52 protein-coding genes and 2 pseudogenes (1 of these 54 running past the window's edge) are annotated in these 56038 nt (G+C 61.9%); 26 read left to right on the top strand and 28 right to left on the bottom strand.

Annotated features, from left to right (window positions below):
* Positions 1–31: 31 nt before the first annotated feature.
* Entirely contained in the window at positions 32–475 is a 444-nt protein-coding gene (locus AO268_RS04600) for a hypothetical protein (RefSeq protein ID WP_141562775.1), read from the bottom strand.
* 191 nt (positions 476–666) lie between these two features.
* Between AO268_RS04600 and AO268_RS04595 the strand changes: the two genes are divergently transcribed.
* From AO268_RS04595 to AO268_RS04570, 6 genes are all read left to right on the top strand, one after another.
* A complete protein-coding gene (locus AO268_RS04595; RefSeq protein ID WP_076962766.1) occupies positions 667–1044 on the top strand; it encodes a response regulator in 378 nt (125 codons plus the stop codon).
* A gap of 202 nt (positions 1045–1246) precedes the next feature.
* Positions 1247–1858, top strand: a complete 612-nt coding sequence (locus tag AO268_RS04590) for a biliverdin-producing heme oxygenase (RefSeq protein ID WP_076962767.1) — start codon at positions 1247–1249, stop codon at positions 1856–1858.
* Complete coding sequence (locus AO268_RS04585) at positions 1855–4095, top strand: ATP-binding protein (RefSeq protein ID WP_099168008.1); 2241 nt, start codon at positions 1855–1857, stop codon at positions 4093–4095. The genes AO268_RS04590 and AO268_RS04585 overlap by 4 nt, the downstream gene beginning before the upstream one ends.
* 166 nt (positions 4096–4261) lie before the next feature.
* The gene (locus AO268_RS04580; protein ID WP_099168007.1) at positions 4262–6199 is read left to right on the top strand and encodes an alkaline phosphatase D family protein; all 1938 of its coding nucleotides are present in this window, start codon (positions 4262–4264) and stop codon (positions 6197–6199) included.
* Positions 6200–6332: 133 nt separating this feature from the next.
* Positions 6333–7346, top strand: coding sequence for a sensor domain-containing diguanylate cyclase (locus AO268_RS04575; protein WP_099168006.1), 1014 nt, complete (start codon positions 6333–6335; stop codon positions 7344–7346).
* A 234-nt stretch (positions 7347–7580) separates the two neighbouring features.
* A complete protein-coding gene (locus tag AO268_RS04570) occupies positions 7581–8015 on the top strand; it encodes a helix-turn-helix domain-containing protein (protein ID WP_083743060.1) in 435 nt (144 codons plus the stop codon).
* 248 nt (positions 8016–8263) lie between these two features.
* Here AO268_RS04570 and AO268_RS04565 read toward each other — a convergent pair whose 3' ends face one another.
* The 3 genes from AO268_RS04565 to AO268_RS04555 form a co-directional block, all read right to left on the bottom strand.
* Positions 8264–10297, bottom strand: coding sequence for a c-type cytochrome (locus AO268_RS04565; RefSeq protein ID WP_099168005.1), 2034 nt, complete (start codon positions 10295–10297; stop codon positions 8264–8266).
* A gap of 166 nt (positions 10298–10463) precedes the next feature.
* Complete coding sequence (locus AO268_RS04560; protein ID WP_099168004.1) at positions 10464–12071, bottom strand: 5-guanidino-2-oxopentanoate decarboxylase; 1608 nt, start codon at positions 12069–12071, stop codon at positions 10464–10466.
* A gap of 118 nt (positions 12072–12189) precedes the next feature.
* Positions 12190–13074 carry a LysR substrate-binding domain-containing protein gene (locus AO268_RS04555; protein WP_099168003.1) on the bottom strand — a complete coding sequence of 295 codons (885 nt, stop codon included), beginning with the start codon at positions 13072–13074 and terminating at the stop codon, positions 12190–12192.
* 234 nt (positions 13075–13308) lie between these two features.
* Here AO268_RS04555 and AO268_RS04550 point away from each other — a divergent pair, with 234 nt between their 5' ends.
* The 8 genes from AO268_RS04550 (at position 13309) to AO268_RS04515 (ending at position 21100) form a co-directional block, all read left to right on the top strand.
* Positions 13309–14091: an ABC transporter ATP-binding protein gene (locus tag AO268_RS04550; RefSeq protein ID WP_099168002.1), complete on the top strand. Its 783-nt coding sequence runs from the start codon at positions 13309–13311 to the stop codon at positions 14089–14091.
* 47 nt (positions 14092–14138) lie between these two features.
* Positions 14139–14912 (top strand): transporter substrate-binding domain-containing protein, encoded by a 774-nt coding sequence (locus AO268_RS04545; protein ID WP_099168001.1) that lies wholly within the window; start codon positions 14139–14141, stop codon positions 14910–14912.
* An 18-nt stretch (positions 14913–14930) separates the two neighbouring features.
* Complete coding sequence (locus AO268_RS04540) at positions 14931–15644, top strand: ABC transporter permease (protein ID WP_057437878.1); 714 nt, start codon at positions 14931–14933, stop codon at positions 15642–15644.
* Between the two features lie 12 nt (positions 15645–15656).
* Positions 15657–16346, top strand: a complete 690-nt coding sequence (locus AO268_RS04535) for an ABC transporter permease (protein WP_099168000.1) — start codon at positions 15657–15659, stop codon at positions 16344–16346.
* Between the two features lie 21 nt (positions 16347–16367).
* A complete protein-coding gene (locus AO268_RS04530) occupies positions 16368–17549 on the top strand; it encodes a pyridoxal phosphate-dependent aminotransferase (RefSeq protein ID WP_099167999.1) in 1182 nt (393 codons plus the stop codon).
* Between the two features lie 87 nt (positions 17550–17636).
* Positions 17637–19373, top strand: a complete 1737-nt coding sequence (locus AO268_RS04525) for an amidohydrolase (protein WP_099167998.1) — start codon at positions 17637–17639, stop codon at positions 19371–19373.
* Complete coding sequence (locus tag AO268_RS04520) at positions 19370–20287, top strand: CobW family GTP-binding protein (protein WP_099167997.1); 918 nt, start codon at positions 19370–19372, stop codon at positions 20285–20287. The genes AO268_RS04525 and AO268_RS04520 overlap by 4 nt, the downstream gene beginning before the upstream one ends.
* Before the next feature lie 108 nt (positions 20288–20395).
* Positions 20396–21100 carry a hypothetical protein gene (locus AO268_RS04515; protein ID WP_099167996.1) on the top strand — a complete coding sequence of 235 codons (705 nt, stop codon included), beginning with the start codon at positions 20396–20398 and terminating at the stop codon, positions 21098–21100.
* A gap of 352 nt (positions 21101–21452) precedes the next feature.
* Here AO268_RS04515 and cyoE read toward each other — a convergent pair whose 3' ends face one another.
* From cyoE to cyoA, 5 genes are read right to left on the bottom strand one after another with little or no spacing between them, the layout of a single operon-like run.
* A complete protein-coding gene (cyoE, locus tag AO268_RS04510) occupies positions 21453–22340 on the bottom strand; it encodes a heme o synthase (RefSeq protein ID WP_029300217.1) in 888 nt (295 codons plus the stop codon).
* An 11-nt stretch (positions 22341–22351) separates the two neighbouring features.
* Positions 22352–22687, bottom strand: a complete 336-nt coding sequence (cyoD, locus tag AO268_RS04505; RefSeq protein ID WP_076962780.1) for a cytochrome o ubiquinol oxidase subunit IV — start codon at positions 22685–22687, stop codon at positions 22352–22354.
* Positions 22687–23310, bottom strand: coding sequence for a cytochrome o ubiquinol oxidase subunit III (gene cyoC, locus AO268_RS04500; RefSeq protein WP_076962781.1), 624 nt, complete (start codon positions 23308–23310; stop codon positions 22687–22689). Before cyoC ends, cyoD begins: the two co-directional genes overlap by 1 nt.
* Positions 23311–23313: 3 nt before the next feature.
* Complete coding sequence (gene cyoB, locus AO268_RS04495; protein WP_076962782.1) at positions 23314–25332, bottom strand: cytochrome o ubiquinol oxidase subunit I; 2019 nt, start codon at positions 25330–25332, stop codon at positions 23314–23316.
* Between the two features lie 3 nt (positions 25333–25335).
* Positions 25336–26274 carry a ubiquinol oxidase subunit II gene (gene cyoA / locus AO268_RS04490; protein WP_076962783.1) on the bottom strand — a complete coding sequence of 313 codons (939 nt, stop codon included), beginning with the start codon at positions 26272–26274 and terminating at the stop codon, positions 25336–25338.
* 27 nt (positions 26275–26301) lie between these two features.
* Here cyoA and AO268_RS33500 point away from each other — a divergent pair.
* Positions 26302–26516, top strand: a pseudogene (locus tag AO268_RS33500) (hypothetical protein).
* Between the two features lie 553 nt (positions 26517–27069).
* Here AO268_RS33500 and AO268_RS04480 read toward each other — a convergent pair.
* Both AO268_RS04480 and hmpA read right to left on the bottom strand, forming a co-directional pair.
* Entirely contained in the window at positions 27070–27576 is a 507-nt protein-coding gene (locus AO268_RS04480) for a disulfide bond formation protein B (protein WP_076962784.1), read from the bottom strand.
* 232 nt (positions 27577–27808) lie between these two features.
* Positions 27809–28990, bottom strand: a complete 1182-nt coding sequence (gene hmpA, locus AO268_RS04475; protein ID WP_076962785.1) for an NO-inducible flavohemoprotein — start codon at positions 28988–28990, stop codon at positions 27809–27811.
* A 155-nt stretch (positions 28991–29145) separates the two neighbouring features.
* Here hmpA and norR point away from each other — a divergent pair, with 155 nt between their 5' ends.
* Entirely contained in the window at positions 29146–30687 is a 1542-nt protein-coding gene (gene norR / locus AO268_RS04470) for a nitric oxide reductase transcriptional regulator NorR (protein ID WP_076962786.1), read from the top strand.
* A 57-nt stretch (positions 30688–30744) separates the two neighbouring features.
* Here the strand turns inward: norR and AO268_RS04465 are convergent, their stop codons facing one another.
* On the bottom strand, positions 30745–31656 hold the full coding sequence (locus tag AO268_RS04465; protein WP_099167995.1) for a DMT family transporter: 912 nt from the start codon (positions 31654–31656) through the stop codon (positions 30745–30747).
* Between the two features lie 137 nt (positions 31657–31793).
* On the opposite strand from AO268_RS04465, the gene AO268_RS04460 reads away from it, so the two are divergent.
* Entirely contained in the window at positions 31794–32669 is an 876-nt protein-coding gene (locus AO268_RS04460) for a helix-turn-helix domain-containing protein (RefSeq protein WP_076962788.1), read from the top strand.
* 57 nt (positions 32670–32726) lie between these two features.
* Here AO268_RS04460 and dacB read toward each other — a convergent pair whose 3' ends face one another.
* The 4 genes from dacB to AO268_RS04440 all read right to left on the bottom strand — a co-directional run bounded on the left by dacB (position 32727) and on the right by AO268_RS04440 (position 36526).
* Entirely contained in the window at positions 32727–34181 is a 1455-nt protein-coding gene (dacB, locus tag AO268_RS04455) for a D-alanyl-D-alanine carboxypeptidase/D-alanyl-D-alanine endopeptidase (protein WP_099167994.1), read from the bottom strand.
* Between the two features lie 145 nt (positions 34182–34326).
* Positions 34327–34653: a DUF3325 domain-containing protein gene (locus AO268_RS04450; protein ID WP_099167993.1), complete on the bottom strand. Its 327-nt coding sequence runs from the start codon at positions 34651–34653 to the stop codon at positions 34327–34329.
* On the bottom strand, positions 34653–36227 hold the full coding sequence (locus tag AO268_RS04445; RefSeq protein WP_099167992.1) for a PepSY-associated TM helix domain-containing protein: 1575 nt from the start codon (positions 36225–36227) through the stop codon (positions 34653–34655). Before AO268_RS04445 ends, AO268_RS04450 begins: the two co-directional genes overlap by 1 nt.
* Positions 36224–36526, bottom strand: a complete 303-nt coding sequence (locus AO268_RS04440; RefSeq protein WP_099167991.1) for a DUF3649 domain-containing protein — start codon at positions 36524–36526, stop codon at positions 36224–36226. The genes AO268_RS04445 and AO268_RS04440 overlap by 4 nt, the downstream gene beginning before the upstream one ends.
* 249 nt (positions 36527–36775) lie before the next feature.
* On the opposite strand from AO268_RS04440, the gene AO268_RS04435 reads away from it, so the two are divergent.
* The 3 genes from AO268_RS04435 to fecA all read left to right on the top strand — a co-directional run bounded on the left by AO268_RS04435 (position 36776) and on the right by fecA (position 40642).
* Positions 36776–37264, top strand: a complete 489-nt coding sequence (locus tag AO268_RS04435) for a sigma-70 family RNA polymerase sigma factor (RefSeq protein WP_099167990.1) — start codon at positions 36776–36778, stop codon at positions 37262–37264.
* A complete protein-coding gene (locus AO268_RS04430) occupies positions 37261–38205 on the top strand; it encodes a FecR domain-containing protein (RefSeq protein ID WP_099167989.1) in 945 nt (314 codons plus the stop codon). Before AO268_RS04435 ends, AO268_RS04430 begins: the two co-directional genes overlap by 4 nt.
* Positions 38206–38296: 91 nt before the next feature.
* A complete protein-coding gene (gene fecA / locus AO268_RS04425) occupies positions 38297–40642 on the top strand; it encodes a TonB-dependent Fe(3+) dicitrate receptor FecA (protein ID WP_099167988.1) in 2346 nt (781 codons plus the stop codon).
* 105 nt (positions 40643–40747) lie between these two features.
* On the opposite strand, the gene AO268_RS04420 is transcribed toward fecA, so the two are convergent.
* Positions 40748–41155, bottom strand: a complete 408-nt coding sequence (locus AO268_RS04420) for an HPF/RaiA family ribosome-associated protein (RefSeq protein ID WP_099167987.1) — start codon at positions 41153–41155, stop codon at positions 40748–40750.
* A 212-nt stretch (positions 41156–41367) separates the two neighbouring features.
* Positions 41368–42315, bottom strand: a complete 948-nt coding sequence (locus AO268_RS04415; RefSeq protein ID WP_099167986.1) for a LysR substrate-binding domain-containing protein — start codon at positions 42313–42315, stop codon at positions 41368–41370.
* Between the two features lie 137 nt (positions 42316–42452).
* Here AO268_RS04415 and AO268_RS04410 point away from each other — a divergent pair, with 137 nt between their 5' ends.
* From AO268_RS04410 to AO268_RS04400, 3 genes are all read left to right on the top strand, one after another.
* Positions 42453–43829 carry an L-serine ammonia-lyase gene (locus tag AO268_RS04410; protein ID WP_099167985.1) on the top strand — a complete coding sequence of 459 codons (1377 nt, stop codon included), beginning with the start codon at positions 42453–42455 and terminating at the stop codon, positions 43827–43829.
* A gap of 60 nt (positions 43830–43889) precedes the next feature.
* Positions 43890–45176, top strand: coding sequence for a serine/threonine transporter (locus AO268_RS04405; RefSeq protein WP_076962799.1), 1287 nt, complete (start codon positions 43890–43892; stop codon positions 45174–45176).
* Positions 45177–45446: 270 nt separating this feature from the next.
* Entirely contained in the window at positions 45447–45764 is a 318-nt protein-coding gene (locus tag AO268_RS04400; protein WP_076962800.1) for a DUF3509 domain-containing protein, read from the top strand.
* A gap of 1 nt (position 45765) precedes the next feature.
* On the opposite strand, the gene AO268_RS04395 is transcribed toward AO268_RS04400, so the two are convergent.
* The 4 genes from AO268_RS04395 to AO268_RS04380 all read right to left on the bottom strand — a co-directional run bounded on the left by AO268_RS04395 (position 45766) and on the right by AO268_RS04380 (position 47360).
* On the bottom strand, positions 45766–46215 hold the full coding sequence (locus AO268_RS04395; protein WP_076962801.1) for a phosphate-starvation-inducible protein PsiE: 450 nt from the start codon (positions 46213–46215) through the stop codon (positions 45766–45768).
* Positions 46216–46423: 208 nt separating this feature from the next.
* Positions 46424–46693 (bottom strand): type II toxin-antitoxin system RelE/ParE family toxin, encoded by a 270-nt coding sequence (locus AO268_RS04390; RefSeq protein WP_076962802.1) that lies wholly within the window; start codon positions 46691–46693, stop codon positions 46424–46426.
* A complete protein-coding gene (gene relB / locus AO268_RS04385) occupies positions 46683–46871 on the bottom strand; it encodes a type II toxin-antitoxin system RelB family antitoxin (RefSeq protein WP_076962803.1) in 189 nt (62 codons plus the stop codon). Before relB ends, AO268_RS04390 begins: the two co-directional genes overlap by 11 nt.
* Positions 46872–47024: 153 nt before the next feature.
* Positions 47025–47360: a DUF6124 family protein gene (locus tag AO268_RS04380; protein ID WP_076962804.1), complete on the bottom strand. Its 336-nt coding sequence runs from the start codon at positions 47358–47360 to the stop codon at positions 47025–47027.
* A 429-nt stretch (positions 47361–47789) separates the two neighbouring features.
* On the opposite strand from AO268_RS04380, the gene AO268_RS04375 reads away from it, so the two are divergent.
* Positions 47790–48050: a YebG family protein gene (locus tag AO268_RS04375; RefSeq protein ID WP_003188807.1), complete on the top strand. Its 261-nt coding sequence runs from the start codon at positions 47790–47792 to the stop codon at positions 48048–48050.
* A gap of 32 nt (positions 48051–48082) precedes the next feature.
* Here AO268_RS04375 and AO268_RS04370 read toward each other — a convergent pair whose 3' ends face one another.
* Complete coding sequence (locus AO268_RS04370; RefSeq protein WP_076962805.1) at positions 48083–49123, bottom strand: Leu/Phe/Val dehydrogenase; 1041 nt, start codon at positions 49121–49123, stop codon at positions 48083–48085.
* Positions 49124–49308: 185 nt separating this feature from the next.
* On the opposite strand from AO268_RS04370, the gene AO268_RS04365 reads away from it, so the two are divergent.
* The gene (locus AO268_RS04365) at positions 49309–50112 is read left to right on the top strand and encodes a SirB1 family protein (protein ID WP_099167984.1); all 804 of its coding nucleotides are present in this window, start codon (positions 49309–49311) and stop codon (positions 50110–50112) included.
* A gap of 82 nt (positions 50113–50194) precedes the next feature.
* On the opposite strand, the gene AO268_RS04360 is transcribed toward AO268_RS04365, so the two are convergent.
* From AO268_RS04360 to hmgA, 4 genes are all read right to left on the bottom strand, one after another.
* Positions 50195–51553: an MFS transporter gene (locus AO268_RS04360; RefSeq protein ID WP_099167983.1), complete on the bottom strand. Its 1359-nt coding sequence runs from the start codon at positions 51551–51553 to the stop codon at positions 50195–50197.
* 69 nt (positions 51554–51622) lie between these two features.
* On the bottom strand, positions 51623–52258 hold the full coding sequence (maiA, locus tag AO268_RS04355; RefSeq protein WP_076962808.1) for a maleylacetoacetate isomerase: 636 nt from the start codon (positions 52256–52258) through the stop codon (positions 51623–51625).
* A 12-nt stretch (positions 52259–52270) separates the two neighbouring features.
* Positions 52271–53569, bottom strand: a complete 1299-nt coding sequence (gene fahA / locus AO268_RS04350) for a fumarylacetoacetase (RefSeq protein ID WP_099167982.1) — start codon at positions 53567–53569, stop codon at positions 52271–52273.
* A 3-nt stretch (positions 53570–53572) separates the two neighbouring features.
* Positions 53573–54856: a homogentisate 1,2-dioxygenase gene (hmgA, locus tag AO268_RS04345; protein ID WP_099167981.1), complete on the bottom strand. Its 1284-nt coding sequence runs from the start codon at positions 54854–54856 to the stop codon at positions 53573–53575.
* 119 nt (positions 54857–54975) lie between these two features.
* Here hmgA and AO268_RS04340 point away from each other — a divergent pair, with 119 nt between their 5' ends.
* Positions 54976–55764 (top strand): IclR family transcriptional regulator, encoded by a 789-nt coding sequence (locus tag AO268_RS04340; RefSeq protein ID WP_076962811.1) that lies wholly within the window; start codon positions 54976–54978, stop codon positions 55762–55764.
* Positions 55765–55908: 144 nt separating this feature from the next.
* Here AO268_RS04340 and AO268_RS04335 read toward each other — a convergent pair.
* Positions 55909–56038 (bottom strand): annotated as a pseudogene (locus tag AO268_RS04335) (LuxR C-terminal-related transcriptional regulator) (it continues 2411 nt past the right edge of the window).

Below are 56038 nucleotides of genomic sequence, written 5' to 3'. Positions count from 1 at the left end.
AATCATCGCGCCTAACTCTGCAAGTTGAAGCCTAATGGGCCGTGCCAATCATCGCGCAACGCGGTGCCAAATCCGGCGCGCGCTTACACACCAGCAGGCCCTTGCCATAGAAGTCCTTGATGGCCTGCAGCACGTTGGGCGGCGGCAGCACATTGAACACGTGCTCGGGATTTTTAAACAAGTAGAGGTCCAGCAGCCACACCGCAAAAAACACCAGCGACACCAGCAAGGTGTACAGCGGGATGCTGATCAACTGGCGCCTGGCCAGGTACGTTTGCCCGAACACGCGCAGGAAGAGGTTGGCCCACAACCGGGCGATCCCGATAAACCGGTCGCGACCCAGACTCATGCCGCTCAAGGTCTGGAGTATTTCCAGGCGGCTTTTCTTGGTGGCCAGCGCGACGGCGGCCAACACCCCGGTGCAGCCAAACACCACGGTGGCAACGACGATCAACGCCCCGATCATTTCTTTCACACTGGCATCCCTTGCTGTGAATGTGCGCGGTGCACATCCTGGCTGATCCCCCGCGCAGTCTGCAAGCCACGGCGGTTTACCCACGCCGTCATGTAATCAAATGACCACCCATCGAATAAAAAACATCCAGTCGAACCTATCCCCCGGCGGGCCACTCCACCTTACTCAACCCAGATGGTGGAGTAAGGATCATGGCTCAGCCATCGATATTGGTATTGGAAGACGACGAGATCATTCGCTCGCTGATGGTGGATGTACTGGAGGAGTTCGGCGCGCGGGTGACCTCATTCCCCTCGGCCGATGAAGGGATGATTTTTCTGGAGAGAACCAGTGATCCGGTGGACCTGATCGTCAGCGATATCCAGATGCCCGGCCTGCTCAACGGGTATGACCTGAGCAGGGTCGTGGCCCACCGCTGGCCATCCTTGCCGGTGGTACTGACCTCGGGCAATACGGTCATGGCCGCACAATTGGGCTGCACCGTGAAATTTTTGCCCAAGCCCTGGAGCACCGAGCGCCTGCTTGACTGTGTGCAGGCCGCGTTGGTGCAGGGCCCCGCCCTACACTGATCGCGTCGCAACATCGCAGCAATCGAACTTCGCGACAGCGTGGGAGGTCTGTTTTTGAGTAACTGGTAATTTTTCTGACAACAACGTCAGATTTTTCATCATAACTTCTCAGATACAGACGGCAGGGTGTATAGAATCGTTACCCACCCTTCACCCACGTGTCAGCCATGGCCCGCCCTGGTCGACCAGTCCGAGTTATTGCATGCATCAGGCCCATGACGTCGAGGTGCCCTCTCTGCTTGAAGCCTTGCGCTCGGGCACAGCCCTGCTCCATGTGGCCCTGGAAAAACGCTTGCCGTTTTTTTCTGCGCAGCTGAATGCCGACAGGTATCGCCGCTTGCTTGAGGCTTACTATGGTTTCTACCGGCCAATGGAAACCCGGCTCTACGACAGCGCCTTGATTCCAGTCGGATTCGATCAGGCTCTACGTGTGAAAACGCCAACCTTGTACACCGACCTGACGGCCCTGGGCCTGTCCAACCAGGCGCTTGGCGCCTTGCCCCTCAGCCCTTGCCTGCCACGCCTCGACACCCCAGCCGCCTGCCTGGGTGCGTTGTATGTGCTGGAAGGCGCCACCCTCGGCGGCCAGGTATTGCGCCGGGAGATGGCCCGGCGCCTGGCGCTGGATGCCAGCAATGGCGGCGCCTTTCTCAATGTATACGGCGCCGAGACCGGTCGGCGCTGGAAAGACTTTCTCGACTACCTGGGCCGCATCCCGCTGGACGACATAGGCCGTCGCCAGGCGGTGGACGCGGCCTGCTCGACATTCAGCTGTTTTGAGCAATGGCTCGACAGCCGGGAGGTACTGCTATGAAACCCGAGGATTTTGAAGAACTGCTGGCCAACTGTGCCGACGAGCCCATCCGCTTTCCCGGCGCGATCCAGCCCCACGGCGTGCTGCTGACCCTGCGCGAACCGGACCTGCTGATCATGCAAGTCAGCGCCAACGTCGCCAGCCTGTTCAACCACCAGCCCGAGACCTTGCTCGGCCAGCCACTGGATACGCTGCTGGGCGCAGAAAACACCCACGCTGTGCGGCAGATGGCCAGCCAACCCAGCGTTATCGACACTCCGCCGCTGCACGTCACCCTCAACGGTGGCGAGTTTGAAGGCCTGTTGCATCGCCATCAAGGTGTGCTGGTGCTGGAGTTCGAGCCACGCGCCAAGCATTTCCAGCCCAAACCCGTGCAGGGTCGCACCAGTAATCTGGGCAAGATGTTGCAACGCTTGCAGTCGGCGAAAACCCTGCAAGCGCTGTACGAAATCAGCGTGAACGAAATCCAGGCCATGACCGGCTATGACCGGGTGTTGATTTACCGCTTTGAAGAGGAAGGCCACGGCCAGGTCATCGCCGAAGCGTCCGCGCCATCCATGGAGCTGTTCAACGGCCTGTTCTTCCCCGCGTCCGACATCCCGGAACAAGCCCGCGAGTTGTACCGCACCAATTGGCTGCGGATCATCCCCAATGCCGACTACGAGCCGGTGCCCCTGCTGCCCAAACTGCGCCCGGACACCGGGCAGCCGCTGGATCTGAGCTTCGCCACCCTGCGCAGCGTGTCGCCGATCCACTGCCAGTACATGAAAAACATGGGGGTGCTGTCGTCCATGAGCATCTCGCTGATGAAGGGCGACACCCTGTGGGGCCTGATCAGTTGCGGCAACCGCGAGCCGCTGCATGTGCCCAACGAACTGCGCACCACCTGCCAGACCATCGGCCAGGTGCTGTCCTTGCAGATCAGTGCCATGGAGGCCCTGGATATCAGCCGCCAGCGCGAGGAAAAAGTCGAGGCCCTGAGCGTGCTCAACCAGGCGATGGACGCATCATCGGACACGGTATTCGACGGCCTGGCCCAATGCCCGCAAGTACTGATGGACTTGGTGCAGGCCAGTGGCGTGGCGATCATTGAAGGCCAGCAACTGCAACGCTACGGCAACTGCCCGGAGCCTTCGCAGATCCGCGCCTTGCATAAATGGCTGCAGGAAACCGCGCAGCCGGTATTTGCCAGCCACCACCTGGCGGCGGTCTACCCGCCCGCTGCACACTACCCGGCAGTGGCCAGCGGCGTCCTGGCCATAAGCTTGCCCAAGCCGGTGGACAACGGTGTGCTGTGGTTCCGCCCGGAAGTCAAAGAGAGCATCCAGTGGAGCGGCGACCCGAAGAAACCGCTGGCCCTGGAAAACTCCGACGCTGGCCTGCGCCTTCGCCCACGCACCTCGTTTGAAATCTGGAAGGTGGAAATGGCCGGCATCGCCAGCAAGTGGAGCCCCGGCGACCGTTTTGCCGCCAACGACCTGCGCCGCTCGGCCCTGGAAAACGACCTGGCCCGCCAGGTCCTGCGCGAACAACAGGCCGTGCGCGCCCGGGATGAACTGGTGGCGGTGGTGTCCCACGACCTGCGCAACCCGATGACCGTGATCTCGATGCTGTGCGGCATGATGCAAAAGGCGTTCAGCTCTGACGGCACCCACACTTCGCGGCGGATTTCCTCGGCCATCGACACCATGCAGCAAGCCGCCGGGCGCATGAATGTGTTGCTGGAGGATTTGCTCGACACCTCCAAGATCGAAGCCGGCCGCTACACCGTCAGGCCGGTGCCGCTGGATGTCAGCCAGATCTTTGAAGAGGCCTATTCGCTGCTGGCGCCCCTGGCCCTGGAAAAGGGGGTGGACCTGTCGTTCAACGCCGAGCCCGGCCTGCAAATCAACGCCGACCCGGAGCGTTTGTTCCAGGTGCTGTCGAACCTGATCGGCAACGCCATCAAGTTCACCCCGCGCCTGGGCAAGATCGGGATTTCGGCGATGAGCAATGGCGAAGAAATTGTGTTTGCGGTGCGCGACTCCGGCGAAGGCATTGCCCCTGATCAACTGCCCCATGTGTTTGATCGCTATTGGACCCTGGCCGAAAACAACCCCACGGGCAGCGGCCTTGGGCTGTACATCACCCAGGGCATCGTCAAGGCCCACGGCGGGCGGATCGAGGCCGAAAGCGAGCTGGGGCGTGGCAGTGAATTTCGCTTTACCGTGCCCAAGGTGGTGCAGCCTCCACGCTGACCTGGCGGTGTACGCCGGGGCAGCAGGCCCCCGCATTATCATTGACGATTTCCGTCGGCAAGCCGACTCCTACAGATGGGGCGGCGAGCCGTTTGTTACTTTGACAAAACACCGACATCCACTGCGTTAAGCTATCCAGTCCACCCCCGAACAGAGCCGTGTTTCCATGCTGCAACCCGACACTTTGCCCGCCGTCCTCGCCGGCCCCTTGTTGCGCCGCCTGGAGCCGGGCCGTCTGGTGTTGTGGCTGGTGGGCAGTCGCGCGCTGGCATTGACCTTGCGGTTGCAGTTCAGCCAGGACGGGCAGCCACAGTCCCTGGATATCGCCCTCGACGCCACACAGTGCCAGGTCATTGCCGTAGGCCGCGCAGCGTTTATCCACCTGATCGATGTGTCGCTGGCCACGCCGCTGCCCCAGGACGTGCCCATCCACTATGACCTGCTGCTCAAGGATGGAACCGGTATCGCCCAATGGGCACCGCACCTGCTGTACGCCAATGCCCAGGCCCCGGATTTTATCCTGCACAGCCGTATCCACCAGTTGCTGCACGGCTCTTGCCGCAAACCCCACCATTACGCCGATGAAGGCCTGCTGTGCGCCGATCGCCTGCTGGCCGAGGACCGCAGCCTGGCCCAGCGCCCGGCCCTGTTGATGATGAGTGGCGACCAGGTGTATGCCGACGATGTGGCCGGGCCGATGCTGCGTGCCATTCATGGGCTGATTGCGCGCCTGGGCCTGTTCGATGAACACCTCGATGGCGCCGTGGTGGACGACAGCACCAGGCTCTACGGCCACCCCGCCAGCTACTACCATCGCGCCGACCTGTTGCCGGCCCTGGAGAGCAACGAGACCCTGCGCGAACGCTTTTTTGGCGGGGTGAAAAAACCGATCTTTACCAGCAGCAGCGCCGACAACCACCTGGTGACCTTCGCCGAAGTGATGGCGATGTACCTGCTGGTCTGGTCGCCAACCCCCTGGACCCTGATCGCCCCGCAACCTCCCGCCCGGTTAACGCCTGAAGACCAGGCACGCTACGCCCGCGAACAGGTCCCTGTGGATAAGTTTCGCGATGGCCTGGCCGGGGTGGCCCGGGTGTTCGCCCATATACCGTGCCTGATGATCTTCGATGATCACGACATCACCGATGACTGGAACCTCAGCGCCCAATGGGAACAGACCGCCTATGGCCACCCGTTCTCCAAGCGCATCATCGGCAATGCCTTGCTCGCCTATATGCTCTGCCAGGGCTGGGGCAACAACCCCGATGCCTTCGCCCAGCTCGTGGACAAAACCCTGGCCCTGAGCGCAACGGCCCAGCACCACGGCAATCATCTGCCCGCCCCCGCCCAGGACCAGTTGCTCGAAGAACTGCTGACCTTCCAGCAGTGGCATTACGTGCTGCCCACCACCCCGGCGCTGGTGGTGATCGACACCCGCACGCGGCGCTGGCGCAGTGAGTTCACCCTCAAGCAACCGTCCGGCCTGTTGGACTGGGAAGCCTTGAGCGAGCTGCAACAGGAGCTGCTCGACCACCCATCGGCGATCATCGTTTCACCCGCACCGATCTTTGGCGTCAAGCTGATCGAGACGGTGCAGAAAGTCTTCAGTTGGTGCGGTTATCCGCTGCTGGTCGATGCGGAAAACTGGATGGCCCACCGTGGCGCCGCCCAGGTGATCCTGAATATCTTCCGCCATTCGCGCACCCCGGGTAACTACGTGATTCTGTCGGGGGATGTGCATTACTCGTTCGTCTACGAAGTGCTGATCCGCCATCGCAATGCCGGGCCGCATATCTGGCAGATCACCAGCAGCGGTATCAAGAACCAATTCCCGCCCCGCCTGCTGGAATGGTTCGACCGCATCAACCGCTGGCTCTACTCGCCACGCTCCCCCCTGAACTGGCTGACCCGGCGCCGCCGCATGCAGGTGGTGCCGTATATCCCGGCACATGCCGAAGCCGGCGAACGGCTGTGGAACAGTGCGGGAATCGGCCAGGTATTTTTCAACGAACAGGGGCAACCCGAGGCGATTTACCAGCACAACGCCAATGGCACGCCCCCCACGCGCATGGTGGAACCGCACTCGCCTGGACGCCGCGAATAATGGCGTTTAGCCACAAATTTTCGCCCTCTTTCTCTGCGGTCAAACCTCGTTGTACAGTACGCCCAGCCACGGAGTATCGGCGTTAACACCTGACTGGCCAGAGTGGGCCAGCATCCTCGCAGGGAGCGCGCAGATGGGCGATATATCCGATATGGATCCGTTGAAAAGTGAGCTTTTCGACAGTAATACCGACCTGGTCCATGCCATCATGGAGTTGGTCAGCGATGGGATTTGGTACTGGAATGCCGATACCGGGTTCGTCTATCGCAACCCCGGCTGGTACGAAATGCTGGGCTACGATCATCACTCCCTGGAAAACACGGTCTTCACCTGGGAAAACGTGATCCACCCCGACGATTACTCCCATGTGATGAAAGTCTTCGACGACTACGTCAACAGCCGCACGCCCCACTATCAAGCCCAATACCGCTGTCGCAAAAAAGACGGCACCTGGCTGTGGATCGAAGACCGCGGCTACATCATCGCCCGCAATACCGATGGCTCGGTGTGGCGCATGGTCGGTGCCCACCGCAGCATCCATGAACGCAAACGCTCCCTGGAACAACTTGAGCGGCGCAACCAATCCCTTGAGGCGCTGGTGGCCGAACGGACCCGCGAACTGTCGCGGGTCAACCAGCAACTGCAGTTGCAACTGGACGAAAACCGCTCCCTGGCCGAGCGCGATACCCTGACCCGGATCGCCAACCGCTATCGCCTGGAAAAAGCCCTGCTGGAAGAGTGCGAGCGCGCCCAGCGGTTTCGCCTGCCGTTGTCCGTGATTGCCATGGATGTCGATGACTTCAAGTCGATCAACGACCAGCACGGGCACGCCGTGGGCGATACCACCCTGTTGCAGGTGGTCGAGCGCCTGGAACACTGTGTCCGCCAGGGTGACCTGCTGGCGCGTTGGGGCGGCGATGAGTTTATGGTGATCCTGCCCAAAAGCACTGTGGACGTGGCCAGGATGCTGGCCGAGCGCATCCGCCTGGCCATCCTCGACGTGCCCAGCGTGGGCAACTTCAAGGTGACCTTGAGCCTGGGCGTGGTACAGCGCCTCGATGGCGAATCGCCCGCCAACCTGATGGCCCGGGCAGACCAGGCGCTGTACCGGTCCAAGGCCGCGGGCAAGGACCGGGTTTCGCAATAACGCGCACTGGCGCAAAAATTGCGCAATGCACCCGCTTGGAGCCGGCTTGCCGGCGATAGGGCCAGTGAACTTTGTGCTGTATTTTCTACGAAATGCGCCTAGGTCAGCTCAAAAAACATAAATATGCAATTATTATGGCGATAACATACTTTAAAACACTAAAATAATTGCACTTATATGCAGATGCTAGTATTCCTTCATCTTTATGCTTGAAGCGCTGGAATAATTGCATCCATGGCCAATAAAACTGCTCCGCTCCTTCCAATGACCCAGCAATTACTGGTGGACCTGGGCGAGCGCCTGCGTCTGGCTCGCTTGCGACGCAAGCTTACCGCCAAGCAAGTGGCGGAGCGTGCCGGTATGTCGCAAATGACCCTGCGGGCTCTGGAGCGAGGTGCTGCGGGTGTCACCATCGGCGCCTACCTGTCCGTTCTGCAGGTACTGGGCTTGGAGCAGGACCTGGCCCGTATCGCCGAAACCGACGAATTGGGCCGGCATCTACAAGACTCCCTGCTGCTGAACAAAACACGCAGGACACCTAAATCATCCTACGGCATCGTCGCCGCGCCAGACTCGCCTCCCTACATCCAACCTCACGAGCCAGCCTCAGCGGCCTCTAAACTTTCCGGGTTAATCGTGAACCCTGTCAACAAGACCTCCAAACCATGACCCGGATTGCCGTGTACGCCGACTGGATCGCGACAAGCGAGCAACACGGGTAACACCTCATACCCGCCTCCTGGAATCGGACTACCTGCTGGGCGTCCATGATGCCTTGCGCTTCAAACGAGATGACCAACGCCCAGGATCTGGAGCTGGCGCGTTCGGTGGCAGGCTATTTCAGGGTGCCTCTCAATGATCGAGGCATTCAGGCTGGCGCTGTAGGAGCCGACAAGCCGGCCCCCACAGGGTTGAGGTCAGTAACGCGCGTCCACCGGCTTACCGCCGTTCGGCCAGTCCTTCACTTTGTCCGGGAAGTCCGGGCGTGGTTTTTGCGAGAAGTAGGCGGCAACGTCCACCGCTTCCTGGTCCGACAAACCGCCCTGGCCCAACGGGAATTTCTCGTGGAAGCCGATCGGCATATTGCGTTTGACGAACGCGGCGGCGGTGTAGGTGCGAGCCATGCCGGCACCGATGTTGAAGGACTGTTCGCCCCACAACGGCGGGTACACCAGGCTGCCGTCGGCCCGGGCCAGGCCTTCGCCGTCGTTGCCGTGGCACACCGCGCATTGCTTGGCGTAGACCTGCTCGCCATGGGCCAGGTCGGGCTTGATGGCCGGGTCGATCTTGCCGACACCACGGCCGGGGACTTTATCCTCGGGCTTGGTGTTGTTTTTCATCCAGTCGAAGTACGCCACCATCGCCTGCATATCCGCCGATTGGGGCGGTATTGGCTTGCCGTTCATCGAGCGGCGGAAGCAGCCGTTGATGCGCTCTTCCAGGCTCACCACCTTGCCAGCACGCGGGGCGTAGCTGGGGAAGAACGCTGACACGCCCACGAACGGCGAACCGTCAGCCACGGTGCCGGCGTTGAGATGGCAACTGGTGCAGTTCAGCGAGTTGCCGACATTCTCGGGCAACAGTTCCTTGGTTTGCAGGTGCAGGCGCATGCCGCGTACCACCTGGTCGGCATTCGTCGCCGCCAACAGGTTGGCCAGGCGCGGCGTCTCGAACGCCGAGGAGTCGGTGCTGACCGGGTTGAGCTGGTCACGCATTTTCTTCACCTGGGCAGTGCTGATCGGCGTGCCTTCATTGCCCCAGCGCGTGCGCACAAAGGTGAGGATTTCCGCCACTTCGTTATTCCCCAGGCGCGCAAAGCCCGGCATGGTGTAGACCCGGGGATGGGCGGCGGTCTCGGCGGTTTCCCAACCGGTGAGGGTAATGTGCAGCAGCGAGGTGGGGTTGCTGGCCACCACGCTGGCGTTGCCGGCCAGTGCCGGGAACAGGCCCTTCACACCCGCGCCGTCGCTGCGGTGGCAATCGCTGCAGAACTGCATATAGCCCAGGCCGCCCCGGCTGGTGAACAAGTCCTTGGGCAGTTCGACGGGGCCTTTGGCCACGGCCGGCATCGGCAGGTCGTCCTTGCCCGGTGGCAGGGATTTCAGATAGGTGGCAATGGCCGTCAGGTCGGCATCCGTGAAGTGCTGGGTGCTGTGCCGGATCACGTCCACCATGTTGCCGGATACCGTGGCAAAGCGGTTCTGCCCGGTCTTGAGCAGTTGCACGGTGTCTTGCACCGTCCACAGGTTGCGCAGGCTCAAGGCGCGCCAATGTTCGACGGTTTCCCCGCCCAGGTAGTGCTCGCCGCTGCTGCCGGCGTCGCTCATGGCTTTTTCCTGGAAGGCGATCCCCCGCGGGGTATGGCACGAGCCGCAGTGGCCCAGGCCCTGGACCAGGTAGGCGCCCCGGTTGAGCACGGCATCCCGGGCCGGGTCGGGCTGGAACGGTTGTTTGTCGAGGAACATGAAATTCCACAACGCCAGGCCCCAACGCTGGTTGAACGGGAAGCCCATGTCAGCTTCGAGGTTGGCCTGGTTCACCGGCTTGACCTCGTGCATCAGGTAGGCGAACAAGGCGCGCATGTCCTCTTCGCTCATCTTCGCGTAGGACGGATACGGCATGGCCGGGTACAGGTTCATACCGGTCGGCGTGACGCCTTCGCGCATCACCCGGTCGAACTGTTCAAAGCTATAGTGACCGATGCCGGTCTCACGGTCCGGGGTGATATTGCTGGAGTAGATAATGCCCATGGGCGTGTTCAGCTCCAGGCCACCCGCCATCTCGGGACCTTGCTTGGCGGTGTGGCAGGCGATGCAGTCACCCAGTTGGGCCACGTATTTGCCCTGGGCGATCAGTTCGGTATCGGGTTTGGCAGGTTCGTTGGCGTGCAGGGGAAGCGCAAGACACAGCGTCGCCCCCATCCAGGCCAAACGTGACAGAGAAAGGGCCATCGCATTATTCCTTTAATAACCTGGCCTGGGGGTTGGCCCCTGGGTACAGGTTTGTCTGCGTTTTTATGAGGTCATCAGGCGGACAACCGGGGCTTTGTAAGCCCCGGTTGTGTTGTAGCGGATTTTCGATAATGGCCCGTTGATATGGATCAGGGCCGAGGGCGGTTCAGGCGTTTTGCAGGTAGTGCGTGGCGTCGAGTTCGATCATCACCGGTTGACGGGTGTCGACCAGGCTTTGCAACAACCCGTGCAAGGCCTGCGGCGTGTCGGCCGTATGGTGGGCAACGTGGCAGCTGCGGGCCATCGCGGCAAAGTCCGGGGTCAGGATATCCACCCCCAACGGCGTGATTTCCCGGGCCTGCATATAGTCCCGGATCTCGCCGTAGCACTGGTTGTTCCACACCACCAGGATCACGCCGATGCCCGCCTCACGGGCCGCGATCAGTTCGTTGCTGGCAAACTGCAAGCCACCATCGCCGACCAGCGCCACCACCGGTCGCTCGGGCTTGGCCAGCTTGGCGCCGATCGCCGCCGGCAAGCCATAGCCGAGGGTGCCGTAGCCGGTGCCGGCATTAAACCAACTGTTGGCCGCCGGCGCCTGGTAGCCCACCGCGCCCTGGTACACCGGCTGGGTCGAATCGCCAACGATCAACGGGTCGACCAGGCTGTCGCGCAGCAGGTCCAGCAAGCCTTGCAGCCCCTGTTGCTTGGCGTTCCAGCTCGCGCGCTCCTGGCGGTTGACGCGCTGCACGCTGTCCTGCGCCCAACGCCCGCTCGGGGCTGGCGGGCGGACCGCCGCCAGCAGCGCCTGCAAGCCTTCGCGGGCATCGCCCACCAGCCCGACATGGGCGCGCTGCACGCCCATGACTTGCATCGGGTCGATGTCCAGGCGGATCAGCGGTGCCTTGAATTTCAGTGGGCCAAGGCCGAAGAAATCGTAGTCGGTTTCCCCCAGCTCCGTGCCCACGGCGAGGATCACATCGGCCTCGTCAAACAACGAACGGCCATGTTTGGAGGACTGCACGCCGTCCAGCAACAACGGGTGGCCCATGGGCAGCAAGCCACGGGCATTGGTGGTCAGGGCCACCGGCGCTTGCAGGCGCTCGGCCAGTTGCTGCAACACTTCGGCGCAGTCACGGGCCCCGCCGCCGGCGAGAATCAGCGGCCGTCGCGCCTCATTGAGCAGGCTCAACGCCGCTCGCAGCGAGGCCGGCGCCGGGGCGGGTGCGCCCGGCAGGCTGCGGGGCATCAGGTTAAGGTCGATGGCCGGCATCTCCAGCACATCCAGAGGGATTTCCAGATGTACCGGGCGCGGGCGCGCGCACTTGAACACGGCGAAGGCGCGGGCCAGCAGCTCCGGCAATTGCTCCGGCGCTTGCAGGGTATGGCTGAAGGCACATACACCGGCGACCATCGCCCGTTGGTCCGGCAGCTCGTGCAGGTGCCCGTGGCCCAGGCGCAGGTGTTCGCGGCGGTTGGTGGTGGAAATCACCAGCATCGGCACCGAGTCGGCATAGGCCTGGCCCATGGCGGTCAGAATATTGGTCATGCCGGGGCCGGTGATGATGAAACACACCCCCGGCTTGCCGCTGGCGCGGGCGTAGCCGTCGGCCATAAAGCCGGCGCCCTGCTCATGGCGCGGGCTGACATGGCGCAGGCGGCTGCCATGCAGGCCGCGGTAGAGCTCGACGGTGTGCACGCCGGGGATGCCGAACACGGTGTCAACCCCATAACCTTCCAGCAGGCGAACCAGAGACTGGGCACAGGTGGTCATTGCTCATTTCCTTCTTATTGTTCTGTGTCGATTGGCCAGACCTTAGGGGGCGCTCGGAGGGCGGACAAGCAAAAAATTTGCCGGCCATTGGCAAAAAAAATTCACGGATTGCCGCGCGTCAAAGCCCGCCGCCCAACTGCGACTTCACCCACTCGCCAAACGCCTGCACCACCGGGCGCTCGACTTTCTGGTGATCGGCCACCAGGTAATAGCCACGGTTGGATTCGATCTCGGTCTCGAACGGCCGCACCAGCAAGCCCCTGGCCAGGGCCTCGCCGCTGATCAGGTTGTCGCCCATGGCGATGCCCTGGCTGGCGATGCACGCCGACTGCACAAAGTGCGCATCGGCAAACACGATACCGCGCTGCACATCGACATTCGGCGCCCCGGCGGCGGCCAGCCACACGCGCCAGTCGGAGTAGTCGATCATATGCAGCAACGGCGCACCGGCCAGGTGTTCCGGGGTCTTCAGGCCGCCCATGGTGTTGACCAGGCGCGGGCTGCACACCGGGAAGTAGCGCAGCGAAACGATCTTCTGCACATGCTGGTTGGGCCAGTCGCCCATGCCGTAGGCGATAAACAGGTCGGCGCCATGGTCGCTGGTATCATCCGGGGTGCGCGGCGAAATCAGGTGCAATTCGACCTGTGGATAAAGGGCCTGGAAGTCGGCGATATGGGTGCACAGCCAATAGGTGGCAAAGCCCGCCGGGCTGCTGATGCACAGGCGCCCGCTGACCTGCTGGCCATCGAAGCGCTGCCCGGCCTCAAGGATATTGGCCAGCAGCCCATGGATATCGCGGGCATAGCGTTCGCCTTGCCAGGTGATGCGGATATTGCGCCCGGTGCGCTCGGTCAGGGCAAAACCCAGGGTCTGTTCCAGGCTCTTGATCTGGTGGCTGATGGCGCTGGGGGTGAGGTTCAGCTCGGCGGCTGCCTCGGACACGCTGCCCAGCCGGGCCACCGCGTCCAGCGCGCGCAAGGCGGTCATGGAGGGGTAACGCATGGATGTTCACCTGCTCAAAGATACCCGCACCATAGCCGCAATCGCGCCGCAGACATAGCCGCTGGCGAACGGGACAGTTGAATTAAATTTCAATATCGAGCGAAAAATGCTCGATTGACCTCAAGTGGCCAGTGGCTATTCTCGATCCTCATCACTGCATGCCTGTGCAGCTTTGCGCAGGAGCCGGCTCCTGCAGAAAACTGCCTAATCTACAAAAATAAAGAGGGATAACCCTTGAACCCAGTCACCCCGGTGGTCGCCATCGATGCTCTGCACAAGAGCTATGCCGCGCACCATGTTCTCAAAGGCATTTCCCTGCGCGCCAACGAAGGCGATGTGGTGTCGCTGATCGGCTCCAGCGGCTCGGGCAAAAGCACCCTGCTGCGTTGCATCAACCTGTTGGAAATCCCGTGCAGCGGCAGCCTGCGCATCAACGGCGAGGAAGTGCACCTGAAAAAGGACCGCGCCGGCAACCCGCTGATCGCCGATCCCGACCAGGTAGCACGCCTGCGCACGCAACTGGGCATGGTGTTCCAGAGCTTCAACCTGTGGCCCCACCGCACCGTGCTGGAAAATGTCATCGAAGCACCGGTGTATGTGCTGGGTGAAGACCGCAAGGACGCCATCGCCCACGCCGAGCACCTGCTGGAAAAAGTCGGCCTGGCCAGCAAGCGCGATACCTTCCCGGCCTTCCTGTCCGGCGGCCAGCAACAGCGCGTGGCCATCGCCCGCGCCCTGGCCATGCGCCCGCGCGTCTTGCTGATGGATGAACCCACCTCGGCCCTGGACCCGGAGCTGGTCGGCGAAGTGCTGAAGGTGATCCAGGGTATCGCCGAAGAAGGCCGCACCATGATCCTCGTCACCCACGAAATGGCGTTTGCCCGGGATGTATCGAGCAAGGTCATGTTTTTGCACCAGGGATTGGTTGAAGAAGAAGGCACGCCCCAGCAAGTCTTCCACAACCCCACCAGCGAGCGTTGCCGCCAGTTCGTCATGGCCCAGGACAATCGCGTTTGAACTGCCGCTTCCATCCTTCAAAACAATAACTTCGAAAGGGTCAAGCCATGCATAACTCTCTGAAATCCCTCGCCGCCGGCTGCGTGCTCGCCGTGCTTTCCCACAGTGCAGTGGCCGCCGAAAAAATAGTGTTCGGCATCGCCCTGGAACCCTACCCGCCGTTCTCCGAAAAAGCCGGCAATGGCGCCTGGAGCGGTTTCGAACCAGACCTGATCAAGGCCCTGTGCGAACGCCTGCAAGCCCAATGCCCGCTCAAGGAAGTGTCCTGGGACGGTTTGATCCCGGCGCTGCAATCGAGCCAGATCGACGTGATCCTCAACTCCCTGAGCATCACCGAAGAGCGCGAAAAGGTCATCGCCTTTACCGCCCCCTACTACCAGACCCCGGCCATGTGGGTCGCCGACAAAAGCCTGGACCTGGTCACCACCCCCGAAGGTCTCAAGGGCAAGTTGATTGGCGTCCAGGGCTCGACCTCCAACGCCACCTACCTCAAGGCCTACTACGCCAAGGGCTCGACCCTGCGCTACTACAACACCCAGGACGACATGACCGCCGACCTGCAAAGCGGGCGTATCGACGTGATGCTGGCCGACGCGCTGACCATCGAGCCGATGCTCAAGTCCAATGCCGGCAGTGGCCTGGCTGACAAGGGCCTGGCGCCCAAAGACCCGTTGTTCGGTTCCGGTATCGGCGCCGCCGTGCGCAAGGGTGACGACAGCCTGCGCGAGCAGCTCAACACCGCGCTGGCGGCAATCAAGGCCGACGGCACCTACGACAACATTCGCAGCCGCTATTTCAGCGTCGATATTTCCGCGCAATAACGTCCAACGGAACGCGCCATGATTTCTTTGTCCGAACTCACCCAGTTGTTCGTCGCCGACGGCTGGCTCAACGCGCTGCTCCAGGGCGCGGTGGTGACCTTGCAGATTTCCGCCGGGGCCTTTGTGCTGGGCCTGGGCATCGGCCTGCTGGTGGCCATGATCAAGCTCAAGGGCCCCCGCTGGATGGTGCGCCTGGCCAACCTCTACACCACGCTGTACCGCGCGGTGCCGGAGCTGCTGCTGATTTTGCTGCTGTATTACGCCGGCACCGACCTGCTGAACATGGCGATGGCCGCCATGGGCCGCGACAGCGTGACGGTCAACGGCTTTATCGCCGCCGTGCTGGTGCTGGGCATCGTTCAGGGCGCGTACTCCGCGGAGATCATTCGCGGCGCGATCCAGGCCATTCCCGTGGGCCAACTGGAAGCGGCGCGGGCCTTTGGCATCGAGCGCTGGCTGCTGGTGCGCCGGGTGTTGCTGCCCAGCATGTTGCCGTTTGCCATGGCCGGCCTGTCGAACCTGTGGCTGGTGCTGGTCAAGGACAGCGCGCTGATCAGCATCGTCGGCTACAGCGAGTTGCTCTCGGTGGGCAAACAGGCGGCCGGCTCCACCAAGCATTACCTGGTGTTCTACCTGGCGGTGGCGGCGGTGTATTTCATCATCACCCTGATTTCCAACGGCGCCTTCCGGGTGTTCGAGCGACGGATCAACCGCTGGATGCCGCAGCACTAAGGAGCGCAGCCGATGGACTTTTCATGGATCAACAGTTTTGCCAACGAGCTGCTGCACGGCCTGGGCATCACCCTGAAGTTGCTGGCCTTGTCCGGGGTGTTCGGCTTCTTGCTAGCGGTGCTGGTGGCGTTGGGGCGCTTGTCGTCCAACCCACTGATCAGCGGGCCGTTGCGCGCCTATACCGCAGTATTCCGGGGCACGCCGCTGCTGGTGCAGATCTACATCCTGTATTACGGCGTGGGCAGCGTGTTTGCCAGCTACCCGCTGATTCGCGGCAGCTTCCTCTGGCCGTATTTGCGCGAAGGTTTCTGGTACGTGGCCCTGGCGCTGATTTTGTGTGTCGGTGCGTATGTCGGCGAAGTGCTGCGCGGTGCCCTGCGTGCCGTGCCACGGGGCGAGCTGGAAGCAGCACGGGCCTTTGGCATGAAGCGCCTGATGGTGTTGCGCCGGGTCTGGTTGCCACGGGCCCTGGAGCTGGTCAAGCCGACGCTGGTGGGCGAAACCGTGCTGCTGCTCAAGGCCACCGCGCTGGCCTCCACCGTGGCCGTCACCGACCTGCTCGGCGCCGCCAACCTGGTGCGGGCGCAGACGCTGCGGGTGTACGAACCCCTATTGGCGGTGGCGGTGATCTACATTGTCCTGGCGTTCGTGATCGAACACGCTTTCTCGCGCTGGGGCAAAGTCCCGCAGCGCCAGGCTTGAATCAATTTTAGGAGAACAAGGATGCGTTATTCACCGTTTGTCGAGCGCATTAGTGGCGAGTCCGTCAGCGCCTGGGATATTCACTACGCCGCCGTCGAAGCCCGTGGCCGTGGCGAAGATGTGATTGTGTTGAGCGTGGGCGACCCCGACTTCGCCACCGCCAGTGCCATTTGCGAAACCGCCGTCGACGCCCTGCGCGCCGGCGACACCCATTACACCCACGTCCTCGGCCGACCGGCCCTGCGCGAGGCGATTGCCGCCAAGCAAAGCCGCCTGCAAGGCATTGCCGTACACGCCGATAACGTGGCCCTGGTGGCCGGTGCGCAAAACGGCCTGTTCGCCACCTCGCTGTGCCTGTTCAGCCAGGGTGACGAAGTGCTGGTGCCGGAGCCGATGTACCTGACCTACGAGGCGTGCATTCACGCCTCCGGTGCGCGCATCGCGACCATCGAGCAGCCGGCGACCAACGGCTTTCGCCTGACCCGCGCGGCCCTGGAAAAAGCCATTAGCGCCAAGACCCGGGGCATTGCCCTGGCCACGCCGTGCAACCCCACCGGCAATGTCTACAGCCGTGAAGAGCTGGAGCTGGTGGCCGAAGTCGCCCGTGAGCACGACCTGTGGGTGATTTCCGATGAGGTCTACGGGCAAATCACGTATGACCAGCCACACCTGAGCATCGCCTCGCTGCCGGGCATGGCCGAGCGCACCGTGGTGCTCAACAGCCTGTCGAAAACCCACGCCATGACCGGCTGGCGCGTGGGCTGGGTGGTGGCGCCGACCGCATTGGTGGGCCACCTGGATAACCTGCTGCTGTGCATGCTCTATGGCTTGCCCGGGTTTATCCAGGAAGCGGCGATCAAGGCCCTGGAGCTGGATGACGAGGTGGTGAGCGATGCACGCACGGTGTATCGCCGCCGGCGCGACCTGGTGGTGGCCGGCCTGGGTGGCATCGCCGACCTCGATTGCCGCGTGCCCCAGGCCGGCATGTTTATGCTGGTGGACGTGCGCCGCACCGGGCTGTCGAGCATGGACTTTGCCTGGCAGCTGTTCCGCGCCACCGGCGTGTCGGTGCTCGATGCCCAGGCGTTTGGCGCCAGTGCCGAAGGCTTTGTGCGCATCTCTTTTACCGTCGCCGACGACACCCTCAAAGACGCCTGCCAGCGGATTGCCGGGTTTGTCGAGGGCCTGCGCGCCAACCGCTGATTATGTGAACACTGGGATTGATGTGGGAGCAGGCAAGCCAGCTCCCACATTTGATCTTTGCTCGTCTTGAATATTGAGGTTTCCCCCGTGACCGCTTCCGACCAATTCACGTCCACCCACTCCGTTGTCGGCGAGCACGCTGACCTGGTGCTGCACCACGGCCGTTTCTACACCCTCGACCCGGCCCAGCCGTGGGCCGACGCGGTGGCGATTCGCGGGGGACGTTTTATCGCAGTCGGCACACTCGCTGACCTGCAGCACCTGATCGGCCCGCAGACCCGCCAGCACGACCTGCTGGGCGCCTTCTGCATGCCCGGCTTGCACGATATGCACACCCACCCCGACCTCGCCCTGGCGCCACGCTACAGCGATAACCTGGACGTGGGTATCGAAGACCCCACCCCCGAACAACTGGCGGCGGCGATCCACGCCTACGCCGATGCCCACCCAGGCGATGGCTGGATCTACGGCCAGTACTGGGTGCGCTACACCTTCCGCGAAGCCGGGCTGACCCCAGGGCGCGAATGGCTCGACAGCATCATGCCGGACCGCCCGGTGGCGCTGCTGGACCGCATGTGGGGGACCATGATGGTCAACTCTTGCGCGTTGAAACTGGCCGGCATCAACCGCCACACCGCCGACCCGCGCAACGGCTATATGGAGCGCGACGAACTCAGCGGCGAGCCCAACGGCCTGATGATCGACGGCGCCTACGCGCTGATCCACGCCGCCATGCCGCCGACCCCGGTGGCGGTGCTGCGCCGGGCCTATCGCGACGGTGTGCACTTCCAGAGCTCGCGTGGCGTTACCGCGACCAAGTACGTGCATGTCTGCGAGCGGCGCCTGGACGCCCTCAAGGAGCTGGACGACGCGGGCGAATTGAGCGTGCGTGTGGAAGCCGCGATCAGTTGGCAAGACGACATCTTCCCGGTACGCCGGCGCTGGGAATTGCTCGGCGGCGAGCGTCACTACTATCGCAGTGCGCGGCTCAATGCCAATGCGGTGAAGTTTCACTTCGACGGCACTGTGGAGCCCAAGTCTTCGTACCTGATGACGCCCTGGGCCGCCGACTCCACCTGGCGCGGCAAGCTCAACCTGACCCCGGAACATATCACCGACATGGTGGTGGACATGGACCGTCGCGGCCTGCGGGTGATCGCCCATTGCACCGGCGACGGCGCGTCCGATGTGTTCCTCGATGCGGTGGCCGAGGCGCGGCGGGTCAATGGCGACAGCGGCATTCGTCACCAATGCGCCCACAGCACCCTGCTGCATCCGGGCAACCTCAAGCGCTTCAAGGCCCTGAACGTGATCGCCGAGTTCTCCCCGGCGGCCTGGTATCCGACGCCGTTTGCCAGCGGCGCCCGCGCAGGCTACGGCGCCGAACGCCTCAAGCGCATCTATGACTTCAAAGGCGTGCTGGCCGAAGGTGGCCTGGCGGTGATGGGCACCGACTGGCCCGTGGCTTCCATTGACCCATGGCTGGCCCTGGAAACCATGGTCACCCGGCAGAACCCCTGGAACGAAGAGCCGGACTGCTTCGGCGAACCGATCACCCTGGAGCAGGCGCTGCAAGTGGCCACCCTCAACGGCGCCCACGCCATGGGCCTGGAACACGCCACCGGCAGCCTGGAAGTGGGCAAGTGCGCCGACCTGATCGTGATCGACCGCGACCTGTTCGCCCAGCCGGCGCGCAATTACATCCACCAGACCCAGGTGCTGCTGACCTTGGTCGATGGCCGCCCGGTCTATGACCGTCTCAATGCGTTTGCAGACACGGCATTGCAAGCTGTGTGGCAGGGCCTGCCGCCGGTGATCGAATGAATAACGATAGCATTGCGGTCACGGTGGTCTCGGGCTTTCTCGGCGCCGGCAAGACCACCCTGCTCAACCGCATCGCCCAGCAGCCGCAACATGGGCGCATGGCGGTGATCGTCAATGACTTTGGCGAGCTGAATATCGATGCGGCGATCATCGCCGAAGTCACCGACGCGGTGTTCAGCCTGCAGAACGGTTGCATCTGCTGCACGGTGCAAGAGGACCTGCTGGCGCAACTGGTGAGCCTGAGCCAGCTGCGCCCACGCCTGGACCGCATCGTCATCGAGTGCAGTGGCGTGTCGGACCCGCAGCGCATTGTGCAGACCCTGGGTTATCCACAGCTCAAGGCGCACTTGCACCTGGATACGGTGATTACCCTGGTGGACGCCAGCGGTTACCGGGGGCTGGAAGGTGAATTCGCACGCCTGTCCCGCGCCCAGGTGGCCTGTGCCGACCTGGTGCTGCTGAACAAGGCCGATCTGGTCAGCGCCGCCGAACTGCACAGCCTGCGCGCCGAGATCGGGGCGCGTACCCGGGTGATCAGCACCGTCCAGGCGCAGATTCCCGACGCGCTGCTGCTGGGCGAACGCAGCGCGCGCAACGGCCTGACGCCAGTGCCGGCGCCGCACCACGAGCTGTTTGAAAGCTGGACCTGGCAAGGCACCCAGGCCCTGCCGGCCAAGGCCCTGCGCGATTGGTTGGGGCAACTGCCCAAGGATTTGTTCCGCCTTAAAGGCCTGGTGCATTTGCAGGGCAACGACCAGCCTTTCTGGCTGCAACATGTGGGCAACCGCAGCCAGTTCACCTTGGCCGGCGGCGAGCATGCGCAAGATTGCGCGCAACTGGTGTTTATCGCCCGACGTGGCAGTGGCCTGCGGGCACGGCTGGAAACGCAATTGCAGGAGATGCAGGGCCTGTAGCCGCGGATGACGATGAAGGCAGAGTGCCGCCTTGACCTTGCTACCCTGGCCCTTGAAAATGCCCGACGCTTTTCCCGTCTCCCCGCTTACAGAAGTAGTGAAATTTCAATGTCCGATTCCCGTACCGAAGAATCCGTAGTCACCTTGCAAGCCAAAGCTGAATACGAAAACGCCATCAATCTTTCACAGCATGTGCCAGCGGCCAAGAACATCAGTGAAATGGTGCTGGACGCATTCCATACCTCCAAGGAAAGCGAGCAGATCCGCCAATTGCGCGTGGCCATCCGCCAGGCCCACGATGCCTTCGACGATGACCAGGCCTATGAACTGATGGGCCAGCTCAAGCAGCTCAAGGACGCCGAAGCCGCCGACAACGCCGCCCTGGAAGACCTGAGCAGCAAGTTCTCGATCAACCGTATCCTTTCCAGCTTCAAGGACGACCCAGAGTTCCAGGAGCTGGTCTACGGCCTGGCGCTCAAGGTGCTGAACCAGACCCACCAGGCCATCAGCAACCCGAGTGCCGGCAAGGGCAAGGCTGCGCGGGCGAAGAAGGATGCGGAAGTGTTTGTGATCAGCAAGGATGGCATCAGCGTGACGCTGCCATTACGCACACCGCGCTCCAAGCTCAATGTTGACCGCGAGGCGCTGGAGTTCCTCGGTTTCAACTTTGTAGGTGAAGGAGATGAGGCAGAGCTTGAGAGCGAGAGCTTTGTGGATAACTCCGGTGCCGAGCAGCCACTGACCCGCAAGAGCATCGTGACCGCACTGCAACAGCAGACGGCGTTTGACGGTTACAGCATCGCCCAGCAATAAGCCTTACCCCCAAAAGTGTGGGAGCGGGCTTGCCCTAATGCCAGTCAGTTAAGCCTTTTTGTAGGAGCGAGCTTGCTCGCGAAGAACTTGAGAGCGCCGCGTTTACCTAGCGAACACGCGTTATCGTTGACGTCCTTCGCGAGCAAGCTCGCTCCTACAGAAAGCAGAATCCGCTTAACTGACTGGCATTAGGGCTTGCCCGCGATAGCGGTGGGTCAGCCAACACATGTATCGACTGATTCATTGCTATCGCGGGCAAGCCCGCTCCCACATGGGGGGCTGTGGTGTTTTGAGGCCGCACAAAAAAGCCCCGCTCTTCTCTCGAAGGCGGGGCTTTTTATTGCATCCCAACTCAGTGGGCGTAAGTCAGCAACAACTCTTTCGGCACCTGGAAATCCAGGGACATCATCACGCTCAAGGCGGTGATGGTGAAGATCGAGAAGACGAACAACTTGCGCGCCCAGACGGTGTCATCCACCGCCTTGTAGCCGGTCCAGGCCATGTACAACCAGTACATGCCCATGGCGGCGGCGACGGCAAGGTAGCTCATGCCGGCATAGCCACTGAAGGTCAACATCAAGGTCGCCACGAGGAAGGCCAGGATGTAGAGCAGGATGTGTTTCTTCGCCACCTGAATGCCGCGCTTGACCGGCAATACCGGAATCGAAGCCGCCAGGTAGTCGTTGAAACGGAAGATCGCGATGGCATAGGAGTGCGGCATCTGCCACAGGCTGAACATCACCAGCAGCACCAGCGCCGCCATGTCGAAGCTATTGGTCACCGCCACATAACCAATCACCGGCGGCATCGCCCCCGACAGGCTGCCCACCAGCGTGCCGTGCACCGACTTGCGCTTGAGGTACAGGCTGTAGAGGCCGACGTAGATGACAAAGCCGATCACGGCAAACAACGCCGCCAGCGGATTGGCCACCGTGTACAGCAACGCCACGCCGGCAACACCGAGGACGGTCGCAAAGATCAGCGCCAGTTTCAGGGAGATAAGGCCCTGGACCAGCACGCGGTTCTTGGTGCGCTCCATCTTGATATCGATGTCACGGTCAATGCAGTTGTTGAACACGCAACCGGATGCCACCACCAGGGAAGTGCCGATCATTGCCGCCAGGAAGATGGCCAGATCGACATGCCCCTTGGAGGCCAGGAAGAAACCGCCTGCCACAGAAAGCACGTTACCGAAAATGATCCCCGGTTTGGTGATTTGGATAAAGTGCTTAAGCGACATCGGGTCTTACCTCACTTCGCCATCATGTAGGTGTGGATGCTGAACATGATCCACAACGACAGGCCGACCAGCAGCAGGATCACAATGGCCGTGAACACAAACGCCACCACGTTGTTACGCTGGGCCTGGGAGCGGTCCAGGTGCAGGAAGTAATACAGGTGGACAACCACCTGGATCACCGCGAACAACAGCACGATGGCCAATGTGGTGGCCTTCGGCAGGGTGGGGTACATCACCAGGCCGAACGGGATGACCGTCAGGATCACCGACAGGATGAAGCCGATCGCGTAAGACTTTACGCTGCCATGGCTTGCATCATGGCTGTCATGGGAGTGTGCATTAGCCATTACAAAGTCCCCATCAAGTAGACAACGGTGAAGACGCAGATCCAGACCACGTCCAGGAAGTGCCAGAACAGGCTCAGGCAGCTCAGGCGGGTCTTGTTGGTCGACGTCAGGCCATGCTTGTTGACCTGGTACATCATGATCGCCATCCAGATCAGACCGGCGGTAACGTGCAGGCCGTGGGTGCCGACCAGGGTGAAGAACGCCGACAGGAAGCCGCTGCGGCTAGGCCCGTAGCCTTCGGAAATCAGCACGTGGAACTCGTTGATCTCCATGGCGATAAAGCCAAGGCCGAGCAAGAAGGTCAGGCCCAGCCACTTGAGCACGCCCGCCTTGTTGCCACGGAAGAACGCCAGCATGGCGAAGCCGTAGGTGATCGAACTGAACAGCAGCAAGGCGGTTTCGCCCAGCACGTAATTCAGCTCGAAGATGTCGTGGCCCGACGGGCCACCCGCTACGTTGTTTACCAGTACCGCGTACACCGCGAAGATCGACGCAAACAGGATGCAGTCGGTCATCAGGTAGAGCCAGAAACCGTATACGGTCATCTCGCCCGCGTCGTGGTGGTCATCGTGCCCATGGTCATCGACATGGGCGTGTCCAGCATTGGTCACTAAGTTCGACATGGTTTAAGCCTGTTCCAACGAGGTTTCAACACGGTTGGCCGGAATCTTCTTCTCGGCTACCAGGCGAGCGTGCTGCTCGGCTTCGATGCGCTCGATCACATCGACCGGCACCATGTAGCCCTGATCATCCCGCGCCGCGTGGATCACGAAATAGATCACGGTGCCCGCCAGGCTAGCGATGGCCAGCCACCAGATGTGCCAGATCATCGCGAAACCGAAGACCGTCAACAGCGCGCCCATCACCACGCCAGTGGCGGTGTTGTTCGGCATGTGGATCGGCGAGTAGCGCACAGGACGCTGGTACGCCGTACCGTTTTCCTTGGCTTCGGTGAACGGGTCGATGGTCTCGGCCTTCGGCAGCACGGCGAAGTTGTAGAACGGTGGTGGCGACGAGGTCGACCATTCCAGGGTGTGCGCATTCCATGGGTCGCCCGAGTCGCAAGCGTTCTGCTTGCGGTCACGGATACTCACGTACAGCTGGATCAACTGGCAGGCGATACCGAACGCGATCATCACCGCACCGAACATGGCGACGTACAGGTACGGCACCCACTCAGGGTTGGTGGTGGCGTTCAGACGACGGGTCATGCCCATGAAGCCCAGTGCATAGAGCGGCATGAACGCGACGAAGAAGCCGGTGATCCAGAACCAGAATGCCGCCTTGCCCCAGCCTTCGTGCAGCTTGAAGCCGAACGCTTTCGGGAAGTAGAAGCTGAAGCCGGCGATGTAGCCGAATACCGCACCACCGATGATCACGTTATGGAAGTGCGCGATCACGAACAGGCTGTTGTGCAGCACGAAGTCAGCACCCGGGATGGCCAGCAGTACGCCGGTCATGCCGCCGATGGCGAAGGTCACCATAAAGCCCAGGGTCCACAGGACCTGGCTGGTGAAGCGCAGGCGGCCGTGGTAGATGGTGAACAGCCAGTTGAATAGCTTCACCCCCGTCGGGATCGAAATCAGCATCGTCGCCAGGCCGAAGAAGGCGTTGACGCTGGCCCCCGAACCCATGGTGAAGAAGTGGTGCAGCCAGACCATGAAGCCCAGTACGGAGATCGCGCCCGAGGCGTAGACCATCGAGTGGTGACCGAACAGGCGCTTGCCGGTAAAGGTCGAGATCACTTCGGAGAAGATACCGAACGCTGGCAGGATCAGGATGTACACCTCAGGGTGACCCCATGCCCAGAACAGGTTCACGTACATCATTGGATTGCCACCAAGTTCATTGGTGAAAATGTGGAAATCCATGTAGCGGTCAAGCGTCAGCAGGGCCAGGGTCGCGGTCAGGATCGGGAACGAAGCCACGATCAGGACGTTGGCCCAGGTGCAGGTCCAGGTGAAGATCGGCATGTCCATCAGCTTCATGCCTGGGGTACGCATTTTCAGCACGGTGGCCAGGAAGTTGACCCCCGTCAGCGTCGTACCCAGCCCGGATAGCTGTAGCGCCCAGATGTAGTAATCCATCCCCACGCCCGGACTGTATTGCAGCCCCGACAACGGCGGATAGGCCACCCAACCGGTCTTGGCGAATTCGCCGACGCCCAGGGACAGGTTGATCAGCACCACGCCGGAAACCAGCAGCCAGAAGCTCAGGGAGTTGAGGAACGGGAACGCAACGTCACGCGCACCGATCTGCAGCGGCACTGCCAGGTTCATCAGGCCGGTGAAGAAAGGCATCGCCATGAAGATGATCATGATCACACCGTGGGCGGTGAAGATCTGGTCATAGTGTTCAGGTGGCAGGTAGCCAGGCGAACCCTCGGTGGCCATGGCCAACTGGGTCCGCATCATGATGGCGTCGGCAAAACCACGCAGCAGCATGACCATGGCGACGATGATGTACATCACGCCGATTTTCTTGTGGTCGACCGACGTCAGCCACTCGGTCCACAAGTAGGTCCACTTCTTGAAGTAGGTGATTGCCGCAAACAGTGCCAGACCACCCAGCGCGATCATGGCGATGGTCACCATCACGATCGGCTCGTGGAATGGGACCGCGTCCCAACTTAATTTACCAAACATCGTTTACTCCTCTGCCCCGGCAGCTGAATGCGAATTTGCGTCCGTCCCTTCCACAGCAGCCACTTCTTTCTTCTCGTGCTTGACCGGCTTGCCTGGCTTCATCCCTTCATACTTATCGATGATTTTCTGAAACAGGTCCGGCGTGTACGAGGAGTACAGCTCTACAGGGTTGTTCTGGCTTGGCTTGGCAAGGGCTTCGTATTCAGCTTTTTCAAGCTGTTTTGGTGAGCTCTTGGCTTCTTGTACCCAGGCGTTGAAGTCTTCCTGGGTGGTGGCGATTGCTTTGAATTTCATGCCGGTAAAGCCCGCGCCACTGTAGTTGGCGGAGATACCGTCGAGCTCGGCGTTCTGGTTGGCAATCAGGTGCAGCTTGGTCTGCATGCCCGCCATCGCGTAGATCTGGCCACCCAGGCCCGGGATGAAGAACGAGTTCATCACCGCGTCCGAGGTCACTTTGAAGTTGATCGGGGTGTTGGCCGGGAACACGATCTTGTTGACGGTGGCGATCCCTTGCTCGGGATAGATGAACAGCCACTTCCAATCCAGCGCGACCACTTCGATAGTGATAGGCGCCACGTCGGATTCCAGCGGACGGTAAGGGTCCAGCTCGTGGGTCGACTTATAGGTGATGTAACCCAGGGCGATGATGATGAGTACAGGGACCAGCCACACCGCGATCTCGATCTTGGTGGAGTGCGACCACTTCGGCGCGTAGGTCGCCTTGGTGTTGGACGCGCGGTATTTCCAGGCGAACGCGAAGGTCATCACGATCACCGGCACCACGACCAACAGCATCAGCAAAGTGGCGGTGATGATCAGGTTACGTTGCTCCACGCCGACCTGACCCACAGGGTCGAGCAGCGTCCAGTTGCAGCCTCCCAGCAATAACATGCCGAAAAGCGGCACTATGCCTAGTAATCGGGTGTACCTGTTTTTACTCATCTCACGACCTCTAAAGCAGCTTGCGCAATGCAGTTGGGTTTTGATCGCCAACACTTCACCCTGCCAAGGGTTGGCATTTCTCTTCGATTGAATAAGGGCCTGCCCGGCGCTTCATGCGCTGATCGACACGTCCAGGTCTGGCGGTGAATTCTTATTCGATTTCGTTGGTCAAAGGCCTTGTTACAGACCAATTCCATTTGGTGCGGATAGTTGAAAGGCTGCCGGCACCTGGGGTCGCATGAAGCAATGTTTCCGCCTCTCGACCGCCCTATTTGCTCAGGGTTGAGCAGCACCGGACACTCAGTGCGGGCGATTGTAGTTAGCTAGCGATGTATAAACCATGACTTATAAAGAAATAATTTTTATCGATTCCAGCAATAATCCTGCGCCATTGTTGCAAAGGTTCGGGATCGTATCGCGTTTGATTCTCAACAAAAACCACAAAAAATGCCGTGTTATTGCCCATTATGTCGCACCCGGGGGCCCTCGCCAGGGTCGCCAAACCCCAGGCAAGCCCACTGAAAACAAGGCATTCACAGATCACTGGATGTTCTGTAGGGCACGCCGTCTGCGGGGTCGACCAGGGTAGAAAGTGACAGCTAAAAGTGCCTGGCCACTGGTCGATTAAGCGTCGTGGCGCGAGGTGGGAAACGTCCTGCGACACCTTCAGTGTGACAACGTGTCGCACGTTGCGCGTAACCATTCTTGTCCAGCGTCACGGCCGCTTTATAAAATGCCCACACACAAAAACGCCCCGGCCTGCATCCGCAGGGCCGGGGCGTCTTGTCGAACGATTTAAGCGTTGTGCTTGCGATTGCGGTAAATGCCCAGCGGCACCAGGATCACCGTCAATACGAACGCCACCAGCGCCCACTGGGCCAGGGACAAGCCCAGCACCGGCGGGTAGGGCGTGCTGCAGAAACCATCGACCTGGAAGCCCAGGGGGAAGATCTTGGCCAGGGGCAGGTCATCGACAATCGGCTGCAGCACGTCGATGCCACAGCTGATGGCCGGATAGAACTGGGTATACACATGATGCCCGGCGGCCGCGACGCCCCCGAGGGCGCTGAGCACCACCAGCACTTCAAAGACCGTGACACTGCGCTGGGTGCGCATGGCCGCGCCGATAAAGGCAAAGAGCGCAATCAGCAACAAGGCATAGCGCTGCAGGATGCACAGTGGGCATGGCGCTTCGCCCAGCACTATCTGCATATAGAGCGCACCACCGATCAGCGCCAGGCAGATGATCCCCAGCAACACCAGGAAGCGCCGCTCGCGCCCCAACCGCATTTCGTCAATCATCCCCGTTTCCCTTTGCCTAATGATGGTTGTGCCAATGGCCGCAAGTTTACACGCAGGAGGTGAAAATTTAGCAGTAGGCAGCGGGATCTTAGACAGGGGCGGGTTAACGACACATTAATGGGATGGTCTTTCGGACGCCATCGCGGGCAAGCCCGCTCCCACATTTGAATGTATTCACAAGTCAAATTGTGGGAGCGGGCTTGCCTGCGATGGCGGTTTAAAGACCTGCGGCTTATTCCAGCGCCGCCGCCGGCCCGAAGAACTCATACCGGCTCTGCTTCTCCGGCACGCCCAGGGCCTTGAGGTGACGCTTGACCGCACTCATAAAGCCCTTGGGCCCCAGGAAGTAGGCATCCACATCACGTTCCTCGGGTAGCCAGGCCGCCAGTTGTTCCTGGGTCAGCATGCCGATTTTGTCCGCCGCCGGGCTGACGCCGTCGTCTTCGGCATAGCAGTAGAAGCGCTGCAATTGCGGATGACGTGCAGCCAGGGCATCAACCCAGTCACGGAACGCATGCACACTGCCATTACGCGCGCAGTGGATAAAATGCACCGGGCGCTCGGTGGCCAAAGCCGCTTCCAGCATCGGCAAGGTGGGGGTGATGCCCACGCCGCCGCTGATCAGCACCAGGGGTTTGTCGCTGGGCACCAGGGTAAACTCCCCCGACGGCGGGAACAGGTCGATAGTCGCGCCCACATGCATCTGGTCATGCAGGTAATTGGACACACGCCCGCCCGCTTCGCGCTTGATGCTGATGCGGTACAGGCCGGCATCGGTGCGCGCCGACAATGAATAGTTGCGGCGCACTTCTTCGCCATCGATCAGCAGCTTCAAGCCAATGTACTGGCCGGGCTCGGCGGCGAGGATCGGGCCGTTGTCCACCGGGGCAAAGTACAGGGAGATGATTTCACTGCTCTCCTCCACGCGCTTGACCAGCAAAAACGGGCGCGCCCCGCGCCAGCCGCCAACGGCCTGGGCTTTTTCGTCGTAGATGGCGCTTTCTGCACCGATCAGGATATCGGCCAACTGACCATAGGCCGCGCCCCACGCGCTCATCACTTCAGGGGTGGCGATTTCGTCGCCCAGCACCTCGGAAATCGCCCGCAGCAGGCAGCTGCCGACAATCGGGTAATGCTCCGGGAGGATTTGCAGGGCCACGTGCTTGTTGATGATCTTGGCCACCAGGTCGCCCAACTGATCCAGTTGGTCGATATGCCGGGCGTACATCAGCACGCCATTGGCCAGGGCCCGGGGCTGGTCGCCGCTGGCCTGGTGGGCCTGGTTGAACAGCGGGCGCACTTCGGGGTACTCGGACAGCATCATGCGGTAGAAGTGGGTGATCAGGGCTTCGCCACCGCTTTCGAGCAGTGGCACAGTGGACTTGACGATGGCACGGTCTTGAACGCTAAGCATGGGAGACTCCTGAGCCTTTGAGGCTTCTGACTGACTGCCTTGTGATACTCAGTATTCATGCCAACTAATAATTCGTTATTTATCAATAGGTTAATTTAAAAGTAGTCAATATGACTTCCTACACCTTATAGTCATTAGGACTACAAGGAGTCATTATGACTGCACACTCCCTGCTCACGACCCTACTGCCACTGGTGGCCGACCTGTCCCGCGAACTGCCGGAAGGCGAGCGCTACCGACGCCTGCTGCAAGCCATGCGCACCCTGCTGCCGTGCGATGCCGCCGCGCTGTTGCGCCTGGACGGCGAATGGCTGGTGCCGCTGGCCGTGGACGGCCTGAGCCCGGACACCCTGGGCCGACGCTTCAAGATCAGCGAACATCCGCGCTTTGAGGTGCTGTTGAGCAGCCCCGGCCCGACCCGTTTCGACAGCGACAGCGAACTGCCCGACCCCTACGACGGCCTGGTCGATGGCCTGCACGGGCACCTGGAGGTCCACGACTGCATGGGCTGCCCGCTGTTTGTCGACGACCGACCCTGGGGCCTGCTGACCCTGGATGCCCTGGACATCGAACGTTTCGAGCGCGTGGAGCTGGACGCCTTGCAGGCCTTTGCCAGCCTCGCCGCCGCCACGGTCAATGTGGCCGAACGCATGGAACACCTGGCCCTGCGCGCCGAGGACGAACACCAGCGCGCCGAAATCTATCGCCAGGCCAGCGGCCAGCAGCACAAGGAAATGATCGGCCAGAGCAAGACCCACAAGCGCCTGGTGGACGAAATCAAGCTGGTGGGCGGCAGCGACCTGACCGTGTTAATCACCGGCGAGACCGGGGTGGGCAAGGAACTGGTGGCCCAGGCCATTCATGCGGCCTCGCCCCGTTCTGAAAAACCGCTGATCAGCCTCAACTGCGCCGCGCTCCCGGAAACCCTGGTGGAAAGCGAGCTGTTCGGCCATGTGCGCGGCGCCTTTACCGGCGCGCTGAACGAGCGCCGGGGCAAGTTCGAGCTGGCCAACGGCGGCACCTTGTTCCTCGATGAAGTGGGTGAGTTGTCGCTGACGGTCCAGGCCAAGCTGTTGCGGGTCTTGCAAAGCGGGCAGTTGCAGCGGTTGGGTTCGGATAAGGAGCATCAAGTGGACGTGCGCCTGATCGCCGCCACCAACCGCGACCTGGCCGAAGAGGTGCGCAACGGCCGCTACCGCGCCGACTTCTATCACCGTTTGAGCGTATACCCCCTGCAAGTCCCGGCCTTGCGTGAACGCGGGCGCGATGTGTTGCTGCTGGCGGGGTTTTTCCTTGAGCAGAACCGCTCACGCATGGGCCTGGGCAGCCTGCGCCTAACCAGCGATGCCCAGGCGGCGTTGCTGGCTTATGGCTGGCCCGGGAATGTGCGGGAGCTGGAACACTTGATTGGCCGCAGCGCGTTGAAGGCCCTGGGCAATTGTCGGGAGCGGCCGAAGATCCTCAGCCTCAGTGCCAAGGACCTGGACTTGCCCAATGAGTCTGCGCCCTTGATAGAAGAGCCCGCCGAGATCGCGGTGGTGACCGGCGATCTGCGCCAGGCGACCGAGCACTACCAACGGCAAGTCATCGGCGCCTGCCTGGAACGCCACCAGCACAACTGGGCCAGCGCCGCCCGCGAACTGGGCCTGGACCGTGCCAACCTGGGGCGCATGGCCAAGCGCCTGGGCCTGAAGTAACACCGATCACACTGTGGGAGCTGGCTTGCCAGCTCCCACATTAGATCTTCTTACACATTAGGTTTGCTTCGGTTGCAAAAGCGGGCTCACAGGCGCAATCGCCCGCGGCTTACGAAACACCAACACATTCCCCAGCATCACCAACACCAACCCGGCCAGCGCCGGGGCGGTCCATTGGTAGCCCTCGAACAGCGCCGAGACGTTCAGTGCCACCACCGGGAACAGCACCGTGCAATACGCCGCCCGCTCCGGGCCCATGCGGCCGACCAGGGTCAGGTACGCGGTAAAGCCGATCACCGAACCGGGGATCACCAGGTACAGCAACGAGCCGATATAGCGGGTGTTCCATTCCATCTCAAATGGAATGCCCTGCACTACGCAGTACAGCGCCAGCATCGACGCACCATAGGCCATACCCCAGGCGTTGGTGGTCAACGGCCTGAGCCCGGCTTTCTGTTGCAGGCTCGACAGCATATTGCCCGCCGAGAAGCACAGGGTGCCCAACAGGGCCAGGCCCAGGCCCAGCAGTGTCTCGGGGCTGGCGGTGTGCCCGGCCAGTTCCGGCCAGAACAGCAAGCCCAGGCCCAGCAGCCCGAGACCACCGCCCAGCAAGACATTGCGCGCAACTTTCTGGCCGAAGAACACCCGGGCATTCAACGCATTCCACAGTGTCGCGGTGGAGAACACCACGGCCACCAGGCCACTGGGGATCCACTGGCTGGCCGTGAGAAAGCACATGAAATTCACACAAAACAGGCACAGGCCCTGGGCCAGGCAGATCAGGTGCCCACGGCGGTTCATCACCTGCAGTTTGCGACTGAGCAGCAGCAACCCAAACAGCACCAGCGCCGCCAGGCCGAAGCGATAGACAATCGAGACCGGAATTTCCACCACGCCCAATTGCCACTTGAGGGCAATCCAGGTAGTGCCCCAGATCAGCACGGTCAGTAAGTACAAGGATAGGTTCATGGCGCACTCCGGTGGTTGAGCCACAGTGTCGCCCCGCCTTGCTGCCGGGCACTTGCAGATTCTTGCGCTTTTGTCGGGCCGGGGGCTCACAGCGCCGGCCGCCGGGAGTAGGATGCAAGGCGTCGGAGAGAGCCCCCATGTCTGCACTGGAAAACCTGCAAGTCTTCAAAGCCCTGAACAGCTCGCCCAACGCTCGCCTGGAGCTGTGCGCCGAGCTCGGCGATGGCTTGTCCGCCGCTTTATGGAGCAACCACCACGACGCCCAGGATTACCAGGCCCCCAGCCATCACACGTTGTCCTGCTATGTGGGCGGTGGCACCGGGACGTTCCGCCGTGGCCAGCCCGGCACCAAGGGTGGCCCCGACAAATTGTGCATCCTGCCCGCCGAACATCAGTCGGCGTGGGTGATCAACGGCGAAATCCGCCTGGCCCATGTGTATTTCAGCCCGGAGCAATTCGCCCTCGGTTGCATCACCCTGCTGGACCGCGAACCCCGTGCCCTGCAACTGCGTGAAAGCACCTTCCTCGAAGACCCGCAGCAAGCGCGGCGCTTTCACCAGTTGATCCGTCTCAATTGGCAGGAGCCGGCCGAACGCCTACTGACCAGTAGCCTGGCCTTTGAAATGCTCAACCACGCCTTGCTCAGCCAGGTTGGCCTGCGTGAAGGGTTGCGGGTCAAGGGCGGGCTGGCAGCGCACCAGCGCCGGCAGTTGGTGGACTATATCGAGCAGCAACTGGCCGAGCCGATCAGCCTGGGGCAACTGGCGGGGCTGTGCGCCTTGTCGCAATACCACTTTGCGCGGATGTTTCGCGAAAGCTTCGGCCTGCCGCCCCATCAATATGTCCTGGCCCGCCGCCTGGCGCGGGCCCAGGCCCTGTTGCGCAGCGGCTCATTGGCCCTGGGGGAGATTGCCCTGGCGTGCGGGTTCTCCAGCGCCAGCCACTTTACCAACCGGTTTCGCCAGGCGATGGGGGCGACACCGGGGGAGTATCGGCAGGCGTTCCAACCCTAGAGGCCCGACACAAAACCAATGTGGGAGATGCCCGCTCCCACATTTTTTGATCGGGTTTCAATCCAGGCGTTGCGCCAGGACCACAGCCAGTCGATCTTCCACAGCCTTGATCCGACTGCCCTCCACCACATAGTTGTTGGTCAACATCGAAAACACCAACTGCCGCCCATCCGCATCGGTGATGTAGCCCGTCAACGAAGACACCCCACCCATCGACCCCGTCTTGGCCCGCAGGTTGTTTTGCGCCGCTGTCCCGCGCAGGCGGTAACGCAGGCTGCCGCCGTCCAGGCGATCCGGGTTGCCGGCGATGGGCAGCGCGGCGTACCAGGCGTTGAACCACGGCTGTTTGCCCATGGCCAGCAACAGATCGGTGAAGTGCTGCGCCGACATCAGGTTACGTCGCGACAACCCCGAGCCATCCACCTGGTTCAACGTTGCCGGGTCCAGGCCCTGGCGCTTGAGAAAGCCGGCCACCGCCGCAACCCCGGCTGCCGCCGTACCGGCATTCGCCTGCTGGCGCCCCATGGCCTTGAGCAATGCTTCGGCCATGCTGTTGTTGGACAGTTTGAGCAAGGGCCTGATCAATGCCTGCAAGGGTGCCGATTCGTGCACGGCCAGCACGGTTGCCGTCGCCGGACTCTCACCGCCGATCACCCGCCGCCCCTGCACCGTGATGCCCTGCTCTGCCAAGGCCCGCTCAAACAGATTGGCCACCAGTTGCGTCGGCTCCCACACGCTGACCCACTGACGACTTTGCGTCCCCGGTTTCAAGGCGCCACTGAGGCGCAGCAAGTTGCTGCCATGCTGGCGATTGAGCCCATAGCTGTTGCCCGGGCCGCTGACCGCCAGGTTACTCAGTTGCACATAATCGGTAGGTGGGCTGAGGGTGACGCCCAGCGGCTGGCCGACCGTCGCGGGTGCCCTGGCCGTGACGATCAAGGTGCCCGCATCAAAATCAGCATTGGGCGACACGGTCAGCGCGGAAATCTGTGCGCCGTAATACTTGTCTTCGTCATCGTGGGCCCAATCCACCCCCAGGCGCTCGGCGTCGAACCAGCTGTCATCGAACACCAGGTCGCCCTGGATCTGCCGGATCCCCTGCGCGGCCAGGTTCGCCGCCAGGGCCTGGTAGTCCGCCCACTGGATCGTCGGGTCGCCCAGGCCTCGCAGGTACAGATTGCCCAGCAGGCGCACGCCCTGTTGGCGGCCATTGCTCAACAATTGCGTAGAAAACCGATACTGCGGGCCCAGCACATCCATGGCCGCCGCCGTGGTCAGCAGTTTCAGGCTGGAGGCCGGCACCAGCCGCGTGCGCGGGTTGTGCTGGTACAGCGTGCTGCCACTGCGGGCATCACGCACCATCAATGAAACGCTGGCACCGGCCAGGGCCGGGTCGGCCAGCAATTGGTCCAGCGCCTGCTCGCGGGTGTTTGAGGGCGTGGCACAGCCACCCAATAACAGGCTCACGCCCACCAGCATTGCACTGGTATGTATCCATCGTCCCCACTGCATCAACACGTCCCGGCCATCATCAAAGAGCGCAACGCTAGCAGCTCAGGCCGCCAGCGTCATCGCCTGCGATAGCCCGGCAGCCCGTCCGACGATTCTGCGCGTGGGTGATCCTGGGACTCGGGCGGCGTGGTGATCATCAACGGGTTCAGAGGGTCGCCAAAGCCGCAACGGGGCTGGCCAGCAACCCCACGCCCGCCAGGATCAAGGCCAGCCTTGGCCGATATGGCAACAGCAACACCAGCAACAGCCCACTGAGCATCAATACCGCGCACCAGTCCACCAGGCCCCGGCTCCAGCCGGCCAGGTGCACCGCCGGCCAGATCGACAGCCCCAACAGCAACCACCCACCTACGCGCAACCCCAGGCGCCGCTGTGGCGAGGGCTTGCTGTGCAGCAACTCGCCGTGGTGACGGTCCAGGGACAGGCACAGCGCAACAAAGCCTGCGTAGCACAGCAACAAGGCCAGCAACATCAGTGCACCTCGCCTTTAAGGGCCAGTGGGCGGCTGCGCTCGGCCCGGGGTTGAGGGGCGCTGCGCAGCTGCATCTTCCACGCGGCCCAGGCCAGGAACACACCGCTGCCCAGGCAGGTCAGGTCAAAGCCGGCCATGGCCCAGTCGCCCTTGGCCAGCGATACGCCCAGGTGCTCGGACGTGGTCAACGCGTTGAGCAGCGGCACGCCGATAAACAGCACGGCGCCCAGGCCCAGTTGCTCGACCCAGGCCCGGCGGCCACGACGCAGCATGGCGTGGAGCAGGGTCAGGCCCCAGGCGATAAAGAAGCTCTGCACTTCCCAGTCCGAGCGCTCGGCGAAGGTCGCCGGCAGCAGGCGATTGGCCCAGAAAAACACGGCGATGGCGATGACCAGCCCGGACATGCTGGCAATGTTCAGCACTTCCACCAGGCGCAACTCAAACGGCATCACTCCCGTTTTTACATGCTTGAGCTGACGCTTGCCCAGCCAGATCACCAGGCCAGTTCCAATCATCGCCGTGCCCGCCAGGCCGCAGATAAAGTACAACCAACGCAACACCGGGCCGGCGAAATGGCCCATGTGCAGGCCATAGAAGCTGCCGCTGATCGCCATTGGCAGCGACTGTTCGGCACTCACCCGCAGCAATTGGCCGGTGGTGCCATTAAAGGACACGGTGCTGCCGAAATCATGCACTACCCGGTCGGAGCCGGCGCGGGAGACATTGACCGAGGCATTCACATCGCCAGGGTTGTTCACCGCCAGCCGCCCCACATGCCCACCGTCCCACTGCGCCCGCGCCTGTTCCACCAGCGGCGCCAGGGGCAGCAGTTTGCCCGGCTGGCCAAGGGCTGGCGCGTTGTTGGTGGCCGGGAACAGTTCATTGAAGAAGGCGCGGGTGCCGCCGTCATAGGACGCAAGGATGCTGGCGGGCATGACCATGGTCATGAAGATCACCAGGCTGCTGTAGGTGATCATCAGGTGGAACGGCAACACCAGCACGCCGACCGCATTGTGCCCATCGAGCCAGGAGCGCTGGCCCTTGCGCGGGCGGAAGGTGAAAAAATCCTTGAAGATTTTCTTGTGGGTGATGATCCCGGTAATCAGCGCGACCAACATCACCATCGCCGCGATGGTCGACAACCAGCGGCCCCAGGGGTGGGGCATCTGCAACTGGAAGTGGAACCGGTAGAAGAACTCGCCGCCCATGGTTTCCCGGGCCTGGAGTTGTTCGCCGGAGATCGGGTCGAGCATTTTCTCGATGAAATTGCCGCGCCGGCCGGGGTCGACCTGGTCTTGCCACATCACCGACAAACCGGGGTCGCGGCTGTTGGGCAGGCCGATAAACCACCGCGCCGCCGTGGGGGCGTGCTGTTCCAGGTAGCGTTGCGCCACGGCCACGCTGCGCCCATCGTCCACCGTATGCGCTGGCACTTCCGGTTGCATCCAGTGGGTGATTTCGCCCTTGAAGTAAGCCAGGGTGCCGGTGAGGAAAATCGCGAACAGCAACCAGCCGAAGATCAACCCGGTCCAGGTGTGCAACCAGGCCATGGCCTGACGGAAACCCTCTTTCATGGCTGTGCCATCCAGTAGGCCAGGCCAGCCAGGGTGGCCAGTATCGCGCAGGGCACCAGCACGCCAAACCAGGCGCGGGCCGCACTGCGGCAGGCAAAGCACCAGATCACCGCCAGCAGGTAGAACACAAAGGAACTGAGCATGCCGCTGACCACGGCATCGACACGGGCGATGGGCAGCCACAAGGTCAGGCACACGCTGGCCAGGGACGCCAGCACATAACCGCCGACAACAGCCGCCAGCAGCCGCGACGTCACACCGAGCCGATAGGAAAGAGGAAGGGATGCTTTGCTTTTCATGCCAGTGGCACCTGGTTTATCAGGGGCTGGAGTTTAATGATAATTATTCTTATAAGCAAAAGAGAACGGATGAAGCGGGCACCACAATCAAATGTGGGGCCAGCTCCCACACAAGCCAGCCCACAGGGTTCTGTGGCGACGATAAAAGCGGCTATCGGTCTTATGCAGATTGCCGAATGCCACCCGCCACCCTACAATGCGAACAATTCTCGTTATCTAACGCATGCAGATGCTGCCGGAGTGCTCGCGTTGCGGCCGTCCAATCCTGTCGAAGTCCTGTATCACGACCATCACCACTGGCTGACCGGCTGGTTGCGATGCAAGCTCGGCTGCCCGCACAGCGCCGCCGACCTGGCCCAGGACACGTTTATCCGGGTATTGACCGCCCGCGAAACCCCGACGCTGATCGAACCCCGCGCCTTCCTCACCACCATCGCCAAGCGCGTGCTGTTCAACCACTACCGCCGCCAGGACCTGGAGCGCGCCTACCTCAATGCCCTGGCGCAAATGCCCGAGTTCGCCGCCCCATCAGAAGAAGAGCGGGCCATTATCCTGCAAACCCTGATGGAGCTGGACCAGTTGCTCGATGGCTTGCCCGTGCCGGTCAAGCGCGCCTTCCTGCTGGCCCAGCTCGACGGCTTGACCTACGCACAAATCGCCGCCGAACTGGGGATTTCCATCGCCACCGTCAAACGTCATCTGAGTAAAGCCGCCATGCGCTGCTATTTCGCCCTATGAACCCCGCCGCGAACGTCTCGCCCCAGGTCGCCGAGCAGGCGGTACAGTGGCTGATTCAAATGCAGCAAGGCCCGCTCAACCCGCGCCAGCAGGCCAACTGGCAGCACTGGCTGCAGGCCCACAGCGAACATCAACGGGCGTGGGAGCATATTCAGCGGGTCAACCAGCGCCTGCGCGGCATGCCCTCGCCCCTGGCCCATGCCGCGTTGAACGCAGCGCAATCGAGCAGCCGGCGCCAGGCCCTGAAACTGCTGCTGGTCCTCGGCGCCGGCTCGGCGGCCACCTGGGGCTTGCGCCAGCAACACTTGATCCCGCCGTTGACCGCCGACTACCGCAGCCCCTTCGGCCAGCGGCGCAAAATGCAACTGGCCGATGGCAGCCAACTGCAACTCAATACCGCCAGTGCGGTGGATGTGCAATTTGACGGCCCGCGACGCCTGGTCCGCCTGCTCGAAGGCGAAATATTGCTGCGCGCCAACACGCCGTTGCAGATCATCACCGGCCAGGGCCTTGTCACCACCCAGGCGGCGCAGGTGAATGTGCGCCAGTTCAACGACCACACTCAGGTTGCCGTGCTGGATGGCCAGGTCGAGATTACACCCAGGTCCTACAGCGGCCTGCCCCTACCCCTGGAAAAATCCCACCAGGTCAACCTCACGCGCAAAGGCTGGGATACCCCGCGCCCTACCGATGCCAACAGCGCTGCCTGGGCCGACGGCATGCTGGTGGCCTCGCACATGCGCCTGGCAGATTTCCTCGCCGAAGTGAGCCGTTATCGCCGCGGCCAATTGCAGTGCGATCCGCAGGTGGCCAACCTGCTGATCTCCGGCAGCTACCCGCTGGACGACAGCGAACGCATCCTCGACCTGCTGCCCATCAGCCTGCCGGTCAAAGTGCGGCGGTTTACCCGCTATTGGGTCAGCGTCGAAGCCCGCGCCTGAATTATTTTCAGGCACCCGTGAGCCGTTTTCCGTACCTCGCGTGACAGAGAGGGAAAGCCAGCCAGTTTCCCACCTCTGAGGAACATTCTTCATGCCCCAGCACCCGACTCGCCTGACGCCACTTGCCCGCACGCTGCGCCACTTGCTGCTGGGCGCCAGCCTCAGTTTCAGCGCCCTGCCCTACGCCTTGGCGGCCGAGGCCAAGCCTTATCACATCGCCCCAGCCTCCCTGGAAGCCGCGCTGAATCAATTTGGCCGTGAAGCCGGCGTGCTGATTTCCTTTGGCTCGCAAGTGACCGCCGGCGCACAAAGCCAGGGCCTGACAGGCAACTACACCACCGAGCAAGGCCTGGACGCACTGCTCAAGGGCACCGGCCTGCAAGCCCGCGCCGAAGGTCACAATGCCTACAGCCTGCAACCGCTGAATGCCCCGAGTTCCCTGGAACTGGGCACCTCCACCGTGGTGGGCGACTGGCTCGGCGATGCGGCGCAGACCAATGTCTTCGAGCACCCCGGCGCCCGCGATGTGATCCGTCGCGAAGAGTTCGAGCGCCAGGGCGCGACCCAGGCCCGTGATGTGCTCAACCGCATTCCCGGGGTCAATGCGCCGGAAAACAACGGCACCGGCAGCCACGACATGGCGCTGAACTTCGGCATTCGCGGGCTCAACCCGCGCCTGGCGTCGCGCTCGACAGTCTTGATGGACGGCATACCGGTGCCTTTCGCGCCGTATGGCCAACCGCAACTGTCGTTCGCGCCAGTCAGCATGGGCAACATGGATGCGGTGGACGTGGTGCGCGGTGGTGGCGCGGTACGTTACGGCCCGCAGAACGTCGGCGGCGTGGTCAACTTCGTGACCCGGGCCATTCCCGACGCGCCGACGGTCAAGGGCGGCCTGCAGACCGAGACCAGCCCATCCTCCAGCCACGATGGCTTCAAGACCACCGGCAACCTGCTGGCCGGCGGCACCGCCGACAATGGCCTGGGTGGCGCGCTGCTGTATTCCGGCACCCGCGGCGGCGACTGGCGCGAACACAGCGACAGCCAAATCGACGACCTGATCCTCAAGGGCCACTACCAACTGGATGAGGCCAACAGCTTCAATGCCATGGCCCAGTACTACGAAGGTCAGGCCGATATGCCCGGAGGCTTGAGCACGGCGGCCTACAAGGCCGACCCGTATCAGTCCACCCGTCCCTACGACAAATTCTGGGGCCGCCGTACGATGTTCAACGTGGGCTATCGCTACCAGGAAGATCGTCGGGAATTCACCGTCAACAGCTTCTTCACCAAGACCTTGCGCAGCGGCTATCTGGACCAGGGCAGCTTCCTTTCGCTGTCGCCGCGCGAGTATTGGGTACGCGGCCTGGAAACCCGCCTGGCCCAGGGCTTCGACCTCGGCCCGAGCAGCCACGAGGTCGGCGTAGGCTACCGCTACATCAACGAGGCCGGGCACGAATTGCGCTACCGCACGCCGATCAGCGCCAACCAGCAACTGCCCAACACCGACAGCCGCAACGACCGCGACACCCGGGGCGGCACCGAAGCCAATGCGTTCTTTATCGATGACCGGATCGATATCGGCAAATGGACCGTGACCCCGGGCATCCGCTACGAGATGATCAAGTCCCAGCAGACCAACAACCTGACCAACGTCAAATACAAGGGCGACTACAACACTGCCCTGCCGGCGTTGAACGTGCTCTATCACCTGACCGACGAGTGGAACCTGTACGCCAACACCGAAGGCTCCTTTGGCAGCGTGCAGTACAGCCAGATGCCCAACCGCGTGAGCAGCGGCGCGGTCAAGCCGGAAAAGGCCCGCACCTGGGAAGTCGGCACGCGCTACGACAATGGCGCGCTGCGTGCAGAAATCGGCGCGTTCCTGATCAACTTCGACAACCAGTACGAAAGCAACCAGACCAACGACTCGGTGATCGCCCGGGGCGAAACGCGGCACCAGGGCATCGAGTCCAGCCTCAACTACGCCCTCGACGGCTTGAGCCCGGCGCTGGCCGGCTTTGATGTGTACGCCAGCTACGCCTATGTCGATGCAACCATCCGCGAAGACGGCCCGAACAAAGGCAACCGCGTACCCTTCTCGTCCAAGCACAAAGGCACCCTGGGCGTGGGCTACACCGAAGGCCAATGGAAGTTGAACCTGGACAGCACCTACCAGAGCAGCCAGTTCGCCGACAACGCCAACACCCAGGCCGAAAGCGCCGATGGCAGCACTGGACGCATCCCCGGCTACATGCTGTTCAGCAGCCGCGCGGCCTACGACTTCGGCCCGCAGTTGTCGGATTTGAATGTGGCGGTGGGGGTGAAGAACATCTTCAATACCCAGTACTTCACCCGTTCGTTTGACGATAACAACAAAGGCAAATACGTGGGAGAACCGCGGACGGTGTATGTGCAGACGTCGGTCGCGTTCTGACGGCCGGACTGCTGGCTCCTACATTGAAAATGTGTATTGAGCACAAACAAAAACGGGCCTGCATCTGCAGGCCCGTTTTGTCTGGGGTTGAAAAACTCTCAGCAATCAGCTGTTAAGCGCAGCCTGTTCGTTTTCCAGGAATTCCTCTTCAAGCCCGGCTTCATCGACTTGGTTGTTGGGCGTGCGTTTCTCTGCACGCGGCTTGCCTTGCAGTCTGCCGAACAGATGCTCCAGCGCGTTATCCAGCTTGGTGGCCGCCCCGTCGATCGCTTGTTCCAGGGTGTCGGCTTTATGGATGACCGAAATCGGTTGATGGCCCTTTGGCCGCGCTTCCAGGCGGCAACTCAAATCGTGGGGGCCCGGCTTGTCGCCGTTCTCATCCTTCAAAAAGACTTCAATGCGGGTCAAGTCTTCTTCATAACGTTCGAGCGTGCTCTCAATGGTAGTACGTACCCACTCCTCCAGTCGGATGCTGCTTTCAATATGGTTATCGCTGTTGACTAGGATTTGCATAGTGTTTCCCTTATTTCAGCTAGCTCGCCAGAGGTCACAACTGCAACACCGATGCGGTGAAACCATGACCTCTTAACTACACAATTGAGCACCTGACGGAACAATTCAACCCCTATGCAAAGATAAATCCCACATTACAAATTAAGTCTGACAACCGCCCAAAGCACTGTTATGGTCGGGAGTTGGGTGCCCCCGCGCACCGGCGAAAATCCTCACAACTGCCCCTCGCCCAAGGGGTGCAACCCGCGAAAAATCCCCGCCTCTTCCACCAGCCAATCATGCACCGCACGCACACCGGGATGGTTCAGCGCGCCTGGCGCATACAGCAGCACATAGCGCTTGTGGTTCGGCACCGCGAGGCCAAAGGGCACGATCAGCGTGCCACGCTCCAACTCATCATTGAGCAGGGTGCGCCGGGCAATCGCCACGCCCATACCAGCAATGGCGGCCTCGATGGTCAGGTGGTTGCGGTTGAAGGTGTGCCCACGCCGTACATCGGCGTCGTGGTAGCCGATAGCATTCAGGTAAAACTCCCACTCGGCGTATTCATAACTCCCACGCCAGGCAGTGATGTCGTGCAACAGCGGGAAATAGGCCAGGTCGGCCGGGCCGTGCAACGGCGGGCGCCCGCGCAACAGGCTCGGCGCACACACCGGGAAGATCTGCTCATCGAGCAAGGCTGTGGATAACAAACCCGGATAGCTGCCGTCGTTGAGGTCGATGGCCAGGTCAAAGTCGCCTTCGTGCAAGGCCATGCTGCTGTCTTCGGCCACCAGGCGCAGTTGGATATCCGGGAAACGCTGCTGCAAGCGCGGCAGGCGCGGCGTCAGCCATTTGCCGAGGAATGACGGAATCGAACGCAGACGCAAAGTGCCGCTGATCATCCCCGCATCCAGGCGCTGCAGCTCGGCATCAATGCTGCCGTAGGCCTCACTCACCGTAATCGCCAACCGCTGCCCCTCGGCGCTCAGCTCCACGCCACGTGCCCGACGATGAAACAGGCGAAAGCCCAGGCGCTCTTCCAATTGGCGAATCTGCTGGCTGACCGCCCCCGGCGTGATGTGCAGTTCTTCGGCGCAACGGGTGAAGGATAAATGCCGTGCGGCGCAGGCAAAGACGTGCAGCCAGACATAGGTCTGGGCATGAAGCGGGCGAGCCATAGCGTTTAGTCCTGCTAAAGGGTGTCTTAGGATAATTCGTTGGTCAGTGCCGATCCAGAGGCTCAGTATCGCGCCACTTCCGCTTGTCCTACAAAACATGGCAGCGATTCCTACTCCATTGCTTGTAAGGCTTTAGCATGGCTATCAGCGTTTTTGATCTATTCAAGGTGGGCATCGGCCCGTCCAGCTCCCATACCGTGGGGCCCATGCGGGCAGCGGCAACCTTCGCCCAGGCCCTCGCCGACCAACAATTGCTGGAGCACACCCAGCGCGTGGAAGTGCGCCTGTACGGTTCACTGTCCGCCACCGGCGTGGGCCATGCCACCGACCGTGCCTGTGTGATGGGGTTGATGGGCGAATGGCCAGATCGGGTTGACCCCACCTCCATTGGCCCGCGCATCCAACAGTTGCGCGAATCAGGCCGCTTGTTGCTTGGCGGCACCCAAGAAATTTCCTTCAACTGGCAGCACGATCTCCTGCTGCTGGAGGAAAGCCTGCCCTACCACCCCAACGCCATGTCCCTGCATGCCTACGGGGCAAACGGCCTGCTCAGCGAACAGACCTACTACTCGGTGGGCGGCGGTTTCATTATCGAGGCTGCGGAAGCCGAGTCGGGTATTGCTCCCACCAGCGATGTAGAACTGCCCTACGACTTTTCCAGCGCCGTCGAACTGCTGGCCCTGTGCAACACGCATGGCCTACGGGTCTCCGAACTGATGATGGCCAACGAACGCGCCTGGCGCAGTGATGCAGAAATCCGCAGCGGCCTGCTGCATATCTGGTCGGTGATGCGCGAGTGCGTCGAACAAGGCCTGCGCGATGAAGGCATCTTGCCCGGCGGTTTGGATGTGCCGCGCCGCGCCGCCAAACTGCACCGCAGCCTGCTGGAAATCGGCAAACCGAATGTGATCACCTCGACCCTGTCGGCCATGGAATGGGTCAACCTGTTCGCCCTGGCCGTCAACGAAGAAAACGCCGCCGGTGGGCGCATGGTCACCGCCCCCACCAACGGCGCAGCCGGGATCATCCCGGCGGTGTTGCACTACTACATGAAATTCAACGCCGACGCGTCTGATGATGATGTGGTGAATTTCTTCCTGGCGGCTGCCGCCGTCGGCATCCTGTGCAAGAAAAACGCCTCGATCTCCGGTGCCGAAGTCGGCTGCCAGGGCGAAGTCGGTTCGGCCTGCGCCATGGCCGCCGCAGGCCTGGCGGAGATCCTCGGCGCCACCCCCGAGCAACTGGAAAACGCCGCCGAAATCGGCCTGGAACATAACCTCGGCCTGACCTGCGACCCGGTCGGCGGCCTGGTCCAGGTGCCCTGTATCGAGCGCAACGCGATCGCCGCCGTCAAAGCCATCAACGCCACGCAAATGGCCCTGCGCGGCGACGGCAAGCACTTTATCTCCCTTGACCGGGTGATCCGCACCATGCGCGATACCGGCGCCGACATGCATGACAAATACAAAGAAACTTCACGGGGCGGCCTGGCGGTCAGCTGGGTGGAGTGCTGAGGAGCACTGCTACCCGCCCCCTACGTGAGCCCGCGCAAAAATAATAACGAGGCAATAACGATGACCGATGTACGTACACCTGCTGCCGAAAACCCTGTTGTAGAACACACCGTGACAACGGGCTGGAGCAAACACGACACCACCTGGATGCTGGGCCTGTACGGCACCGCCATCGGTGCCGGCACCCTGTTCCTGCCGATCAACGCCGGAGTCGGTGGCTTCTGGCCGCTGATCGTGCTGGCGCTGCTGGCCTTCCCCATGACCTTCTTCGCCCACCGTGGGCTGACGCGCTTTGTGCTGTCGGGCAAATCCGGCGACATCACTGACGTGGTGGAAGAACATTTCGGCGTCGGCGCCGGCAAGCTGATCACCCTGCTGTACTTCTTCGCCATTTTCCCGATCCTGCTGGTGTACAGCGTCGCGCTGACCAACACCCTCGGCAGCTTTATGGAACACCAACTGCACATGACCCCACCGCCACGGGCGATCCTGTCCCTGGTGCTGATCCTCGGCCTGATGGCCATTGTGCGGTGCGGCCAGGGCGTGATCGTCAAGGCCATGAGCGTGCTGGTCTACCCCTTCGTCGCCGCCTTGCTGTTACTGGCGCTAAGCCTGATCCCCAACTGGAACGGCGCGTTCTTCGCCTCGGCGAGCGAGGGCATGCCCCTGCCGGTGTTCTTCAACACCCTGTGGCTGGCGATTCCGGTGATGGTGTTTTCGTTTAACCACTCGCCGATCATCTCGGCCTTTGCGGTGGACCAGAAACGGGTGTACGGCGCCCAAGCCGAACGCAAGAGCAGCGGTATCCTGGCCATGGCCCACGGCATGATGGTGCTCACGGTGATGTTCTTCTGCTTCAGTTGCGTACTGGCGCTGTCACCCGCCGACCTTGCCGCCGCCAAGGCACAGAACATCTCGATCCTGTCCTACCTGGCCAACCACTTCCAAACCCCGGTCATCGCCTATGCCGCGCCATTGATCGCGCTGGTGGCCATCACCAAATCCTTCCTCGGCCACTACATTGGCGCCAGCGAAGGCTTCCAGGGCCTGCTCGTCAAGTCCCTGCGCGGGCGCAACCGCACCCTGTCGGCGCGCTGGCTGGAACGTTGCACCGCCGTGTTCATGATCCTCAGTTGCTGGGCCGTCGCCACGTTCAACCCCAGCATCCTGGGCATGATCGAAACCCTCGGCGGGCCGATCATCGCGTGCCTGCTGTTCCTGATGCCGATGTACGCCATCCGCCGCGTCCCCGCGTTGCGCCAGTATTCGGGCCAGGTGTCGAATGTGTTTGTGGTGTTGGTGGGGCTGATTGCGCTGTCTGCGGTCATTTTCTCGCTGGTGCCCTGAAACGTCGCACACAGCGGTGATCAAATGTGGGAGCGGGCTTGCCCGCGATAGCAGTGGGTCAGTTGATAAGTATTTGACTGACCCACCGCAATCGCGGGCAAGCCCGCTCCCACAGGGGTAGCTCGTCGTCTGAAAGATTCCTGTACGGCACGCCCCTTGCTGTACACCCTCTGAAGGAAAACGGAGCTTGTGACCGGTGGTCAGGCAACACGAACCAATCGCCCTACCGGTCGTCAATCAGTGCATGTTCTTATCAGGCGGTAACGCACCATGGACAATCCTTTTCAGCTGATCACCGACACGTTCACCCCACAATACCGGGTCAACCTGAGTATCCAGCGCCTGGACGGCAGCATCCTGCTGACCCTCTCCGACGACAACGGCGTGGTCGCCAAACGCATGATCAGCGCCGAACAGCGCAACGACCCACAACGGCTCAAACGCCTGGTGCAAAGCGTGCAATGGGGCATTGCCATTGAACAGGGCCACAGTGCCATGGAGATTTTGGCGATGATGACCGACGGCGACAGTCACCAACTGTTGCAGCGCCCGCCCAGCAACCGGCCGCCAGTCACGGCCGGGCTCTGACTCAGGACTCGGACTTGTCCTTGACCGATGGGTAACGCGACGAGGCAAAACGCACCACCAGGATGGCGAACGCCAACAGCAGAATCCCACCACACAGGTAAATGATCCCCAGGTCCGGGGCATTGTGGTGGGATACGTCGCCGATCAGCAGGCGGGTCAATGCGGTGATTGCCACGTAAAGCAGGAAGCGGATCGGCATGTGGTTGGTCTTGAAATAGATCCCCACCATGGCGCCCAACTCCAGGTAGATAAACAGCAGCAGGATGTCATCCACGCTGATGCCGCCTTTTTGCAACATATCGATAAAGGTCATTATTGCCGCATAGGCGGTGATTGCACCGATGCCAAACAGCGCCAGGTAGTGAAACGCCTCCACCGCCAGGTTGCCCAGGGAATCGGCATTCGCGTGCAGGCTTTTGCGCACTTTTTCGGCCCACTTCATTTCTGTCATTGCTCACCACCACTGTTTAAAAAATAGCCAACTATTTGCCACTGCCTAAGCCAGGCTTCGACTCGCGGGGGATAATGCCCGTTTGGCATGACGATTTCTCTGCATGCAGAAAGAAGGCCAGAGATTGCAGAATGAGATGATGGTGGAATGACAGGAGACACGCATACAAAAAAACACATTAACTCTGAGCATCCGAGAGGCAGGTTTATCAGGGATACCGTTGGCGCGCGTGCAAGACCGAGAGTACCCGGATGTAGTCCGTCACTTGATAGACAACCAGATAATTTGGATGAACCACCATCTCCCGCGTGCCGATAACCCGTCCGGGTCGGTAAAGATGGGGCCTACGGGACAGAGCCAGTACAGAGGCTTCTATTGCCTGGTTAAGCTCGAGCGCTGCAATTGAATTGCGGTCGCTGATGTAATCAATAATTTGCCGGAGTTGCACCCGCGCTGCGGGGGCCCACTCAATCAGCATCGCCTTTCTTGCGTTTGGATTCGATCAGTGCGCGCATCTCTGCCATCACCTCATCATGAGGAATACCTGGCCTTGGGTCATCAAGAGCGGCTTGCACCTTGGCACGAAACCAGCGGTCATAGCTGTCAGCCTGCTCTTCAGTATCTGCGGGGGTAGCAGAAGAAAAGGAAGTGTCCATAAAAGCCTCCGTTGTCGATGAAGAAGGAGTCTAGTCGCTGACGTTTTTACTGTCGTGCTCCAAGCGATGAAGTGAGTAACAGAAAAACTCGAAGACCACGCGACTACTTCCTGGATCGCTCCCGTGAACAAGGGGACGATCCAGGTTGTGAGATTACGCGGGTGCGACCTGCTCCAGCGCTCGGTCAACCAGTAAACCACCCATCTCCACCAACTGGTGAATCGCCAACAGCAAGCTGCGCTGTGAGCCATCAAGATCAAAAGCCAGTGTGCTTGCCATTTCACGGGCGCTATTCAAGGTTTCGCTAGCGTTGACCAGCAAGGTTTGCGTATCAGCCCGAGGCGTTACGCTGAAAAGCGTCGCGGGGGGCTCCGGAGCAGGTTGAAGCGATTCAGACCGCAAGTAGTGATCAATGGCCCGATTGGCAGCCGCTTGCAGCCGAGCGTCATTGCGTGAGTTGTCTGGGGGGTTGGGGGAGTTCTTTTTCATGGCGTATCTCTTCTTGATCGAATGGAGATCCACCGCCGTCTGCCGCCAAGCAGATTGGGTGACGGATTGCACAAGGTTGGCGGACCGGTAAGAAGAAACCCAGCACCCCGAAGGGTCCCTGCGCAACCCGCCATGACATAGGAAAGCAGGCGTTAAAACGCCAGCAATCTTGTTGGGGGTCGTTGCGCTATCTTCTACCGGGCCGCCAAGCCCACTCGCTGCATACGCAGCGCCCGAGGAAGGTAAGCCACCGGACAAATCCAGCGCAACCCCGGCAAGTTGTCAGAAATTTCCGTTGTAGCAAACCCCCATTTCCCAACTACATTAAAAAGCTGCTACCCAAACCCCATGGATTGGCTTATCCTTTTAGCTGTATATAAATACAGTAGTCGCAATAGACAACTATCGTGAAGGCATGTGAGGTGGTGAATGGCCGTCGAAGTGGTATACCGCAGCAGCCGAGATCTGGAGCGTTTGTTCATGGATAAAGCCGAAGCTGACCGTCATGACAAGATGCTTGAACTCGCTGAGTTGCTCGCAGAAGTGTTGCAAAAAGCCGTGCCGTCCCTGAGCGAGCAGCAGGTGGAGGAGGCCGGGATCTACATGGCGAAGAATCGCGATGTGTTTGCCAAGGCGTTCAAGAGCCAGCCGGATGCGTTGTCCGAGTTGCTGAACCCGGCGGCGGAATAAAGCCCGAATTGAACAGGCCCTGAATCATTGATTCAGGGCCTTTTTAATAAGGGCTCGGCGTACAGCAGCCGTTCGGCCAGCTCATCGGCCACTCGGGCAGGTGAGCGTTTTTCGGCCTGGGCGTGGCCGAAGATTTCGGTCAGGCGCGTGCCGATGTTGGACAGGTGCGCGGTGATGGTCGCCAGGTCCGCGCCGTTGTGCTTGAGGGCAACGTAGATCAGGCCGCCGGAGTTGATCACGTAGTCCGGGGCGTAGAGGATGCCGCGGGCCTCCAATTGGTCGGCCACTTGCAGGTGGGTCAGTTGCGCGCTGGCCGAGCCGGCCACGGCGGCGCAGCGCAGTTGGGCAACGCTCTGGCGGTTGAGTACGGCGCCCAGGCCGCACGGCGCAAGAATGTCGCAGGGGGTGCTGAGCAAGGCGTCGTTGGCAATCGGGTGGGCGCCCAGTTGCTCCATGGCCAGTTGCACTTTGCCAGGGTCGATATCGCTCACCAACAATTCGGCACCAGCGGCGTGCAGTTGTTCGGCCAGGGCGTAGCCGACATTGCCCAGGCCCTGGATTGCCACGCGCAGGCCCTCGAGGTTGTCGCTGCCCAGCCGGGCCATGGCGGCGGTGCGGATGCCGGCGAATACGCCCATGGCCGCATGGGGCGACGGGTCGCCGGCGGCGGTGGTGCTGGTGACAAAGCGTGTGTGCTGGGCGATGCAGTCCATGTCGGCCACACTGGTGCCGCTGTCGATGGCGGTGATGTAGCGGCCATTGAGTTGCTCGATACACCGGCCGAAGGCTTCAAACAGCGCGGCGCGGCTTTCCACATGGGCCGGGCGGATGATCACCGCGTTGCCGCCGCCCACCGGTAAGCCAGCCAGCGCGGCTTTGTAGCTCATGCCCTGGGCCAGGCGCGCGGCATCGGCCACGGCGCTTTCGTCGTCGGGGTAGGCCAGGTAGCGACAGCCACCCAGGGCCGGGCCAAGGCGGCTGCTGTGAATGGCAATGACCGCCTTCAACCCGGTCACCGGGTCAACGCTCAGGTGCAGGGATTCAAGGCGGGTGCTGTGCATGAGAGCAAACATCGTCAAGCTCCCGAATCATTTCTTGTTGTCGCCAAGTATAGGCCGCCGTTAAAAGCTTGCCGGAGCACGCGGGAATAAGCAGGCCGTAATTACAGGCTTTGCGACATAAACAAGTAGGCTGATTCTCAAGAAGCTGGACGAAAGTTCTCGGCAAGGCTAAAACGAGACATCCGTCGGAGAACGTCATGAATCCCCGCCAAGCCTTTTTTGAATGCCTGCACCGCTCACCGCCGGCGCTGTTTGAAGCCGCGTTATGGATCGCGGCCGAGCACGATCCTGCCGTGGACCCACGGGCGATCCTGGCTGACTTCACGGTGCTGCAACAGCAGGTCAGCCTCGGCATGCCGTTGCTGCCGGCCGATGAGCTGGGCCAGCCGTTGCTGCGGATCATGAATGACCTGGGGTTCGCCCAGGACGACTTCACCCCCTTGCGCCCCGCCGCCGCGCTGTTGGGCAAGGTGTTACAGCGCCGACGCGGGCAACCCCTGGCCCTGGGCCTGATCGCCCTGGAGTTGGCGCGGCGCCTGGAGATCCCCATGGTCGGGGTCAACTTTCCGGGGCACTTCCTGCTGCGGGTGAGCGGTGCCGACCATTTACTCGACCCCTGCGGCGGGCGGCGGCTGTACCCCAACGACTGCCGCGAGCTGCTGCAACGCCAGTACGGCCCCAATCTCAAGCTACAAGCCGAACACCTGCGCAGCGCCGAGCCGCGGTTGATCCTGCAACGGCTGTCGCGCAACCTGCGGCAACTGCACCTGGCCAATGACAATCACCTGGCGGCGCTGATCGACGCCGAGCGGGTGTTGGAACTGGGCGATGCCAGCGCCGCCGACTACCTGGCACGGGCCAGTCTGTACAAGCACCTGGACTGCCCGAATGCCGAGCGCTTTGATCTTGAGCACGCGCTGTTGCTCAGTGAAGACCCGGTGCAGCGGCTGCGCCTGACGGAGCGGCTGGGGCATTTGCCGCCTGGGGCGGTGGTGCATTGAAGGGGGCCGACCGTTAAACCGCGTCGCCCCCATCGCAGCCTCGCTGGGGCTCGACAGCTCCCACAGGTAAGCATGGTGCTCTTCAGGTTTTGAGGATATCGCCACGCAGTGAATCTTTTGGCGGCGTGGCCCCGGGCGAGCGCACCTGAATAATCAGCAACGCCGCAATCACCGCCGGAATCGCGCAGAAGAAGAAAATCTGCTGCACCGGTACGTGCATCGCCAGCAGCATGCTGCCAAACAGCGGCCCCAGGATCGAACCAAACCGCCCGACACCCAGTGCCCAGCCCGTGCCCGTCGCACGGACATGGGCCGGGTAAAAGTTGCTGGCAAACGCATTGAGGGTCAACTGGCCGCCGATGATGCAAAAGCCCGCTGCAAACACAAACGCCACCAGGTAACTCGGGTTGTCATGGTTGAGCCCCAGCAAAATGGTGCACGCCGCCGCGGCCGCCAATACACCGGAGAGCAGGCGCACCTTGCTTTTCAGGCGGTCGGCAAACCAGGCCATGCCAATCGCGCCCAGGGTGCCGGCGAACAGGAACATCGAGGTCACCAGGTTGGCTTTGTTCAAGGGCATGCCACTTTCCAGCAGCAGTGACGGCAACCAACTGATCATGAAGTACAGCAGGAGCAGGCTGACGAAAAAGGTCGACCAGATCAGCAGCGTCGGCCGCGCATAACCATGGCGAAACAACTCCACCACCGTCAGTTGGCTGCCCTGCTCCTGGCGATTCTGTTCTTCGCTGGCCGCCGGTGCCTGCCAGCCTGGCAGCATGCGCGCCGTGACTTTTTGCAGGCGCGCATAGGGCGGTGCATCGCGCAGCAAGCGCGGCAAGGATTCAGGCAGCAGCCATACCAGGAAGGGAAACAGCAGCAACGGTGTCACGCCACCCGCCAGGAACACCGCCTCCCAGCCGAAGCTGTCGATAAACCCCGCCGCGACAAAACCACCCGCCGCCCCGCCGAACGAGAAACCACAGGCCGCCAGCGTCACCATCAAGGTACGCATGCGCGGTGGCGAATACTCCGACATCAACGCCATGGCACTGGGCATCGCGCCGCCCATGCCAATGCCGCAGATAAAACGCGCGGCCATCAGCGTATTCAGGGAATTGGCGAACACCATCAGCACCGTGAGGCTGGCGTAGATCAGCACGCAAGCGAGCAGGATGCGGCGCACGCCGAAGCGGTCCGCCAGGGGCGTCACGGCCAGGGAGCCCAGGGTCAGCCCCAGCAGGTTGGCACTGAACACGGGGCCGAAGGCGGCCTTTTCCAGGCCCCAATCCTGAGCCAGCGCCGGCACTACGTAGCCCAGCACCTGGGCATCGTAGCCATCGGTCACCAGCAATAACGCCAATAACAGGAGAATCAACCACTGGTAGCGCGACACCGGACGGGCGTCGAGTGCCGCGCGAAAGCTGGCAATCTGATTATGCATCGCAAGGTACCTGTTTTATTTTTATGGGGTATCACTTGTGGGAGCTGGCTTGCCTGCTCCTACATTGATCTAGGGTGTATCAGGTTGGTTGGAGGGGTGGGCCTGGATAAACCCGGGGTGTTTGCCTGCCAATGCGGCGACGCGCAGGATTCGCGGGTAACCCTCCAGCGCCACCTGGAAGCGCTCGGCCGCATACAACTGCGGGATCAGAAACGCATCCGCCAGCCCTGGCTGGTCACCAAAGCAATAGCCCTGGTCACCGATCAATTGCTCCACGGCGCCCAGGCCCTGGCTGATCCAATGCCCGATCCACTCCAGCAATTGCGCCTCGTCATGCCCCCACTGGCGCAACAGGTTCTGCGTGCTGGAGTTGTGCAGCGGGTGAATGTCACAGCCGATGATCGCGGCCACCGCGCGCTCATGGGCGCGGGTTGCCAGGTCCTTGGCGAGCAGCGGCACCTGTGGATAACGTTCGTCCAGGTACTCGATGATCGCCGGCGACTGGATCAACAGCTCGCCCTCGTCGGTACGCAAGGCCGGGACACGGCCCTGGGGGTTGATCGCCAGGTATTCGGGCTGGCGGTTGGCGCCGCCCTTGGGCACCAGCAGGTTGACCGGCAGCGCGGTGAAGTCCAGGCCCTTGAGCGCCAGGGCGATGCGCACCCGGTAGGACGCCGTGGAACGGTAGTAGGTATAGAGCTCCATCCCCTCGCCCCCTTAGCGCGCGGCGACCACGGTGCCGCGGCATTCGCCGAAGCCGATGGAGGCAAAACCGTCACGCTGGCAGCGGGCGCGCAGGATGATTTCGTCGCCGTCTTCGAGGAACTTGCGCACCTCGCCGGAGGCCAGTTCGATCGGCTTTTTGCCGCCTTCGGTGATTTCCAGCAGGCTGCCGAACTGGCCGGCCTCGGGGCCCGACAGGGTGCCCGAACCAAACAGGTCGCCGGCCTGCAACTGGCAGCCGTTGACGCTGTGGTGCGCGACCATTTGCGCCACGGTCCAGTACATGTGCTGGGTGTTGCTCAGGGTCAGGCGATGGGCTGCCAGGTTCTGCTCGCGCATCGCGGCGGTGGTCAGCAGCACTTCCAGTTCGATATCAAAGGCGCCAGCGGCCTGGTCGCGGGTGTCCAGCAAGTACGGCAGCGGTTGTGGATCACCGGCCGGGCGTGCAGGCTGGGCCTTGCGGAACGGTTCCAGGGCTTCGGCCGTGACCACCCAGGGCGAGATGCTGGTGATAAAGCTTTTCGACAGGAACGGCCCCAGCGGCTGGTATTCCCAGGCCTGGATATCCCGCGCCGACCAGTCGTTGAGCAGGCAGAAGCCCGCGATATGCTCGGCGGCGTCGCCAATGGCAATCGAGTCGCCCATGGCATTGCCCTGGCCGATCCAGATCCCCAGTTCCAACTCGTAGTCCAGGCGTGCGCACGGGCCGAACGTCGGTTCGGTCTGGCCGGCCGGCAAGGTCTGGCCCTTGGGCCGACGCACCTCGGTGCCGGACGGGCGGATGGTCGACGCCCGGCCGTGGTAACCAATCGGCACATACTTGTAGTTGGGTAGCAGGGGGTTGTCCGGGCGGAACAGTTTGCCAACGTTCTGCGCGTGCTCGATGCCAACGTAGAAGTCGGTGTAATCGTTGATTTTTGCCGGCAGGTGCATCTGGCAATCGACGGCCAGTGGCAACACCTGGGCGCCCAGGGCTTGCAACTTGGCTTGCTGGTCGCTGCCCTCGGCAAGCAGTTGCAGCAGGCGTTCGCGCAGGGCCACCCGCGGGCCACGGCCCAGTTCAAAGAAGGCATTCAGTTGCCCGTCTGCCATGGCGTCGATGGCGCGGCGCGCTTCACCGTCAAACAGGTCGCGGGCCGCTTGCAGATCCAAAATATGCTCGCCAATCGCCACGCCACTGCGCGGTGCCGAACCGTTGAGGCTGAAGATGCCCAGGGGCAGGTTCTGCAGGGGGAAATCCGGGTGACCGTTGGCCGAGGCCACCCAACTGCGGGTGAGAGTGGACTGCGTCATGGCTTATCTCCGATTCGGGTTGAAGGTTGCCGGCAGCGTGGCCCAGCAAGCGTCGTAAGTGTTTTGCAGTTGCGGGCAGTCCAGGGCGAACCGGGTTGGGCGCAGCACCTGGCTGGTCTCGAACATGAAGGCCATGGTGTTATCGATCTTGTGCGGCGCCAGGTCCGCGGCGATGGCCTTGGTGCAGGTCTCGCCATCCGGGCCGTGGGCGCTCATGCAGCCGTGCAGCGATGCGCCGCCGGGCAGGAAGCCTTCGGCCTTGGCGTCGTAGGCGCCCTGGATCAAACCCATGTATTCGTTCATCAGGTTGCGGTGGAACCACGGTGGCCGGAAGGTGTTCTCGGCCACCATCCAGCGCGGCGGGAAGATCACGAAGTCGAGGTTGGCCAGGCCGTGGACGCTGGTGGGCGAGGTCAACACGGTAAAAATCGACGGGTCCGGGTGATCGAAACTCACCGTGCCGATGGTGTTGAAGCGACGCAGGTCATATTTGTACGGCACATTGTTGCCGTGCCAGGCCACCACGTTCAGCGGCGAGTGGTCCAGGGTGCAGCCCCACAACTCGCCGAGGAACTTCTGCACCAGGGGCGTGGGTTGCGACAGGTTTTCGTAGTGGGCGACCGGGGTCAGGAAGTCCCGGGGGCTGGCCAGGCCATTGCTGCCAATCGGCCCCAGGTCCGGCAGGCGCAGCGGCGCGCCGTGGTTTTCGGCGACGTAGCCACGAGCCTGGGCATCGAGCAGCTCGATGCGGAATTTCAAGCCCCGTGGCAGCACGACGATTTCCAGCGGCTCGACCTCCAGCACGCCCAGTTCGGTGGCAATGCGCAGGCGACCCTGCTCGGGAACGATCAACAGCTCGCCGTCGGCATTAAAGAACACCCGCTGCATGGAGCAGTTGGCGCGGTAGTGATAGACGCTAATGCCGGACGGTTTCTCGGCGCCGGCGTTGGCCACCATGGCCACCAGCCCATCGATAAAGTCGGTGGGTTCACTGGGAATGCCCAGCGGGTCCCAGCGCAGGCGGTTGGGCGTGACCTCGCCCAACGGGCCACCGGCCAGTTGCCGGTCCAGCTTGACGAACGCCGGGTGATTGGCCGATGGCTGGATGCGGTACATCCAGGTGCGCCGGGCTTCGCTGCGCACCATGGTGAAGGCGGTGCCGGAGAACAACTCGGTGTACAGCCCATAGGGCGCTTTTTGCGGGGAGTTCTGGCCGATCGGCAGTGCGCCGGGCAAGGCTTCGCTGGCAAATTCATTGCCAAAGCCCGATTGGTATTCGAGGTTCATGGAGCGTCCTCAATCAGGAGGTTGTTTTTATCGTAATCCAGTTACGCATAACGTAATTTGCTCCCTGTCGGCCGTCAAGCTATAAAGACCGCCATTCGTCTTTCGGATACACGCTCTCCATGGAAAAGCCGCCCGCCCCCCGCGACACTGGTAAACAAAAAGTCCGCTCGGCCGAAGTCGGCACCGACATCCTCAAGGCCCTGGCCGAACTGTCGCCGGCCACGTCCCTGTCGCGCCTGGCCGAACATGTGCAGATGCCGGCGAGTAAGGTCCACCGCTATTTACAGGCCCTGATTGCCTCGGGGTTTGCCGAACAGAACATCGCCACCAACCATTACGGCCTGGGCCGCGAGGCCTTGCGCGTGGGGCTGGCGGCACTGGGCAGCATGGACGTGCTGAAAGTCGCCGCCCTGCCTCTGGCACAACTGCGCGATGCATTGAATGAAACCTGCTTTCTTGCGGTGTGGGGCAACCATGGCGCGACCGTGGTGCATATCGAACCGGCGGTGCGCGCGGTCACGGTGGTGACGCAGCTGGGGTCGGTGTTGCCGCTGCTCAGTTCCTCGACCGGGCTGGTGTTCAGCGCCTTTCTGCCCGAGCGCGAAACCATGGACCTGCGCACGCGGGAGATCCAGGCCGGCACCGCCCATGCGCTGGTGGACGATCAGGCGTATGGGCAGACCTGTGAGCAGATTCGCCAGCGTGGCTTGCACTTTGTCCATGGTTTGCTGATGCCCGGGGTCGATGCGTTATCGGCGCCGGTCTTTAATGCGATGGGGCAGGTGGTGGCGGTGATGACCGTGGTGGGGCCGACCTCGTTGTTCCATGCCGATGAAGACGGGCCGGCGGCCGGGCAATTGCTGGCGGCGAGCCAGGCGGTGAGTTGGCGGATGGGTTACCAGCCCTGACCCGTTGCAACTGAATGTATGCGGGCAAATGTGGGAGCTGGCTTGCCTGCGGTAGCGGTGTATCAGTAGGCAAATGCATTAACTGACCCACCGCTATCGCAGGCAAGCCAGCTCCCACATTTTGATCAACGCTGCTTAGAATAATCAGGCCATCAGACCCAGGGTCTTAGCCTTGGCCACGGCCTGGGTGCGGCGCTCCACCCCTAACTTGCTGTGAATCCGCCGCGCGTGGGTCTTCACCGTGTGCAGCGAGATAAACAACAAATCGGCAATC

Source organism: Pseudomonas sp. ICMP 8385 (assembly GCF_002699915.1).
Classification (GTDB): Bacteria; Pseudomonadota; Gammaproteobacteria; order Pseudomonadales; family Pseudomonadaceae; genus Aquipseudomonas; species Aquipseudomonas gessardii.
Note: the sequence above shows the minus strand (reverse complement) of the source record. Positions and strands in the feature narration are given on the sequence as shown.

What these genes read in the sequence shown, in the direction of transcription:
- AO268_RS04520 (WP_099167997.1), top strand. Translation starts at nt 19,370, where the DNA reads ATGAATAACGATAGCATTGCGGTCACGGTGGTCTCGGGCTTTCTCGGC.
- AO268_RS04440 (WP_099167991.1), bottom strand. Translation starts at nt 36,526, where the DNA reads ATGAAAAGCAAAGCATCCCTTCCTCTTTCCTATCGGCTCGGTGTGACG.
- AO268_RS04445 (WP_099167992.1), bottom strand. Translation starts at nt 36,227, where the DNA reads ATGAAAGAGGGTTTCCGTCAGGCCATGGCCTGGTTGCACACCTGGACC.
- dacB (WP_099167994.1), bottom strand. Translation starts at nt 34,181, where the DNA reads ATGCAGTGGGGACGATGGATACATACCAGTGCAATGCTGGTGGGCGTG.
- cyoC (WP_076962781.1), bottom strand. Translation starts at nt 23,310, where the DNA reads ATGTCGAACTTAGTGACCAATGCTGGACACGCCCATGTCGATGACCAT.
- cyoA (WP_076962783.1), bottom strand. Translation starts at nt 26,274, where the DNA reads ATGAGTAAAAACAGGTACACCCGATTACTAGGCATAGTGCCGCTTTTC.
- AO268_RS04535 (WP_099168000.1), top strand. Translation starts at nt 15,657, where the DNA reads ATGGACTTTTCATGGATCAACAGTTTTGCCAACGAGCTGCTGCACGGC.
- AO268_RS04460 (WP_076962788.1), top strand. Translation starts at nt 31,794, where the DNA reads ATGTCTGCACTGGAAAACCTGCAAGTCTTCAAAGCCCTGAACAGCTCG.
- AO268_RS04380 (WP_076962804.1), bottom strand. Translation starts at nt 47,360, where the DNA reads ATGAAAAAGAACTCCCCCAACCCCCCAGACAACTCACGCAATGACGCT.
- AO268_RS04580 (WP_099168007.1), top strand. Translation starts at nt 4,262, where the DNA reads ATGCTGCAACCCGACACTTTGCCCGCCGTCCTCGCCGGCCCCTTGTTG.
- cyoB (WP_076962782.1), bottom strand. Translation starts at nt 25,332, where the DNA reads ATGTTTGGTAAATTAAGTTGGGACGCGGTCCCATTCCACGAGCCGATC.
- AO268_RS04585 (WP_099168008.1), top strand. Translation starts at nt 1,855, where the DNA reads ATGAAACCCGAGGATTTTGAAGAACTGCTGGCCAACTGTGCCGACGAG.
- AO268_RS04415 (WP_099167986.1), bottom strand. Translation starts at nt 42,315, where the DNA reads ATGGCTCGCCCGCTTCATGCCCAGACCTATGTCTGGCTGCACGTCTTT.
- AO268_RS04545 (WP_099168001.1), top strand. Translation starts at nt 14,139, where the DNA reads ATGCATAACTCTCTGAAATCCCTCGCCGCCGGCTGCGTGCTCGCCGTG.
- AO268_RS04590 (WP_076962767.1), top strand. Translation starts at nt 1,247, where the DNA reads ATGCATCAGGCCCATGACGTCGAGGTGCCCTCTCTGCTTGAAGCCTTG.
- AO268_RS04360 (WP_099167983.1), bottom strand. Translation starts at nt 51,553, where the DNA reads ATGCATAATCAGATTGCCAGCTTTCGCGCGGCACTCGACGCCCGTCCG.
- AO268_RS04530 (WP_099167999.1), top strand. Translation starts at nt 16,368, where the DNA reads ATGCGTTATTCACCGTTTGTCGAGCGCATTAGTGGCGAGTCCGTCAGC.
- AO268_RS04365 (WP_099167984.1), top strand. Translation starts at nt 49,309, where the DNA reads ATGAATCCCCGCCAAGCCTTTTTTGAATGCCTGCACCGCTCACCGCCG.
- AO268_RS04405 (WP_076962799.1), top strand. Translation starts at nt 43,890, where the DNA reads ATGACCGATGTACGTACACCTGCTGCCGAAAACCCTGTTGTAGAACAC.
- fahA (WP_099167982.1), bottom strand. Translation starts at nt 53,569, where the DNA reads ATGACGCAGTCCACTCTCACCCGCAGTTGGGTGGCCTCGGCCAACGGT.
- AO268_RS04450 (WP_099167993.1), bottom strand. Translation starts at nt 34,653, where the DNA reads ATGTTGCTGGCCTTGTTGCTGTGCTACGCAGGCTTTGTTGCGCTGTGC.
- cyoE (WP_029300217.1), bottom strand. Translation starts at nt 22,340, where the DNA reads ATGTCGCTTAAGCACTTTATCCAAATCACCAAACCGGGGATCATTTTC.
- hmpA (WP_076962785.1), bottom strand. Translation starts at nt 28,990, where the DNA reads ATGCTTAGCGTTCAAGACCGTGCCATCGTCAAGTCCACTGTGCCACTG.
- cyoD (WP_076962780.1), bottom strand. Translation starts at nt 22,687, where the DNA reads ATGGCTAATGCACACTCCCATGACAGCCATGATGCAAGCCATGGCAGC.
- AO268_RS04465 (WP_099167995.1), bottom strand. Translation starts at nt 31,656, where the DNA reads ATGAACCTATCCTTGTACTTACTGACCGTGCTGATCTGGGGCACTACC.
- fecA (WP_099167988.1), top strand. Translation starts at nt 38,297, where the DNA reads ATGCCCCAGCACCCGACTCGCCTGACGCCACTTGCCCGCACGCTGCGC.
- AO268_RS04430 (WP_099167989.1), top strand. Translation starts at nt 37,261, where the DNA reads ATGAACCCCGCCGCGAACGTCTCGCCCCAGGTCGCCGAGCAGGCGGTA.
- AO268_RS04390 (WP_076962802.1), bottom strand. Translation starts at nt 46,693, where the DNA reads ATGCTGATTGAGTGGGCCCCCGCAGCGCGGGTGCAACTCCGGCAAATT.
- AO268_RS04370 (WP_076962805.1), bottom strand. Translation starts at nt 49,123, where the DNA reads ATGTTTGCTCTCATGCACAGCACCCGCCTTGAATCCCTGCACCTGAGC.
- norR (WP_076962786.1), top strand. Translation starts at nt 29,146, where the DNA reads ATGACTGCACACTCCCTGCTCACGACCCTACTGCCACTGGTGGCCGAC.
- AO268_RS04375 (WP_003188807.1), top strand. Translation starts at nt 47,790, where the DNA reads ATGGCCGTCGAAGTGGTATACCGCAGCAGCCGAGATCTGGAGCGTTTG.
- AO268_RS04395 (WP_076962801.1), bottom strand. Translation starts at nt 46,215, where the DNA reads ATGACAGAAATGAAGTGGGCCGAAAAAGTGCGCAAAAGCCTGCACGCG.
- relB (WP_076962803.1), bottom strand. Translation starts at nt 46,871, where the DNA reads ATGGACACTTCCTTTTCTTCTGCTACCCCCGCAGATACTGAAGAGCAG.
- AO268_RS04565 (WP_099168005.1), bottom strand. Translation starts at nt 10,297, where the DNA reads ATGGCCCTTTCTCTGTCACGTTTGGCCTGGATGGGGGCGACGCTGTGT.
- AO268_RS04515 (WP_099167996.1), top strand. Translation starts at nt 20,396, where the DNA reads ATGTCCGATTCCCGTACCGAAGAATCCGTAGTCACCTTGCAAGCCAAA.
- maiA (WP_076962808.1), bottom strand. Translation starts at nt 52,258, where the DNA reads ATGGAGCTCTATACCTACTACCGTTCCACGGCGTCCTACCGGGTGCGC.
- AO268_RS04595 (WP_076962766.1), top strand. Translation starts at nt 667, where the DNA reads ATGGCTCAGCCATCGATATTGGTATTGGAAGACGACGAGATCATTCGC.
- AO268_RS04410 (WP_099167985.1), top strand. Translation starts at nt 42,453, where the DNA reads ATGGCTATCAGCGTTTTTGATCTATTCAAGGTGGGCATCGGCCCGTCC.
- AO268_RS04540 (WP_057437878.1), top strand. Translation starts at nt 14,931, where the DNA reads ATGATTTCTTTGTCCGAACTCACCCAGTTGTTCGTCGCCGACGGCTGG.
- hmgA (WP_099167981.1), bottom strand. Translation starts at nt 54,856, where the DNA reads ATGAACCTCGAATACCAATCGGGCTTTGGCAATGAATTTGCCAGCGAA.
- AO268_RS04560 (WP_099168004.1), bottom strand. Translation starts at nt 12,071, where the DNA reads ATGACCACCTGTGCCCAGTCTCTGGTTCGCCTGCTGGAAGGTTATGGG.
- AO268_RS04340 (WP_076962811.1), top strand. Translation starts at nt 54,976, where the DNA reads ATGGAAAAGCCGCCCGCCCCCCGCGACACTGGTAAACAAAAAGTCCGC.
- AO268_RS04570 (WP_083743060.1), top strand. Translation starts at nt 7,581, where the DNA reads ATGGCCAATAAAACTGCTCCGCTCCTTCCAATGACCCAGCAATTACTG.
- AO268_RS04555 (WP_099168003.1), bottom strand. Translation starts at nt 13,074, where the DNA reads ATGCGTTACCCCTCCATGACCGCCTTGCGCGCGCTGGACGCGGTGGCC.
- AO268_RS04480 (WP_076962784.1), bottom strand. Translation starts at nt 27,576, where the DNA reads ATGATTGACGAAATGCGGTTGGGGCGCGAGCGGCGCTTCCTGGTGTTG.
- AO268_RS04575 (WP_099168006.1), top strand. Translation starts at nt 6,333, where the DNA reads ATGGGCGATATATCCGATATGGATCCGTTGAAAAGTGAGCTTTTCGAC.
- AO268_RS04420 (WP_099167987.1), bottom strand. Translation starts at nt 41,155, where the DNA reads ATGCAAATCCTAGTCAACAGCGATAACCATATTGAAAGCAGCATCCGA.
- AO268_RS04400 (WP_076962800.1), top strand. Translation starts at nt 45,447, where the DNA reads ATGGACAATCCTTTTCAGCTGATCACCGACACGTTCACCCCACAATAC.